Source organism: Rathayibacter sp. VKM Ac-2754 (assembly GCF_009807095.1).
Classification (GTDB): domain Bacteria; phylum Actinomycetota; class Actinomycetes; order Actinomycetales; family Microbacteriaceae; genus Rathayibacter.
Genome location: NZ_WUCC01000011.1, coordinates 53,988 through 105,527, shown reverse-complemented (window position 1 = coordinate 105,527; position 51,540 = coordinate 53,988). Strand labels below are relative to the sequence as shown.

Genomic DNA, 51,540 nt, shown 5'->3' with positions numbered 1-51,540 from the left:
GCGCTGGCGCTCGGCCTCGCGCGCGGCGACGCCGGCCTGGTACTCGGCGACGGTGCGCGACTCCGTGTCGCGCAGTGCCGCGAGCTGCTCCTCGAGGATGATGCCCTGCTGCTGCTGCTCGGCGAGCGCCGACTCGGAGGCGGCCTGGGCGGAGGTGGCCTCGGCCAGCGCACTCTCGGCGGCGACCCTCAGGCGCTCGCGCTCGGTCTGCGCGACCTTCGCCTGCTCGGCGAGGGAGGACGCCGTGTTGCGCGAGGTGCTCGCCTGCTCGTAGATCGCGTTCGAGCGCTCGACGAGCTTCGACATGTTGCCGATCTTCGAGAGCAGGTCGTCGGCCTCGCCGTCCTGCCCGTCGAGGAAGATGTTGACCGAGAGGTCGGTTCCGGTGGTGCGGTAGAGCTGTGCGGCGAGCAGGCCCGCCTGCTGCGAGGCGGCGTCGGCCTCGTCGGCGCTGGCGGTGGCCTGCGTGTCGAGATCGGTCGCGCGCTCGGCGGCCTGGTCGAACGCCTCCTGAGCGGCGAAGTACTCCTCGCCGCGCTGCTGCGCGAGTTCCTGGGCGGCGGCGACCTCGTCCTGCAGGCCGTCGATCAGGGAGGTGATGTTCTCGACCTGGGCGGCGGCGGCGGCGGTGTCGCCCTTGGCGGCCTCGACGTCCTCCCACGACGGGTACTCGACGGCCTGCGCGGGCGTCGCGACGAGGAGGCCGGCGAGGAGGGCGAGGACGGCGGAGGCCAGGGCAGCGCCGCGGAGTCGACCGGGCCGCGGCGCGTCGGAGGACCGAGCGGGGCGAGAGCGGCGCGGCGAGTGGAGCATGGGACCTCTGGAGTGTCGGTGGAGCCTCCTCCGCCGACGGTGCGGCTCCATCGCGCGGAGGATTGCAATTCCGACCAACCCTAGTCAAGGCACTACCGGCGCGCCTAGAGCGGCTCCGGCCCCGGACGGGCTTCTTCACATGCCGGAAACCTTCGGTTTTGCATATCCGGCTCGGTATCCCTATGCTTGCGTGTTGGTAGTCATGGGGGGTCGATCGCAGGGTCGCCCCGCGAGCTCCCGGCCCCATCGTTTAGTGGCCTAGGACACCGCCCTTTCACGGCGGCAGCACGGGTTCGAATCCCGTTGGGGTCACGATGGGCCGGCTTCACCACGACTACCTGCAAGTGCACCGATCCGCGAGGGTCGGGGCGTGAAAATCGAACAGCCTCGAAGGCAGTATGCTTGTCTTCGCAACGAGGCCCTGTAGCGCAGCTGGTTAGCGTGCCGCCCTGTCACGGCGGAGGTCGCGGGTTCAAGTCCCGTCAGGGTCGCAGAGAGGCCCTTCCGAGAGGAAGGGCCTTTTCATCGGGGTCGCCACGTGCGGCCCCTGCGGCGTTCTCGTCGCACGGCTCTGTAGCTCAGTTGGTAGAGCGCACGACTGAAAATCGTGAGGTCACGGGATCGACGCCCGTCGGAGCCACGGAAACCCTCGCCTAGCTTCTACATGGCGGGGGTTTCTCTCGTTCGGGGCCCTCGTCTCCGGCCCGGGGCGGTTCGCCCAGGTCGCCTGCGTAGGCTGATCCGGCCATGGACTCCGCCGCCTTCCCGCCGCCCGACCCGTCGACGATCGCCCTCGATCCTCCGGAGTCCGCGCCGCGCGGGTGGGCGCCCCCGACCGGATCGATGCTGCCGGGTGCGCCCGCCTCGTACGACGGCTGGCTGCCGGCCGAGCCGCAGCCCTCGGTGGGAGCCCCGTACTCCTCTCTCCTCTACCTGCCCGACCCGCGGGTGCGCTGGGGCCTGCCGACCGCGGTGCTCACGATCGTGGGGATCGTCGTGCCGCTGGGCGCGCTCATCCTGCTCTTCGGGTTCGGTGTGCTGCCCTACTCCCCCGGTCTGCTGTTCGCGGGCGCGTTCGGGAGCTACCTGGTCGGGCTGGTCGTCCCGATCGCGGCGTCGCGGCTGCGCGGCCTGGGGTCGCTCGCCGCCGACTACGGCCTGCGGTTCCGCTGGGTCGACATCCCGATCGGCATCGGGCTCGGCATCGGCGTGCGCCTGGCGATCGTCGCCGTGCTGCTGGTCTTCTCGCCGTACCTGCAGGATGCGCAGACGAACCTCGACCTCGAGCCCGATCCGCTGTGGTTCGTGCTCAGCTCGGTCGTCATCCCCGTCGTGGTCGCGCCGATCGTCGAGGAGATCCTCTGCCGCGGTGTCGTGATGCGGGCCGTGCGGAACCGGATGCTGCGCCGGCGCACGGACGAGGCGCCTCCTACCCGCGGTCGCCGGATCTGGGCGGCCGTCTTCAGCGTCATCGCGTCGACCGCGGTCTTCGCCCTGCTGCACGGGCACCAGATGGTGAACCCGGCGACGATCGTGACGCTCGGCACGACCACCGTGATCGCGGGGCTCGCGCACGGCTGGATCTCGACGGTGACGGGCCGGCTCGGGGCGGCGATCGTGTCGCACGCGACGCTGAACGGGACGGCCGTGCTCCTGCTGGTGCTGGTGACGGCGCTCAGCTGAGGCTCGCGGAACCGGGAAGGCGCGGCTCAGACGTCGACGGCGCGCGGCGCCGATGCGTCCCTCAGCGGCAGCTCGCCGCGGACCTGGCGGTGCAGGCGCTCCATGTCGGAGTCGAGACTGGCGGCGGTGCGCGCGGCGTCGGCGAGGCCGTCGAGCAGCTCCTGCGGGACCTGGCGGTCGTACTTGTAGTAGATCTTGTGCTCGAGGCTCGCCCAGAAGTCCATCGCGATGGTGCGGAACTGGACCTCGACGCAGACGTTCACCGAGCCTCCGGACAGGAACACCGGGACCTCGACGATCGCGTGCAGGCTCTTGTAGCCGTTCTCCTTGGGCTCGGCGATGTAGTCCTTCACCTCGAGGACGGTCACGTCGGACTGGGAGGTGAGCAGCTCGAACACGCGGTAGACGTCCGAGACGAAGCTGCAGGTGATCCGCACGCCGGCGATGTCGGTGATGGCGCCCGCGATGCCCTCGAACGTGGTCTCGCAGCCCTTGCGCTCGATCTTCTCGATGAGACTGTCGGCCGACTTCAGCCGGCTGGTGACGTGCTCGATCGGGTTGTACTCCTGCAGCTCGCGGAACTCCTCCTGCAGGATCGACACCTTCGTGACGATCTCGTCCATGCCGAACTTGTACTGCAGCATGAAGCGCGCGAAGTCGTCGCGGAGCGCCCGGATCTCGGCGACGGTGGTCGCGTCGAGGGCCTGCGCGACCGCATCGGTCAGCGGAGGCACGGCGACGGTGTCTGGCGAGCGGGGATCCACAGTCGGACACCCTACGCGCGGTCGCATAAGCGCCGGATGTGAGTGCGGACACGCCCGTCCCGCAGGCGATACTGGGCGCGTGAGCACGACCGCACCCGGAGCCGCGCCCGGCTCGTTCCCGCCGCCCGATCCGGCCGCTCTCTCCCCGGGGCGCCCGCCTCGGCGCGCCCTGTCGCGCGGGGCGCGCCTCGGCATCGCGGCCGGCGTCGTGCTCGCGCTGGCGGTCGGCGGAACCGTGACGACCGTCGTCGTGCGCGGCCAGGTCGCCGAGCAGCGCTTCGAGGAGGCGGGCACACGACTCGTCGAGACCGCGCAGGACCACGACGACGCCGTCGCGGAGTGGGACGCGCTCGAGGCCGCGGTCGCGGTCGAGACGGACGGCGTCCGCAGCGCAGTGGCCGCGGCGGATCCGGCCGCCGTCGACGCGGTGAGCCGCGACGAGTACCTGAGCGCGATCGATCGGGTCGTGGACGCGGCCGATGACGTGCCGGTCGGCGAGCGCGCGGCGGTGCTCCCTCCCGTCGACCCCGAGGAGACCGAGGAGCGCTTCGACGCGGCCGACGGCTTCGACGAGCGCTCCGACGCGCTCGAGGACGACGCGGCCGAGCAGCGGGAGCAGACCGCGCGGATCCGTCCGCTGCTCGGCGAGGCGCGCACCGCCTCCGCCGACTTCGCCGCGTCGACGGCCGAGGTCGGCACCGCCCTCGCCGAGGCGAGCACCGCCGCGACGCACGAGCAGCGCTGGCTCGTGGAGCGCGCGCTCCACGGCTACGGCGGATCCGACGAGCCCGTCGATCTGGGAGAACCCGCGCTCCTGCGCGCCTACCTCGCCCGCGTCGCCGAGCTACAGCAGTCGCAGGCCGACGGCCTCGCCGAGCGCGCCTCCGCCGACTGGCCGCGCAAGCAGCAGGTGCTCGACTTCGCCGACTCGATCGCGGGCGGCGTGCCGATCGACGTGAGCTGGGAGGAGAGCATCGAGATCGACGGAGTCGCCTACGGCTCGCTCGACAGCGGCGCCGGGCTCGCGACGTGGACGCTCGAGGACGGGGCGCCGGCGACGATCCAGCTGACCGAGAGCATCCAGCGCAACTGGGGCGCGGAGTGGACCCGCGGGCTGGTCGCCCACGAGGTCGGCCACGCCATCACCTCGAAGGACGGCTGCTACGAGCTGTACCGCGCGGCTCCGTTCGAGGGCGACGACGAGAAGTGGGCGACGGCGTGGGCGCTGTCGCAGGGGTTCGCGGACGGCTCGGGCACGGAGCCCTACGGCGACCCGGGTGCGGACGCGGTGGCGATCGCCTCCGCCTGCCGCTGACCGACCCTCAGCCCACCGCGCGCCGGTAGAAGGTGACGCCGTGCATCGGCACGCCGCCGAAGCGCTCGAGCTGGGCGCGTGCCGCCGACGACCCGTCACGGGCGATGGCGGGCACGCGGAGGCGCCGGTACCCGCGCTCGGCGAGGTGCGCCTGGAGATCGCGGCCGAGGAGGGTGCCGACTCCGCGCCCCTGATCCTCGGGATCGGTGCACTGCAGCTGCAGCACCGCCTCCTGGCGGAACCGGGAGCGGGTCACGAGCGCCTGAGCGTGCTCGACGACGCCCATGCGGCCGCGGGTGCTCTGCAGGAAGCGGGTGTAGTCGGGGACGGCCAGGGCGAAGCCGACGATCCGGCCGCTCGCCTCGTCGGTGGCGAGGCGCAGGATGTCGGGGTCGAGCAGCGCGGCCATCGCGGCGGCGGCGGTCGAGCCGCGCTGGACCTCGCCCGCCGTCACCTCGATCCCGGACGGTGACCCGGCGTGGGCGCGGTTGAGGACGTCGAGCATCTCGGCGCGAGCGGCCTCGGTGCGGGCGGCGGTGAGACGGCCGGGGCGCAGGCCCGCGGCCGCCCACTCCTCGGGGGCCACCGGACCGAGCGGGACACCCGCCTGCCTCGGCACCGTCTCGACGCTCCAGGTGTCGCCCTCCCAGATCCGCTCGAAGCCCGCGTCTTCGTAGACGCCCGGGTAGCTCGGCGGGTTCCAGAGCACGCGATCGAAGCCGCGCTGCGAGAAGCCGCTCGTGATCACTCCGCCGCCCTCGTGGGGCAGGAGCGACACCGGACCGAGGATCTGCTCGTGCCCGCTCGCCCGCTCGGTCACGGCGTCGAACAGCGCGGCGGCCGCCTCGGCGTCGGCGAACTCGGTCGCGCCGAACAGCAGGGTGCGGGCGCCGACCCGGGCGTCGAGCCGCGGATCGGAGTGCACGGTCGTGCGGCCGACGACGCGACCGCCGTGGTCGCGGACGAGGAGCAGCTCGACTCCGGCCGGCCGCAGGCGCGACCCGCGCCACCACGACTTCAGCAGCGCGTCGGGCAGCGGGACGGTGAGCGAGCGGGGGTGCAGGCGCCCGGGGAGCAGGCTGAAGTCGTCGTACTGCGCGCGCGACTCGACCCGCTCGACGTGCATCGCGCCTCCGCTCCCCCGGCGACGGCGCGCCCTCCGCCCAGAGTAGGAGTGGGCGCGCGGGTGGCGCGACTCGGGGCGGGCGGGCGGTCGGGCTCGCAGGATCCGGTGCGGCTCGCCGGAGGGTCCATATCCCGCGAGCCGGACCGAGTTCCACGAGCCGGAGGTGCTCCGGAGACCGGCCGCGGTCCGCCGGGCGGGGGATGCCGCGGGGCGCGGCGCGTCAGTAGGGTCGGACGATGGTGACCGGCTTCAACTTCGTCTTCGTCCTGTACGCCGTCTTCGTGGTCGTGATCGCGGTGGTCCTGATCGTGCTCGCCGTGCTGCTCTGCCGCCTGGCCATCGCCGCGCGCGAGAACCAGCTGACGACGGCGCGGCTGCGCGAGCTGCAGATCGAGCGGATGCTCGCGGAGGACGACGAGTAGGTCTCACCCGGCGGTCAGGGCAGCGCGGGGCGCGCGTCCGGACGCGAGACCTTCGGGATCAGCAGCCCCAGCACGACGGCGACGACGGCACCGATCGCGCCGATCACGAAGGTGGTGCGGAAGCCCTCGGAGCTCGGGACGTCGACCGCGCCGACCGTGACCGTCAGCTGGGCGAGCACCGCGGCGGTGACGGCCGACGACAGGGTCGTGCCGAGGGTGCGCATCAGCGAGTTGAGCCCGTTGGCGGCGGCGGTCTCGGAGAAGGGCACGGCGCGCATGATCAGCGTGGGCATCGCGGCGTAGGCGAGGCCGAGGCCGACTCCGATCAGCGCGTTGATCACGAGGATCTGCCAGACCTCGGTGCCGAACGGGAGCACCAGCAGGTACGAGAGGGCGATCAGCGCGGCGCCCGAGATCAGGACGATCCGCGGTCCGGACGAGGCAGAGAGGCGCGCGGCGACCGGCGACGTCGCCATCATCGCCAGGCCGGACGGGGCCAGGACGAGGCTGGCCACGATCAGGCTGAGCCCGAAGCCCGCGCCCGAGGCCAGCGGCGGCGACTCGAGCATCTGCGGCAGCGTGATCTGGGCGCCGAAGAAGGCGAAGCCGACCGCCACGGAGGCGAGGTTGGTGAACAGCACGGCGGGTCGCGCGGCCACGCGCAGGTCGACGAGCGGGCTGGACTGCCGCAGCTCGTACCAGCCCCAGATCAGCAGGACCGCGACGCCGCCGAGGCCGGAGCCGAGGATCGCGGGGCTGGTCCAGCCCGCGTCGTTGCCGCGCGAGACGGCGATCAGGATGCCGCTGAGTCCGATGGCGAGCCCGATCGTGCCGACGACGTCGAAGCTGCCGGGCGCGCGCAGGGTCGACACCGGCACCACGAGGAGGACGAGCACGATGTCGAGCACGCCGAGGGCCGCCGACATCCAGAACAGGACGTGCCAGTCGAGGTTCTGCGCGACGAGGGCGCTGAGCGGGAGTCCGAGCGCGCCGCCGATGCCGAGGGTCGCGCTGACGAGGGCGATCGCGCCGGGGAGGCGGTCGCGGTGCAGGGTGTCGCGGAGGATCGAGATCCCGAGCGGGATGACTCCCATCACGGCGCCCTGCAGCGCTCGACCGACGACCAGCGTCCAAACGTCGCCGGCGAACGCGCAGACGATCGAGCCGATCACGAGGACCACGAGCGCGGCGACCGCCATCCGCCGCTTGCCGTAGAGGTCGCCGAGCCGGCCGGACACCGGGGTGAGGATGCACGCGCTGAGCAGTGTCGCGGTGATCACCCACGCGGTCTCGCTGCGATCGGCGCCGAGGAGGGTCGGCAGCTCCGACTGGATCGGCACGACCAGGGTCTGCATGAAGGAGGCGCTCATGCCGGCGAAGGCGAGGACGGCGGTGATCAGCCGCGGATCCGGAGAGCGGGCGAGGGAGCGAGGGGAGGGCACAGAGGTCCTTCGGTGTCGGCGGTGCGTCGTATTGCCCAGCTTTGCATCGGCCGGCTCCGGTATCGAACCGAGCGCGGGTCGGGATCCTTCCCGCGGAGTCTTCCGAGCCCGCCGCGGCAGGCGGAGGATGGGCGGATGATCGACATCGAGAGCTGGATCGCCGGCTACGAGAAGGCCTGGGCCAGCGATGACCCGCACGACGTGGCCGCCCTGTTCACCGAGGACGCCGAGTACTTCACGGCGCCGTACCGCGACGCGATCACTCCGCGCGACGCGATCGTCGAGTGGTGGCGGGCGGAGGAGGAGCCGGGCGACCCGACGTTCGCCTGGGGACTCGTCGCGCTCACCGAGGGGACCGCTGTGGTGGAGGCGCGGACCATCTACCCGGGCGACACGACCTACCTGAATCTCTGGGTCATCCGGTTCGCCGACGACGGGCGGGCGTGCTCGTTCACGGAGTGGTACATGGAGGAGCCGGCCGACTCGGTGTCGTGAGGCGGTGCGGTTCGCGTCAGAGCTGGGCGGCCGCGAAGGTGTCGCAGCTCGCGGCGTCGCCCTCGAAGCCGGCCTGGAACCAGCGCTGGCGCTGCTCGGCCGAGCCGTGCGTCCAGCCCTCGGGATCGACGGTGCCCGTCGCCTGCTCCTGGATGCGGTCGTCGCCGACCGCCGCCGCGGCGCCGAGCGCGTCCTGGTACTCCTGCGCCGTCACGGGCTTGAGGTAGGGGGTGCCCGTCTCGTCCGGCACCGTCGACGCGTCGCCGACCCACGCTCCGGCGAAGCAGTCGGCCTGCAGCTCGAGGCGCACGGAGTCGGAGTCGGGCCCGGTCCCGGAGCGGTCGGCCGACTCCATCGCACCCGTCAGGTTCTGGATGTGGTGCCCCCACTCGTGGGCCAGGATGTACATCTGCGCGAGCGAACCGCCCGAGGTGTCGAAGCGGGTCCGCAGCTCGTCGAAGAAGTCGGTGTCGAGGTAGATCGTCTGATCCGGCGGGCAGTAGAACGGCCCGACCGCGGCGGTCGCGCCTCCGCAGCCCGTCTGGATCTGATCCTCGAAGAGGTCGACGCCCGCCGGAGTCGTGTAGGCGACGCCCAGCGCGCCGGTCGCGGTGCCCCAGTAGCGGTCCAGCGACTCCGCGGCCCCCTCGAGCCGGCAGTCGACCTGCGTGTTCGCGTCGGCGCCGCTGTCGCAGGCGACCGCGGTGCTGGTCACACCCTCGGGCGCGGCGCCGCCTCCGCCGAGCACCTCGCCCAGGCCCGACAGGTTCACTCCGAGCAGCTGCGAGAGGAGCGCGAGGACGATGACCACGCCGGCACCGCCTCCGACCGCGATGCCCGTCGTGCGGCCGCGCCTGCGGACCTTGCCGCCGCTGAGCTGGGAGTCGTCGTTGAAGGTCATGCGGTCACGGTAGCGAAGCGCCCGATCTCGCGAGGGGGCTTGCGGAGGCGCTCAGCCCCAGCGGGACTCGCTCGCGTCGCGGATGATGTCGAGCAGCGCCTCCCGGAGCGGACCCTGCTCGAAGGTGCCCGGGAGCATGTCGACCTCGAGGCGGTGGGCGCGCTGCCACGCCTCGACGCCCTTCGGGGTCAGCGAGACGAGCTGCCGGCGCCGGTCGGCCGGGTCGCTGGCACGCGCGACGTGGCCCTCGCGCTCGAGGCGCTCGATGGTGCGCGACATGGTCTGCACCTCGACGTGCGCCGCGGCGGCCAGCTCCTTCTGCGCGGTCGGGCCGGCCTGGAGGAAGTGCAGCACGATGAGCCCCGCGTGGGTCAGACCGATCTCGGCGAGGGCGCCGTGCCAGGCGTGCTCGACCATGCGGGACGCCGTCGAGAGCAGGCGCCCCGTGGGCCAGGTGGCCATCTCGGAGGCGTCGTCAGCGGGCATCTGATCAGGGTAGTCGCGTCGACCCGGCGCGGGTCGCGCCGCGTCAGGAGGCGAAGCGGTCGGTCGCCTCGATCAGGGCGTCGAGGATGCCGGGCTCGTCGAAGGCGTGGCCGGCGTCGGCGATGAGGCGGAACTCGGCCTCGGGCCACGCGGTGTGCAGATCCCACGCGGTGAACGCGGGCGTGCACATGTCGTAGCGGCCCTGGACGATGACGGCCGGCACCTGGCGCAGCACGCCCGCGTCGCGGAGCAGCTGCCCCTCCTCGAACCAGCCCTGGTGCACGAAGTAGTGGTTCTCGATCCGCGCGAAGGCGAGCGCGTAGGCGGGATCCGACCAGGCCTCGACCATCTCGGGACGCGGCAGGAGCGAGATGGTGGACGCCTCCCACGTGGTCCAGGCGACGCCGGCCGGGCCGTGCACCGCCGGGTCCTCGTCGTGCAGAAGTCGGTAGTAGGCCTCGATGAAGCTGCCCCGCTCCGAGGCGGGGACGACGGCGGTGTACGCCTCCCACAGGTCGGGGTAGACCGCCGCGGCGCCGCCCTCGTAGAACCACTCGAGCTCGGCACGTCGCAGGGTGAAGATGCCGCGGAGGACGATCTCGGTGACGCGCTCGGGGTGCGTCTCGGCGTAGGCGAGCGCGAGGGTCGAGCCCCACGAGCCGCCGAAGACCTGCCAGCGGTCGATGTCGAGGTGCTCGCGCAGCTTCTCGATGTCGGCGACGAGGTACCAGGTCGTGTTGGTCGAGAGGTCGGCACCGGGCTCGCTGGCGTGCGGAGTGGAGCGGCCGCACATCCGCTGGTCGAAGAGGACGATGCGGTACTTCTCGGGATCGAAGAGGCGGCGGTGGGCGGGCGAGGTGCCCGCGCCGGGTCCGCCGTGCAGGAAGACGACGGGCTTGCCCTCGGGGTTGCCCGACACCTCCCAGTAGATCTCGTGGCCGTCGCCGACGTCGAGCATCCCGGTGTGGAAGGGCTCGATCTCGGGGTACAGAGTGCGCATAGGCCGCACACTACTGACGATCAGGCTCTGGATCGGGGACATCTGCGGCCCGCCCCCGAGTACGCACCTCGACGGGCGCTGGTGCCGCACCGCGGATCGGAACGGCGGCGAGCGCGGAGGAATCCTGGCGGTCCGCCGCCCCAGTGGGAGGGGGGACGCCGTGCACTCCCCGGCACCTACTCTTCGGACGACCCGAACCCGAGGAGCCTGCGCTCATGTCCGTCCTCCGCTCGACTGTCGCTGCCGCGACCGGCCTGATGCTCGCTGCGGCGATTCTCCTCGGCGGCGCCTCGGCACCCGCCTCGGCCGCTCCTGCCTCGGTCACCCTCTCCCCTTCCTCGGGACCGGTGGGGACCCGGACCGTCGTGACCGGCTCCGGGTTCGCCAAGAAGACCAGCGGCACCGTGACCGCGGGCACGGCGACCGCTCCGTTCGCCACGTCGACGACGGGTGCCTTCACAGCGACGATCACCATCCCCGAGACGGCGGCCGGCACGCTCCCGGTGACGGCGCGCGCGGGCGGGCGCACCGCTACCGCCGCGTTCACCGTCACGCTCGGCGGCGCCTCCACCACGGCCGGTCCCGGATCCACGACGAGCCCGGCAGGCAGAGCACCGGCGGTGAGCACGGCCCGGCTGCGCTTCGGCCTGACCACCCCCGGCGGCGCCTCGGCGAACACCGAGCTCGACCAGGCCGCCGTGCTCGTCGGCGAGAGTCCCTCCCTCGTGCTGTCGTACCAGGACTTCGGCCAGGCGCCTCCGATCGCGGGGCTCGACAGCGTCGCAGCCCGCGGGGCGACGAGCATCATCACCTGGGAACCGTGGCGGTGGGGAGGCGGTGTCGACCAGCCCGCCTATTCGAACGCCCGGATCCTCGCCGGTGACCACGACGCCTACCTGCGGCAGTGGGGCGCCGCGCTGGCCGCCTGGGGCAAGCCCGTCCTCCTCCGCTACGCGCACGAGATGAACGGCGACTGGTACCCGTGGTCGGAGGGCGTGAACGGCAATGCCGCGGGGTCGTACGCGGCGGCCTGGCAGCACGTCCACGATGTCGTCGAGGCTCAGGGCGCGTCGAACGTGTCGTGGGTGTGGAGCCCCAACGTGCCGTACACCGGGTCGACTCCGCTCCAGGGGCTGTATCCGGGTGCGCCGTACATCGACGTGATGGCGCTCGACGGGTACAACTGGGGCACGGCGGCCGCGTGGAGCTCATGGACGTCGCCGTCGGCTCTGTTCGGCCCGGGGCTCGCGCAGCTGCGCACCCTGGCACCGGGCGCGCCGATCCTCGTCGCCGAGACGGCGTCGGCCGAGGCCGGCGGGGTGAAGTCGGAGTGGAACAGCGCCCTGATCTCGTACCTCGCCGCTCAGGGCGATGTCACCGGAGTCGTCTGGTTCGACCACGACAAGGAAGTCGACTGGCGGATCGGCAGCTCCCCCGCCTCAGCGCAGGCGTTCGCGGCGGCACTCGCCCAGCGGAGGAGCTGAACGCCCGGCCTCAGGAGGCGAGCCGCAGCGCCACCAGCGCCGTCACGTCGTCCTCGCGCTCGGGTGACGCCTCGGTGAGGGCCCGCAGACGGGCCACGACCTCGGCGGCCGTGGAGGACTCGACGACGATCTCGGCGACGTGCCGCATCGACTCCACCGTCCCGTCGTAGAGGTCGAGGATGCCGTCGCTGCAGCTGATGAGCGCGTCGCCGGGCTCGAGGACCACGCGCGAGACGCTCCACGCCTCGTCGCTCCACATGCCGACGGGCAGGTTCAGCGACGCGAGCCGCTCCCAGGAGCCGTCGGCCCGGACGTGCAGGGTGAGCCCGTGGCCCGCGTCGATGTAGCGGACCTCGCCGCTGGCGTGCACGAGACGAGCGTGGAAGAGGGTCGCGAACGAGGCGGTGTCGCCGAGATCGGACGAGAGCGCGTCAGCCGCGCGGTCGAGCGGAACCCTGAGATCCTCATGACTGCGGGCGCTGCGGATCACCGCGCGGACCGTCGCGGCGATGATCCCGGCGCCGACGCCCTTGCCCATCACGTCTCCCAGGGTGAAAGCGGTGCCTCGGGAGACGGGGTACCAGTCGAAGAAGTCGCCGCCGACGGCCTTCGACGGCAGGCAGACGCCGGCGAAGTCGTAGCCCGCCGCATCGGTGCCCGCCTTGGGCAGAAGCGCCTGCTGCACGAGGGCCGCCTCGTCGAGCTCGAGGAGCGTGATCTGCTCCCGCGCCCGCACGCTCGCGACGAACTCGCGCGCCAGACGGGCGAGATCGTTCACCACGGCGGCAGCGAGGCCGAAGGCGACCGCCGAGAACAACCCGCGGGCGATCTCGTTCGGGTTCTCCTCGAGGGTCGAGCCGAGCAGGAAGGGCACGACGAGTCCCGCGCAGATGCCGACGAAGGCGAACGCGACGCTGCGGCGCCCCGGTGAGGCGGCCATCCAGACCGTCGGGAGGATCGCGAGCGACGCGAAGATCGACGCGCTCTCGCCGGTCGAGTAGCGGAGGACTCCGACGACGAGGAAGTCCAGGACCGGGACGAGGAGGACGGCCCGGCCCTCGGGGTCGATCCGGGGCAGCACTGCCGCCAGCACGGTGGCGGCGGCCATGGCGACCGCGGAGAGCGCGAAGGCGACCGGATCCGTCACCTCGATCGTCGGGACGACGAGGCTGAGCACGACGGCGACCGCGAAGAGGAACGCCACCGGGAGCTGCTTGACCAGCGGCGACTGCTCGTCGAGTCCGATCGCCACCGCAGTGACGCGGGACGCGGAGGTGCGGATGGGTGATCGCTGGCGCGTCGCTGATCGCATCAGGACTCGCCGGTCGAGCGGTCCTTGCTCAGGGTCCAGACGTTGCGGCCCTCCGCGCGCTCGTAGTCGAACGCATCGACGAGCGCCTGGATGAACGCGATGCCCCGGCCCGACTCCGCGAACTCGTCCGGCATCTCGCGCGGCCCCGTGTCGATCCCGGGGGGATCGGCCGTGTCGACGAGCTCGGCGCGCAGCCGCAGATCGTCGGCGACGATCTCGAGCCGGCAGATGATCGTGGTCGAGGACGACCCGTGCTGGATGACGTTGGCGGTCAGCTCGATGAGAGCCGTCTCGAACATCATCCGGTCCATCTCGTCGATGTCGGGTCTCTCGTCCCAGAGCGACTCGAGGGCGGCGTGCACCACCTCGACCGTCTCGGGAGGGCTCCTGAAGAGGAGGGTGCGCTCAGTCACGATAGGCGTCCTCGGGAGTGTCGAACTGGGCGAGGACGCGGTCGAGGTTCGAGAGCTTCAGGACCATCGAGACCTGCTTGCTCGGCGCCGAGATCCGCAGGTCCCCTCCCGCCTGTCGCGTGCTCTTGAGGCAGCCGACGAGGGCACCCAGACCGGAGGAGTCGAGGAACGACACGGAGCTGAGATCGACCACGACGCGCGACCTGCCGTCGTCGATCGAGCGCTTGACGATCTCGCGCAGCTCGGGCGCCGCCACCATGTTCAGCTTGCCCTCGCCGTGGATGATCGTGATCCCGGGCTCGATGGTCTCGGTGGTGAACGTCATGCGGTCTCCTTCTTCTGGGTCACGAGGTCTGGGTGACAGGGGTCGGGGAAGCGGGGGGCACGGGCTCGAAGCCCTGGTAGGCGACGGCGCGGAAGAGCACGCTCAGCACGACGAGGTCGAACACCGCCCAGGCGATGTTCACCCCCGTGCCGATCGGCTCCGCACCGTTGAAGAACAGGTGGAGGCAGCCCGTGATGATCGCGATGACGAGCAGGACCATCACCACGAGCTGGATCTTGATCAGGCGCCACGGGATCCCGGTCGACTCCTGCCGCGTCTTCGGCGTGACCGCGAACCCGAGCGGGATCTTCAACCACACGTTGTTGATCGCGGTCGTGCACGCCTCGATCCAGACCGGGAAGAGGGCCAGGCTGTACTGCTGCCCCCGCCAGGTCGGGGTCCCCTTCGCGGCGATCAGGAAGAGCAGCTGATTCACGATCATGAAGGGGATGAAGCGGATGAAGAAGTCGAACGCGTCCGAGGCCACGGGCAGGATCCCGAGCACCAGGAAGACGATCGGCGCCGCGAAGTAGACCACCGCCGCGTAGCCGCTGATGTAGCTCCACATCGTCGCGAAGTACATCAGGCGCTGCGGGACGCTGAGCGCCTTCTGCAGAAGCGGGTTCTCGCGGAGGAACACCTGCATCGTCCCCTGCGCCCAGCGGAGGCGCTGAGTGAGCATCGTCCCCGCGTCCTCCGGAGCGAGGCCGTCGGCGAGGAGCTCGTGGTGGTAGACGCTCTTCCAGCCGAGGCCGTGCAGGCGCATGCACGTCGCCATGTCCTCGGTGACCGAGATGGTCGCGAGCGGCATGATCGGCTGCGCCTCCCCCGGCCGGTCGATGGCGATGCTCTGCAGCACGGCCTGCACCGATTCGAGGGCGTTCAGCGGCGAGAGCTCGCGATCCGAGAGCCCCAGGACGATCTGCTCGATGTCGACGATCGTGTCGACCGACGACTCCGCACCGCCCGAGGCGCGGGCGAGCGCGCGGATCTCGGCGAGGTCCTCCTCGAGCCCGGCCACATCGGAGGCGACCAGCGAGTAGCTCGCGGCGTCGACGCGCCGGTGCAGGTCGTAGGTGACCGAGGCGATCGGTGCGCCGCCGGCGATCGCGGCCTGCGCCTCCTTGATGGCGCTGCTGACGTCGTCGAGTGCCGCCCGGACCGCCGAGTCGGCGGCGGCCGGGTGCGACCGGGCCTTGCTCACGGCGCGAGCCGCTGTCCGCAGCGCCGACGCGATGCTGCGGTCGAGCTCGCGGACGTAGCCGGCGATCCCGAGCTGCATCAGCGCTTCGCGCCGCAGGACGGCGTTCGAGCCGCAGAAGAACGCCGCGTTCCAGCCGTCCTTGCCCTGCTGGATCGGCCCGTAGAACAGGGGCGCCTGGCTCCCGAGCGGGTCGCCCGTCGCCACGTTCGAGAACACCTGCGGAGTCTGGACCAGCGCGACCTCGTCGTCGCGGAAGTAGCCGAGGGTGTTGTCGAGGATCTCGGGCCGCGGGATCTGGTCGGCGTCGAGGATGAGGAGGAACTCCCCTGTGGTCTGCTCGAGCGCGTTGTTGAGGTTGCCGGCCTTCGCGTGCCGGGGGCGGTCCTTCCAGTCGGCCGAGCGGGTGATGTAGCCCAGCCCCGCACCCTCGGCGGCGGCGCGCATCTCGGCGCGGTCGCCGTCGTCGAGGACCCAGGTGGCGTGCGGGAAGCGCACGGCCTGAGCGGCGAGCGCTGTCGTCATCACCAGGTCGATCGGCTCGTTGTAGGTCGTGATGAAGATGTCGACCGTGGCGTCCTGGGCAGGCGGAGGCGGCGCCGCCCGCCCCCTCGCCCGCCACATGGTCATCCCGAAGAGGCAGACGTCGATGAGGCTGTAGGTCTCGGCCGCGACGAGCGGGACGGCGATCCACCACGCGTCCCAGTTGAGCGAGAACAGCCACCGCCAGCCGACGTAGTTCACGCCGAGCACGATCGTCAGGACCACGATGATGCGCAGGAGGAGCATCCGGCCGGGCGAGGTGAGGGTGCTCTCCGTCCCGGGTCCGGTGTCCACGGCCGTTCCGGCGCTCATCGGGGCACGATCCGGTAGAGGAAGCGCGTCCGCACCATGACCCAGAGCAGGCCGAGCACGACGAGGTAGGCGAGCGAGTTGACCACGGTGTTCCCTTCGCGCAGGAGAGGGATGTTGGCGATGATCAGGACGAAGACGACGTGCATGACGAACACGTAGAGCGTCGCCTGACCGAGGGGGATGAAGAACCAGCCGAGGAGTCGCTGCGCCGGCTTCCAGAGCACGGTGAGTGCAGCGTAGGCGGTGATGACCACGAGCAGCACGTTGACGACCCTGCCCGGGTCGAGAGTAGTCCGCTGGAAGGCGACCGAGTAGATGTCCGAGAAGGCGTTCGCCGGGATGAGCCCCAGGCGCAGGTCGTAGGGGCTGGAGAGATACGGGTTGTTCCACGAGAAGACCGCCAGCCCCGCCGTGGCCACCACGGCGACCGCGAGGACGATCCGCCCGGCACGGGTCGCGAACCAGACGAGGATCTCGCGCCGGTGGAAGCCCGCGACCATCCCCGTGACGAACAGCGCCTGCCAGGTCAGCAGCGGGAACGAGTCCTCGAACTGCGAGGGCAGGAGCCGCAGGCGCAGGATCATCTGAAGCACGTAGAGGGCCCAGCTGACCAGCAGCACGATCGCCCACCGCCCGCGCGACAGGGCCCAGAGGATCAGCGGGGCGATCGCGAGCATCACCACGTACAGGCCGAGGACGTTGACCTGCCACGGCCCGAGCCGGAGCAGAGCGAGGTCGACGATGATCGCCGGGTCGACGGGGTAGCGGAGGAGGCTGCCGATGTTCGTGTAGAGGTCGTAGACCCGGCCCGTCGCCTCGCTGCCCGCCGCGCCCGTCCCCTGGTCGACGTAGGTCGTCGCCGGAGTGCTGTTCACGAATCCGACGAGGCTCACGAGACCGACGAGGACGACCACGACGAGGGCCGTGACGTAGAGCTTCCAGGCGCGCGCCTCGGTGCGGAGGGTGACCTCGCCGATGCCCCCGCCCAGCACCTTCGGACGGTGCACCATCCCGAGGACGCCGCCCGAGAGCAGGACGAACAGCTCGGCGCCCGAGACCATGCCGATCGCCTCCTGCGTGAGGTTCTGCCAGACCGAGACGAGCGCGATGTGGTTGATGACCACGAAGACGATGGCGACTCCGCGGAGGTAGTCGATGCGGAGATCGCGATTCGGGGGTCCGTCGTAGGCGAGCCGGCCGCTCCGACCGCGCAGCAGCCCCCAGCCGGTCAGGGCGATCGCCGCCACGAGGACCCCCGCGACCAGGAGCCAGGCGGCCGCCCCGCCGATCGTCCCTCCCGCTGTCCGCACCGTGGACGAGGAGGTGAACGGCGCGTAGACCGGGCCGAAGACGAGCTCGCTCGCCTCGGCGTCGGCGGCGAACGCCGAGGAGATCGTGTCCGAGCCGGAGAGGCTCCAGTCGATGACGACCTCGCCGACGACGGCCCGGGCCGATGAGGAGTCGCGCCAGAGCACGACGTCGATCAACGGGTGCGCGTCACCCGAGGTGGCCGTGATCACCTGCCGCCACCAGTCCTGCTTGATCTCGAGCTCGGCCGGTCCACCGGCCCCCGGGCTGTAGAACGCGGCGGTCTCGAGCATCATCGGCGTGCCGGCGCTCTCGGCGAAGCGCTCGTAGAACGCGAGATCGCCCTCGCCGTCGAGATCCGCGTCGAGGGCGCCCTCGGAGGCGACCGCGTTCCTCGGGGCCCCGCCGCCGCTCGGGTCGTGATAGGCCGACAGACCGACCCAGTCGACCGCGTCGTCGCCCGGGTAGTAGGGACCGTAGGGGTCGTCGCCCGCGTCGAGCGATCCGCTGCCGTTCGTGTCGAGGGCGGCGTCGTCGGTCGTACCGCCGGCCGAGAAGGGGTAGGACTCACCGGCGGCCGGCGACCACACCGCGACGGCGTCGGGCAGATCGGAGTGCAGCACCTCCGCGAAGACGCGGAAGGCCGCGATGTACTCCTCGGGGGCGAAGCCCCAGGCCGTCCAGCTCGCATTCATCTCTGGCGCGAATCGGACGAACAGTGGGAGCTCCTGCCCGTCCCGCGCACGCGCGAGCGCCGCTACAGCTGCTTCGGCCTCCTCCTGGCCGAACCGGTCGAGACCCCCGACCGGGCGGAGGGTGACCGCGGCGAGCGCGCCCTGCCCCTCCGCCTGGCGCATGAACTGCGCGAGGTAGTCGACCTCGGCGTCGGTCACCGGGACGGCGGCGACGTGCTCGAGGACCGCGGCGGGGCGGCCGAGGCGATCGGTCTGCTCCGCAGCGCTGTCGCTGCTCCAGTCGAGACTCGACCCGAAGTAGGTGCCCGTCGGCGGCGAGAAGGCGGAGTCGTCGGCGACCGAGGCGACGGCGGGACCCGCCAGCAGCACCGCCGCCGCGACGGCGGCGAGGGCCGCCTTCCATGAGGACGGGGCGAGCAGTCGGAGCCTGCTCCGCCTCACGTGCGGCTCACCACGAGAACGGTCACGTCGTCCGAGGCCTTCTCGCCGAGCGAGAGCGTGCGGACGGACGCGAAGAACTCCTCCGCGCTCGCCGAGGCGCGCGCGAGGGCGGTGACCTCGGCCAGCGAGTTCAGGGTTCCGTCGTAGAGGTCGAGGACGCCGTCGGTGAAGGACACGAGCGCATCGCCCGGCGCGAGCTCGACCGACTGGGTCATCCATCCGCCGTCCTCGGCGATGCCCAGCGGCAGCCCGAGCGAGGCGAGCCGCTGGAAGGAGCCGTCGGCGCGCAGGACGACCGAGAGCCCGTGGCCGGCGTCGACGAAGTCGAGACGACCCGTCTCGGTCTCGAGGCGGCAGTGGAAGAGTGTGGCGAACGTCCCGGTCGCGGTGAAGTCGCGGAGCAGCTGGCGGTTGACCCCGGCCACGGCTCTCGTCGGCGCATCGCCGACGCGCGCGTGGAAGGCCGAGCGGATGCTCGCCGCGATGATCGCGGCCGCCGCGCCCTTGCCCATCACGTCGGCCAGCGTGATGTCGACGAAGCCGTCACCCACCCACCAGTCGTAGAAGTCGCCCGCGACCTGCAGGCGCGGGACGGACATGCCGGTGAGCGCATAGCCGTCCGGATGGGTCAGATCGAGCGGGAGCAGCTGAGCCTGGACCTCGGCGGCCCTGTCGCGCTCGGCGGAGTCGCGCAGCTCGCGTTCGACCCAGCTCCCGAACTCGTCGAGCAGGCGCTGCTGATCCTCGCTGAGATCGCGCGGAACGAAGTCGAGGAGGCAGATCGTGCCCAGCTGGAGTCCGCCGTCGACGCTGATCGGACGCCCGGCGTAGAAGCGCACGTACGGCGCGCCCGCGACGTTCGCGTTGTCCGCCCAGGCCGGGTCCGCCCCGAGATCGGGGATGACGAGCATCGACCGCTTCTGCAGCGTCGCGTCGCAGAAGGTGCCCTCCCGCGGGTACTCGAGCGGCCAGCCCGGGTTCTGCGGCGACTTCGTGAAGAGCGTGCTCTCGTCGAGGAAGTGGATCTCCGCCATCGGGACGCCGAACAGGTCGCGCGCCATCCGGGTGATGCGGTCGAAGCGCTCCTCGGGGGGCGAGCCCATCACCCCGAGTGCCGCGAGGGCGTCGGAGCGCGGATCAGAGACGGCGTCGCCAGCCATGGAGCACCCCTTCGAGAACGATCAGCGGCCGCGAGGGTCACCTTCAGTTCCCCGCACCGTCAACGTATCGGGCACTCCGGGGCACGAACGTCCGCACACGAACCGCTCATCTCTGGCGTCCCTCGGAAGGGGGAGGCGGCGGCGTGGGATCAACCGGCGTCCGCTCCGGTGCACCGCGCTGAGAGATCGGAGTAGACCAGCCCGGCGGGCAGGTCCGCCCGGAACGCGCGACGCGTGTCGGGCTCCTCGACGACCGACCACGACACCTCGTCCTGGACCTCCGGCTCGAACTTCTCCCACTCGAACCAGTTGATCATCTTCAGATTCGGGAAACGGGCCGCGGTCTCGGCCGAGAGCACCTGCTGCCACCACGCCTGCTTGATCGCCAGCTCCCCCGCCGGGTCGCCGCGGGGGACGACCAGCGCTGCCGTCTCGGGGATGGCGACGGGCTTGCCGTGGTCGACTCCGTAGGTCTGGTAGAAGTCGGGTGCGGCGGTCTCGTCGCCGGCCGCGCCATTGTAGGTGCCGGTGAGCTGAGCAGCGAACTTGCCCTCCTCCGGCATCTCGTTCTCGCCCCAGGGGTGGGCCGAGCCCCAGTGGTAGAGCGACATGCCGACCCAGTCGACGGCGTCGTCGCCCGGGTAGTACGGCGCGTAGGGATCGTCGTCGAGGCTCAGCACGCCGTCGCCGGTCGTGTCGAGCAGGGCGAAGTCGGCCGTTCCCGGCTGCGCGGCGGAGGCTCCACCCTCGAACGGGTAGCCGTCGGCGTTGTTCGGCGCCCACATCATCGCGGTGCCGGGCGCATCGCCGTGCACCGCTTCGGCGACCCGCCGGAACGCCGCCACGTAGGCGACGGGCTGCTGACCCCAGGCGTACCAGGAGCCGTTCATCTCGTGCGCGAAGCGGACGATCACCGGGACTCCGGTCTCGTTGACGGAGGCCGAGAGCTCGGCGATGTCCGCCGCGACGGCGTCGGTGACCGCCGCGAGACCCTCGATCGACTCGAGGGTGAGCAGGAGCGTCCCGCCGTTCACGCGCAGCTGCTGAGCGGCCGAGCGCACCTCGTCGCGCTCCTCCTCGGTGAAGGGCAGATCGGCGAACGCGACCGCGACCGCGGGCCGCTGTCCGAGCTCGCGGGAGTACTCCTCGATCGTCTGCGATCCCCAGTCGAGGTTCACGCCGAAGAGCGCACCCTGCTCGGGGACGATCTCGGCCGCGGGGCGCACGACGCAGGCGGCGGCGGTCTCGGCGGCGGAGCCGCACCCGGTGAGGGCCGCGACGACGATCGCCAGTCCGGTGAGGGCGAGGGCGCGTATTCGAGGGGGCACGCCACACGGTAACCCGCGGCCGCCGTTCCCGCTCGCCCGGGGTCGGGCACGGAGAGGGCTGTCCGCGCTCCGATCCGCTCTCCTGCCACCCGTGGTCCGACGTGCCCAGCAGCGAGCCGATGCCGGGGCGGTGTCGAGGATGCGCCCGTCGTCCACGGCCCTTAGTGTCCAGGAGTGATCGGTGGCAGTGGACTCGTCGCGACGGTGTCCGCCGTCGTCGTCTGCGCGGCGATCTCGGCGGTGGCGCTCAGGGTCTTCGGAGTCGGCGCCTTCCTCCGCCCGGCGCTCGCGATCCTCCGCGGCGCGGTGCAGCTGACACTGCTCGCGCTGATCCTCACCGGCGTCATCTCGGACCTGCGCTGGGTGGGCGCCTTCCTGCTCCTGATGCTCGTCGCGGCGGTGGCGACCGCCTCCGGGCGTCTCGGGCGCACTCGCCGGGCGGTGCTCGCCGTCTCTGTCGCGATGGTGGTGGGCGTGGTGTTCACGGGGGCGGTCGTCTTCGGCCTCGGCGCCGTTCCGTTCACCGGCCGCTACCTGCTCGCGGTCGGCGGCATCGTGATCGGCGGATCGATGACGGTCGCGACCGTGACCGGGCGGGCCTTCGCGGCGACGCTCGCCGACCGGTGGGATCAGGTCGAGGGATGGCTCGCGCTCGGGGCGACTCCGCGGCGGGCGACCAGGACGCCGGCCAGGGAGGCGGTGTGGACGGGGCTCGTGCCGCTGACGGACCAGACGCGGACGACCGGGCTGGTGGTGCTCCCCGGAGCGTTCGTCGGCGCGGTCTTCGGCGGGCTCTCGCCGCTGGACGCCGGCGCCTTCCAGATCACGGTGCTCGCCGCGCTGGTCGCCTCCGGATCGCTGGTCGCCGTGGTGCTGCTGGCCGTCCTGGGCGGACGAGCGGTCCGCCCGTAGGTACTGTGGAGCGGATCCCCGCAGCACCCGCCCCGACGAAGGAGCCCCCATGCCCACCACTGTGAGCGGCGTCATCGCCCGGTCGAAGGGGGCTCCCGTCGAGCTCGTCGACATCGTCGTCCCCGATCCGGGGCCGGGCGAGGCCGTCGTCGACGTCGAGACCTGCGGGGTGTGCCACACCGACTTCCACTACCGGGAGGGCGGGATCAGCGACGACTTCCCCTTCCTGCTCGGCCACGAGGCCGCCGGAAAGGTCAGCGCGATCGGCGAGGGAGTCACGAACGTCGCGGTGGGCGACTTCGTCGTGCTCAACTGGCGGGCCGTCTGCGGCGAGTGCCGCGCCTGCACGCGCGCCGAGCCCTGGTACTGCTTCAACACCTTCAACGCGACCCAGAGGATGACCCTGGTCGACGGCACCGAGCTGAGCCCTGCGCTCGGGATCGGCGCGTTCGCCGAGAAGACGCTCGTGCACGCCAAGCAGTGCACGAAGGTCGATCCGGAGGCGGATCCCGCCGCGGTGGGCCTGCTCGGCTGCGGCATCATGGCCGGCCTGGGCGCGGCGATGAACACGGGCAACGTGGGCCGCGGCGACTCCGTCGCGGTGATCGGCTGCGGAGGCGTCGGCACGGCCGCCGTCGTCGGCTCCGCTCTCGCGGGGGCGAGCACCGTGATCGCCATCGACCGCGACCCGAAGAAGCTGGTCGCGGCCGAGAAGCTCGGTGCCACGCACGTCATCGACTCGAGCGGCCTCGACGAGGCGGGCGTCGTCTCCGCGGTGCAGGCGCTCACGAACGGCTTCGGCGCCGATGTGGTCATCGACGCCGTCGGCCGCCCCGAGACCTGGCGCCAGGCGTTCTACGCCCGCGACCTCGCCGGCACCGTCGTGCTCGTCGGCGTGCCCACTCCCGAGATGACGCTCGAGATCCCCCTCCTCGACGTCTTCGGCCGCGGCGGGTCGCTCAAGTCGAGCTGGTACGGCGACTGCCTGCCCGAGCGCGACTTCCCGATGCTGACCGACCTCTACCTCCAGGGCCGGCTGCCGCTCGACGAGTTCGTGACCGAGCGGATCGGGATCACGGACGTCGAGCAGGCCTTCGCCACCATGGCCGGCGGCGACGTGCTGCGCTCGGTGGTGGTGCTCTGATGGCCGCCCGCATCGAGAACCTGGTCACGAGCGGCACCTTCAGCCTCGACGGCGGCACCTGGGACGTCGACAACAACGTGTGGATCGTCGGCGACGACTCCGAGTGCGTCGTCATCGATGCCGCCCACGACGCCGACGCGATCCTCGGGGCCGTCGGCGATCGCGCCCTCCGCGCGATCCTGCTGACCCACGCGCACGACGACCACATCAACGCGGTGGCGGCGCTGAAGGCCGCGACCGGCGCACCCGTCCTGCTGCACGACGGAGACCGGATGCTGTGGAACGCGGTCTACCCCGACAGCTCCCCCGACGGCGGCCTCGTCGACGACCAGGTCGTGACGGTCGCGGGCGTCGACCTCGAGGTGCGGCACACCCCCGGCCACTCGCCGGGCGCCGTCTGCTTCGTCGCCGCCGAGCTCGGCACGGTCTTCACCGGCGACACGCTCTTCCAGGGCGGGCCGGGCGCCACCGGCCGCTCGTACAGCGACTTCCCGACGATCATCGACTCGATCACCGAGCGGCTGCTGACGCTGCCCGCCGACACGGTGGTCCTCACCGGGCACGGCGACTCGACCACGATCGGGGCGGAGGCACCGCACCGCGAGGAGTGGATCGCGCGCGGGCACTGACGGCCGCATCGATCCGTCACGGACGGCCCGTCCGAAGCACGTCGCACAGGCCGTTCGTGACGGATCGAAGACTCTCGAGAGCGATCTCGCGCCGCCCGACTCCGACCGAGCGTGCAGGCATCCGGATTAGGGTCGGCGCCATGGGCAGTCTTCACGAGCGCGCGAATCCGGTCACCGTCACCGTCACGGGAGCGGGAGGCGCGATCGGCTACGCGCTCCTGTTCCGCATCGCCTCGGGTCAGCTCCTCGGGCCGGACGTGCCGGTGCGGCTGAACCTCCTCGAGATCCCCGCGGGCCTGCGCTCGGCGGCCGGCACCGCGCTCGAGCTGCAGGACGGCGCGTTCGGGCTGCTCCGCGGCGTCGAGGCGACCGACGATCCGGCCGCGGCCTTCGATGGCGCGAGCATCGCCCTGCTGGTCGGCGCCCGGCCGCGGAGCGCAGGGATGGAGCGCGCCGACCTCCTCGCCGCGAACGCCGGCATCTTCGGGCCGCAGGGAGCCGCGCTGAACGAGCACGCGGCCGACGACATCCGCGTGCTGGTCGTCGGCAACCCGGCGAACACCAACGCCTGGATCGCCCGCGCGAGCGCCCCCGACATCCCGGCCGGGCGCTTCACCGCGATGACGCGACTCGACCACAACCGGGCCGTCGCGCAGCTCGCGGCGAAGCTCGACGCTCCCGTCGACTCGATCGCCGGAGTGAGCATCTGGGGCAACCACTCCGCCTCGCAGTACCCCGACGTCACGCACGCGACGGTCGACGGACGCCCCGCGACCGAGCTCGTCGACGCCGAGTGGCTGCACCGCGAGTTCGAGCCGCGCGTCGCGAAGCGCGGCGCCGAGATCATCGAGGTGCGCGGGGCCTCCTCGGCCGCGTCCGCCGCCTCCGCCGCGATCGACCACGTGCACGACTGGGTGACGGGCACGGAGTGGACGTCGGCCGCGGTCGAGTCCGACGGCTCCTACGGCGTCGAGGAGGGGCTGATCTCGTCCTTCCCGGTCCGCGCGGTCGACGGCGAGTGGCGGATCATCGAGGGCCTCGAGATCGACGCGTACTCGCGCGCCAAGATCGACGAGTCCGTGCTCGAGCTGCGCGCCGAGCGCGACGCCGCGCTGGCGTTCCTCGACCGCTGATCCGTTCCGCGGGATGCCGCTCGGGTACGCCCGCGTCGGCGTGTCGCGTACTCGAGCGGCGTCTCGCGGAGGCGGTCAGTGGCGCGGGGCCTTCTCGGGGGTCGGGAGGGTGCCGGCGGCGCGGGCGGCCTCGAAGTAGGCGTGCGCCTCCTCCTGCCGGGTCGCCTCGGCGCCGCTCGCGATCGACGCGCGGATGTGCTCGGGGCGGTAGCCGAAGGCGGCGACCAGATCGCCGGCGTGCGGGCGGAGCCGGGCCAGCAGCCGGTCGATGTACGACGTGACGGCCAGCGCGCGCTGCGACGACAGGCGCCCGTGGATGAGGTACCAGTCGAGGTGCTTCTCGATCAGACCGAGGCCGAAGAGATCGCGGAGCCAGGTGAGGACCGTGCGGGTCCCCTCGTCCTCGATCGCCGCGAGCCCGTCGGTGAACGCCTCCCACTGCAGCAGCTCGGCGTGCGCGCGCGCCGCCTCGATCAGCTCGCTCTGGTGCGCGTTGAAGAGCCGGGCGGCCTCGTCGGCCGGCAGCTTCGAGGCCGAGCGGAGTCGCGAGGCGATGCCCGACACCATGCTCTCGACACGGTCGGTCAGCAGCTCGCGCTGCTCCTCGCGGAGCTGGCCGACCGAGCGGGCCGTGGACCCGCGGTCCGAGACGACCTGCGCGAGCCGGCGCAGCCCCGAGTTGTTGACGGTCGCCTCCGCCACCTGCTCGACGGCGTAGCGGGCGAGCACACCGGGCTGCGCGTTCTTGAAGCGCCGGCCGACATCGGTGAGCAGCCGCTTGGCCACGAGCTGGAGCAGCACCGTGTTGTCGCCCTCGAACGTCGCGTAGACGTCGAGGTCGGCGCGGAGCTGGGTGAGGCGGTTGTCGGCGAGGAAGCCGGCGCCGCCGCACGCCTCGCGCGCCTCCTGCAGAGTGTCGAGCGCGTGCCAGGTCGACAGCGCCTTGAGCCCGGCCGCGAGGGTCTCGAGATCCTGCCGCGACGCGTCGGTGTCGTTCGCGCCCGAGAAGACGTCGTCGAACGCGCGCAGCAGCTTGTCGTGCGCGAAGCCGGCCGCATAGGTGGTCGCCAGGCGCGGGAGCAGGCGGCGCTGGTGGCGCTGGTAGTCGAGGAGCACCTCCTCGCGGTCCCCGCCGCCGGTGAACTGGCGGCGCTGGTCGCCGTAGGTCACGGCGATCGTGAGGGCGACGCGGGCCGCCACGACGGAGGCGCCGTCGAGCGAGACGCGCCCCTGGACGAGCGTTCCGAGCATGGTGAAGAAGCGGCGGCCGGGGCTCGCGATCGGGGACGAGTAGGTGCCGTCGGCCGCGACGTCGCCGTAGCGGTTGAGCAGGTTCTCACGCGGCACGCGGAGCCCGTCGAAGTGCAGCCGGCCGTTGTCGATCCCGTTGAGGCCGCCCTTGAGGCCGTCGTCCTCACCGCCGACGCCCGGGAGGAACGCGCCGTCGTCGTCGCGGATCGGAACGAAGAAGGCGTGGACGCCGTGGTTGACGCCGCGGGTCACGAGCTGCGCGAAGACGACGGCGGCGCGCCCGTCGACGGCCGCGTTGCCGAGGTAGTCCTTCCACGCGGCGCGGAACGGGGTCTGCAGGACGAAGTCGCCGGCGGCCTCGTCGTAGGTCGCGGTCGTCGCGATCGAGGCGACGTCGGAGCCGTGACCGGTCTCGGTCATCGCGAAGGCGCCGGGGATCTCGAGGCTCATGATGCCGGGCAGCCACTTCTCGTGGTGCGCGCGGGTGCCGAGGTGCAGCACCGCGGCTCCGAAGAGGCCCCACTGCACGCCCGACTTGATCTGCAGCGACGGATCGGCGGTGACCAGCTCCTCGAAGCCGGCGATGTTACCGCCGTGGTCGGCCTCTCCGCCGAGGTCCTCCGGGAAGGCGCGGAGCACGCCGCCCTCGGCCGCGAGGACGTGCATCTGCCGGGTGACCCGCGCCCGGTGCTCGGCCATCGGCAGGCCGTCGACACGGTGCAGCTCCTCGCGGGCGGTGAGCTCGCGCGAGGCGAGGCGCTGCTCACGCCAGGCTCCGAGGAGCACCTCGCCGAGCGCGGCGACGTCGACGCTGGGCGAGCCGTCCTCGTCGAGGCGGGCATCGACCTCGGAGCCGAGCGAGTCGACGGGAGGCGTCGGGGCGATCGCGCCGGCCTTCGAGCGTCGCGGCCGCGAGCGGCCGCCGGCGGCCCTGTCGGCGGCATCGGTGGCGGAGCGGGGGCGGGGAGCGGTGGTGACCATGACTGGAGGATCCCTTCGACCGTCGTCGGTTCGGCCCGCTCGCGGATCGCCGGCGGCGACGGATCGAGCGGGGTCGATCCCTGGCCGACGATCGTCGGGAGGCGGTGCTCTGCACGGTAGATCGGCTCCCGCGAAGGCGGAAACGATCCGTCGCGGGACGACAAAGCGGGCCGCGCGCGTGTGCTCCCGCGTTGTCGGAACCGGCCAGCGCGCCGCTCGCCCCGTCGGCCGGAATGCGACAGCTCCTCCCCTCTCTTGACAGGACGGCCGGGCGTTCGTACTGTATCGATACACGCCGCTCCTGTACCGATACAGGACGGTCGCCGGGCACGAAGGAGTGCGATGAACGACACGAGTACCGCGACCCCCTCGCCGTCCCCCCTGCAGCGCTTCCTGGCGGATCCGTCGCTGGTCGTGATCGGCGACCGCTGGCACCTCTTCCCGACGACCGACGGGATCGAGGGCTGGGGAGCGAGCGCCTTCCGCTCGTACTCCTCCGAGGATCTCGTCGAGTGGACCGACGAGGGCGAGATCCTGCGGCTGGGCCGCGACGTCGGCTGGGCCGACTCGTTCGCCTGGGCGCCCTCGGCCATCGAGGTCGACGGAGTGCACTACCTCTACTTCACCGCCGGCAACAGCATCGGCGTCGCCCGCGCCTCGACCCCCGCCGGGCCGTACACCGACCTCGGCGCTCCCCTCGTCGCGGCGGGCCGGTTCGACGGAGTCGCGATCGACCCGTCGGTCTTCCGCGATCACGACGGCACCGTGTACCTGCTCTGGGGCAACGGCGTCGCGCACCTCGTGCGGCTGGCGGAGGACCTCGTGTCCTTCGACGAGGCGGACGTGCACTCGTGGGTGCCGACGGGATTCCGCGAGGCCGCCCACCTGCACCGCCACGGCGACTCCTACTTCCTCACCTGGTCCGAGAACGACACCAGGGAGGAGGACTACCGCGTGCGCTGGGCGGTCGGCGCCACTCCGTTCGGCCCGTGGACCGACGGCGGCGTCCTGCTCGAGAAGAACACGGCCCTCGGGATCCTCGCGACCGGCCACCACTCGATCTGCCCCGTCCCCGGCACCGACCAGTGGGTGATCGCCTACCACCGCTTCGCCATCCCGGACGGCGACGGAGTGCACCGCGAGATCGTCTTCGACCTGCTGGTGCACGACGGCGATCGACTCGTGCCGGTCGTCCCCCGCCACGAGCACCTCCGCGTCCCGCTCGCTCCGACCGACTCCTGACCCCCCATCACCCGATCCCCTCCACAGAACAGAGGAATGCAATGTCGCATCGCTCCCGCACCATCCGCTCGGCGGCACTCGTCGTCGCCGCCGCGGCCGCTCTCTCCCTGACCGCCTGCAGCGCCTCGGGCGCCTCCGACGGGAAGACCACGCTGAGCTTCTTCTCGTGGGACAACGAGGCGACGATGACGCCGGTCATCGACGCCTTCGAGAAGGCCCACCCCGACATCGAGATCGAGTTCTCGAACGCGCCGCCCGTCGCCGAGTACGTCTCGACGCTGCAGACGCGCCTCGCGGGCAACAACGCCGCCGACGTGTTCATCATCGCGGCCGAGAACAAGACCAACCTGATCGAGGGCGGCTTCGTGAAGGACCTCACCGACGAGCCGTTCATGTCGGCGATGTCGCCGTTCAACACCGAGACCTACAGCGCCGACGGCAAGGCCTACGGGATGTCCACCTCCTCGTGGGCGGGCGGCATCATGTACAACCGCGCGCTCCTCGAGGCCGCCGGCGTCACCGAGATCCCGACCGACTGGGACGGCTTCCTCGACGTGCTGAAGACGGTGAAGGACTCCGGAGTCACGCCGTACTACGACTCCGCCTCGCAGATCCCGCTGGGAGTCTCGGCCCTCGTCGGCTCGGCCGACGCCGAGCAGGGCGGCGAGGTGGACGCGGCGATCTTCGACGGCTCCGCCTCGTTCGGCGACCTCTGGGAGGAGCCGCTCACGGCCTGGAGCGAGCTGCTCACGAGCGGCCTGATGAGCCAGGACGTCGTCAGCCTGACCGGCGACCAGATCGTCGACGAGTTCGCCAACGGCCGCGTCGCGATGATGGCCGCCGGCCCGTGGAACCTCCCCTCCGTCCGGGAGAAGGCGCCCGACCTCGACGTCGCGTTCGCTCCGTTCCCGACCCTCGACGGCAAGGGCTACTGGGCCGGCGCCGCGTCGCCCGGCTTCGCCATCAACTCGAAGACCGAGCACACGGCCGAGGCGGAGGAGTTCCTCTCCTTCCTCGGCAGCGAGGAGGGCGTGCGCACCTACCAGGAGGGCACCTCTGCGCTCACCACCACCACGAACTACACGCCCGTCATCGACCCCGCGCTCGAGCCCAACCTGGCCGGGCTCCAGGCGGGCGAGTTCTACCTGCCGCAGATCGCCTGGCCGCGGGAGCAGGACGCGCTGAACACCGAGGCCGTGGCGCAGATCCAGCTGCTCGCGCAGGGGCAGTCCTCTCCCGCCGACGTCGCCGCCGCCCTCCAGGCGCGGCTCGAGTCGCAGGGCTGAGGGCCCCGGTCCCCGTCATGACCGCCCACACCGCTGTCCGCGGCGCCGGAGCCCTCGCGCTCCGGCGCCCCGCCTCTCCGCTGCGTCGACGCGAGACCCTCAGCACCGGGATGTTCCTCGTGCCGATCCTGATCGTCTTCGCGCTCCTGTTCGCCGTGCCGCTGGCGCAGTCGTTCTACTTCAGCCTGACGGACTTCGACGGCTACTCGGTCGAGTCCGACTTCGTCGGCTTCGCCAACTACGTCAGCATCTTCCGCGACCCGGCCATGCTCGCCGGGCTGGTCTTCACCCTCACCTACAGCATCGGCACCACCGTGCTCGTCACGGCGCTGGCGATCCCGCTGGCGCTCGTGCTCAACCGGCCCTTCGTGGGCCGCGGAGCCGTCCGCGCGATCCTCTTCTTCCCGGCGATCCCGAGCATCGCGATCCTCGGGCTCGTCTGGGGTCTGATCCTGTCCCCGCTCGGCTCGGGAGCGATCAACCGCGTCCTCGAGGGCGTCGCCGGCCTCGGTCCGGTGCCGTGGCTCTCGAACGGGGCGCTGGCGCAGCTCTCGGTGATCGTCGTGGGGGTGTGGTCGAGCACCGGCTGGCACGCGATCCTCTACCTCGCCTACCTGCAGTCGATCCCGGAGGACTACTACGAGGTCGCCCGGATCGACGGAGCATCGGCGCCGCGCCGGTTCTTCTCGATCACTCTCCCCCTCCTCGCCCCCGCGGTGACGGTGAGCACGCTCCTCCTGATGACGGGCGGGCTGAAGGTCTACGACCTGCCCTTCACCCTCACCAAGGGCGGCCCGGGCTTCTCGACCTACACGATCACGCAGTCGATCATCCAGAACGGAGTCGCGCAGGCGCAGTTCGGCAAGGCCTCGGCCCTCGCCGTGGTGTTCCTCCTCGTCGTCGGCTCGATCGTCGCCGTCCAGCTGCTCATCTCGCGCCGCTTCGAGGAGAGGACCTCATGACCACCCTGATCAAGGACCCCGCCCCGACCCTCTCGCTCGACGCCCCCCGGCGCCGACGACCCGCGGGGCCCGCTCAGCGCCGCCGCCGCTGGGGCAGCGCCCTCACCAGCGTCGGCATGATCGCCCTGGCCGCCCTGGTCGGAGCCCCCTTCTACTACATCGTCGTCAGCACCCTGAAGACGCAGCAGGAGGTCTCGAGTGCGCCGTTCGCTCTGCCGACCACCTTCGATCCGAGCAACTACACCGACGTCTTCGCCTCCGTCCCGATCCTCGGCGCGTTCGCGAACACGCTCTACGTGACCGTCGCCTCCGTCGCCCTGATGCTGCTCGTCGGCTCGATGGCCGCCTACGCGATGCTGCTGCGGAAGACACTCCTCACCCGCGTCGCCTCCGTCGTCCTGATCATCGCGTTCCTCGTCCCCGGCCAGGCGACGCTGATCCCGCTCTACCGGCTGCTCGCCGGAGCCGGTCTGGTCGACAGCCTCGAGGGCCTGATCCTGCTCTACGCCGCGGGGGCGATCTTCTGCTACTTCCTGATCCAGGGGTACATGAAGTCGCTGCCGCTCGAGATCTTCGAGGCGGCGCGGATCGACGGCGCCGGCCCGTGGCAGATCTACTGGCGCATCGTCCTGCCGCTGATCCGCCCGATCCTGATCACCGTCGGCGTGTTCCAGACGATGTGGGTGTGGAACGACTTCATCACCCCGAACGTCTTCATCAGCTCGCCCGAGAAGCAGACCCTGGTGCTGCAGGTCTACAAGGCGGTCGGGCAGTTCGGAGTGAACTGGCCCGCGTTCCTGACGCTCAGCGTGATCGTCCTGCTCCCGATGGTGGTGTTCTTCATCGCGATGCAGAAGCACATCGTCGGCGGCCTGGTCTCGGGCAGCGTGAAGGGATGAGCGGCTTCCTGCTCGCCTACTTCCTCCCCGGCGAGCGCGAGGACGGCGAGCGGGTGCGGCTCGCGGTGAGCGAGGGGGCGACACCGGAGTCGTTCCTCCCGCTCCCGCTGGGGGTGCCGGTGCCCGCCGTCGGCGAGCGCGGCGCCCGCGATCCGTTCCTCGTGCGCGACAGGACGACCGGCCGCTTCGTCCTCCTCGCCACCGACCTCCGCACCTGGCCGGACGGCGACTGGCACCGGGCCGTCCGGCGTGGGAGCCGCTCGATCCTGGTCTGGCACTCGGACGACCTCGTCGAGTGGACCACCCCCTCGCTGCACGAGGTGGCGCCCGAGTCGGCGGGCAACGCCTGGGCCCCCAAGGCGTACTGGAGCGACGAGCGCGGCTGCTGGCTCGTGTTCTTCTCGGCCGCCCTCTACCCTCTCGAGGGGGACCGGGCCTCGGCCGCGCACCAGCGGATCCTCGTGGTGGAGACGACCGACTTCGCGACCTATCGCCCGGCGCGCGTCGCCCTCGACACCGGACGCGACGTCATCGACGCCGCCTTCCTGGCCGTCGGGGACCAGTGGCTCCGCTTCACGGTCGAGGCCGAGCCGGAGCGCGGCGTCAGCGCGGTCACCCTCGCGCGCGGGCCCTCGCTGGAGGGAGCGTTCGAGACGGTGCGCACCGGGATCGGATCGCCCGAGCTGGCGCGCGGCGAGGGACCCGCCGTCGTCGCCACCCCCGAGCACACCTGGCTCCTCATCGACGAGTTCGGGCTGCGGGGCTACCGGCTCTTCGTCAGCGACGACCCGGCCGGAGGCGCGTTCGCACCCGTCCCGAGCGCGCGCCTCCCCGTCGACGCGCGGCACGGCTCGCTGCTCGCGCTCGAGGGCGACGAGGCCGCCCGCCTCCGGAGCCTGCTGCGGTGAACGGGCTGCCGCTCGTGGGACCATCGGAACGAGGAGGCCCGATATGGTGACGATCCACGACGTGGCGAAAGAGGCCGGGGTCTCCCCGATGACCGTCTCGCACGTCCTGAACGACCACCCGCACGTCCGCGAGAGCACGCGCGAGCGGGTGCTGGGTGTCATCACCCGACTCGACTACCGCGTCAACGTCGCCGCCCGCAACCTCCGAACCGGGCGGACCGGCACCATCGGGCTGGCCGTCCCCGAGATCGACCGCCCCTACTACGGCCGGCTCGCGGCCGAGATCATCGCCGCCGCCGAGAAGCACGACCTCCGCGTCGTCATCGAGCAGACCGGTGCGCGACGCGAGAACGAGCTGGAGGCGCTCGCCTCCTCGCGCAAGCGCCTCTACGACGGCATCATCCTCAGCACCGTCGGCCTGGGCTCCGCCGACACCGAGCTGCTGCGGGTCGATCATCCGCTCGTCATCCTCGGTGAGCGGATCTTCGAGGGGCCGGTCGACCACGTCGCGATGGCGAACGTCGACGGCGCGCGCATCGCCGTCGAGCACCTCATCGAGCGCGGCTGCCGCCGGATCGTCATGGTCGACAATCCGGAGCACGACGAGATCGACGTCTCGAGCCTCCGCCTCGAGGGCTACCGCCGCGCCCACCGCGATGCCGGGCTCCCGATCGATCCGGACCTGCACGTGAACGTCTCGGAGTTCACGATGACCGGGGGCGCCGAGGGAATCCGCGACTTCATCGACCGCCGGATCCCCTTCGACGGAGTCTTCTGCATCACCGACACCGTCGGCATCGGCGTCCTGCGCGGCCTGGCCGACCGCAGCGTCGCCGTCCCGGGCGACGTCCGGGTCGCCGCGTTCGACGCCATCATCGAGGGCGAGTACACGATCCCGAGGCTGACCACGATCGACCCGGACCACGCGTTCATGGCCCGCACTGCGGTCGAGCGGATCGTGCACCGCATCGCGGGCGGCACGGAGCCGGCCGGCGAGTACATCGCGGCACCGAAGCTGGTCGTGCGGGAGAGCTCGGCCTGAGGGCGTGGGCCCGAGGGTGGCGGCGCGAGGGTGGCGGCGCGAGGGTGGCGGCCCGAGGGGCCGTGGCTAGGCTCGTGGCATGAGCGAGCCGCCGCTGCCCCCGCCCCCGCCGTTCCGTCCGCCGTCCGCGGCGCAGCCCGGACCGACGTCGGGAGCGCCGTCGGAGTACCCCGCCGGACCTGCCGAGCAGGGCTCGCCGGAGTGGGCGCGCGCCCAGCCGTGGGGCGATCCGCAGCCGTCGGGACCGGGCACGCCCTGGAAGGCGGAACGGGAGCGGCGCCCGCTGCGGATCTGGGACGCGGTGACGACGGTGCTGCTGCTGATCTGCACGTTCGGGCTGACCCTGCTGCTCTCGTACTTCGGGCTGTTCTTCGGGATGGCCGGCGACGCCTGCATGGGCGGGAACGACTGCGACGGCGACCTGATCGGCTGGGGCGTGCTGGTCGCGGCCGGCGGGGTGTGGCTGCCGTTCGTGGCGGCGCTCGTCGTGTCGATCGTGCTGCTGGTCGTGCGCCGGATCGCGTTCTGGGTGCCGATCGCCGGGATGGCGCTGTCGTTCGGGTTCACCGTGCTCGGCGGATGGATGGCGACGGTCGGCTCGGGCAGCTGAGCGGCGCCGCTCAGTAGCTGTCCCAGCCGGGCTCCCAGTCGGGCTCGTCCGGCGGCACCCAGTCGTCTTCGGGCGCTCCCGAGGTGACGGGCGGGCTCGCCTTGTCGGCTCCGAACGAGGGCCGTGCGGAGCCGGCGGCCCGGGCCGAGTTCGAGCGGGACGGAGCCGCTCGGCGCGGCGCCGGCGCCTCCTGGCTGTCGTCGGGCTCGGCGATCGTCGGCGTCTCGCCCGCGACGACGGCGAGCACGGCGTCGCCGTAGGTGATCAGCTTCTTCTGGCCGACGCCGCCGATGATGCTGAGCGCGTCCATCGTGGCGGGCTCGGCCGTCGCGATCTCGCGGAGGGTCGCGTCGTTGAAGACGATGTAGGCCGGCACCGACTGCGCGCGGGCCTGCGCGGCGCGCCATTCGCGCAGGCGCTCGAACAGCGGTTGAGCCTCGCTCGAGAGCTCGGACACGGTCGAGCGGCCGGAGCGGGACGACCCGCTCGAGCGCGCCGGCTTCTCCGGCTCCTGCCGCAGCTCGACCTTGCGCTCGCCGCTGAGCACGGACGCCGAGGCGGGGGTGATCACGAGAGTCCCGAATCCGTCGTCGTTGACGCCGAGGAGGCTCTGCGCGAGGAGCTGACGCGCGACTCCGCGCCACTGGGTGTCGCTCAGATCGGCGCCGATGCCCCAGGTCGCGAGGCCGTCGTGCTTGTGCTGGGTCGTGCGCGGAGTGGTCTTGCCGCGCAGGATGTCGATGATGTGGCCGGCGCCGAACTGCTGGTTGCGCTCGCGCTTCAGGCGCACGACCGTCGAGAGGAACTTCTGCGCGGCGACCGTGCCGTCCCAGCTGGCGGGCGGCTCCAGGCAGGTGTCGCAGTTGCCGCAGGCGGTGCTCTCCTGGCCGAAGTAGGCGAGCAGGTTCACGCGGCGGCACTGGACCGTCTCGGAGAGCGCCAGCATGGCGTCGAGGTGGGCCGACATCCGCCTCCGGTGCGCGAGATCGCCCGGCGACTCGTCGATCATGCGGCGCTGCTGCACGACGTCCTGGAGGCCGTAGGCGAGCCAGGCGGTCGAGGGCAGGCCGTCGCGGCCCGCGCGCCCGGTCTCCTGGTAGTAGCCCTCGACCGACTTCGGGAGGTCGATGTGCGCGACGAAGCGGACGTCGGGCTTGTCGATGCCCATGCCGAAGGCGATGGTCGCGCAGACGATGACGCCCTCCTCGCGGAGGAAGCGCGACTGCGCGGCGGCGCGGACCCGGGCGTCGAGACCGGCGTGGTACGCCACGGCGTCGAAGCCGGCGGTGCGGAGCGCCTCGGCGGTCGCCTCGACGCTCTTGCGCGAGAGCGCGTAGACGATGCCCGCGTCGTGCGCGTGCTCGCGGCGGAGGAAGTCGATGAGCTGCTTGCGCGGCTCGACCTTGTTGACGATCCGGTACTGGATGTTCGGGCGGTCGAAGCTCGAGACGAAGTGGCGGGCCGACCCCATGTGCAGCCGCGTGGTGATCTCGCGGTGGGTGGCCTCGGTGGCGGTCGCGGTGAGGGCGATGCGCGGCACGTCGGGCCAGCGCTCGGCCAGCTCGCCGAGGGCGAGGTAGTCGGGGCGGAAGTCGTGGCCCCACTGGCTCACGCAGTGCGCCTCGTCGATGGCGAACAGGGCGATGCGGCCGCGGGCGAGGAACTGCTTCATGCCCTCGTTGCCGAGGCGCTCGGGAGCGACGTAGAGCAGATCGAGCTCGCCGTCGAGATAGGCGCGCTCGACGCGGGAGCGCTCGGCCGCGTCCTGAGTGGAGTTGAGGAACTCGGCCGCGACGCCGTTCGCGCGCAGGGCGTCGACCTGGTCCTGCATGAGGGCGATCAGCGGAGAGACGACGATGCCGGTGCCGGGCCGAACGATCGAGGGGATCTGGTAGCAGAGCGACTTGCCGCCGCCGGTGGGCATGAGGACGACCGCGTCGCCTCCGCCGATGACCTGCTCGACGATGGCCTGCTGCTCGCCGCGGAACGAGCCGTAGCCGAAGACCTTCTCGAGGATCGCCTGCGCCTCGCTCGACGACCCGGCGGCACCGGTCTCGGCAGCCCCGGTCCGGGCGGGCGCGTCGATGGTCGGGAGGGCGGTCGCGGTCGGCTCGGTCACCTGGGGAACTCTACCGGCCGCCTCCGACGCGGCTTCGGGGGGCCGCCCGATCTGTGGACGGACGCCCAGCGCGAGCCCTGGGGAGGACAGCACCGGGGAGGACAGCACCGGGGAGGAGTCAGAGCCCGGTGATCGTCTTCGAGTCGCCGTCCCAGAAGCGCACGCCCGAGAAGCCGATGGCGAACGGCTCGCCCAGCAGGGGCACCGCCTCGCCGAGCATCTCGGGGCGCAGGCGGCGCGACACGCTCACGTGCGGGGCCCACGCCTCCGGGAGCGAGGTGGGCACGCCGCCCGGCACGAGCCGGGTGGCGCGGGCGTGCAGGGCGTCGAGGGCGGGCGACCGGGTGACGCCCCAGGCCAGCACGTAGCGGCCGGCGTGCGGGAAGAGGAGGACCGCCGCGAGGTCGACGCTCGCGGGCAGCGCGCCGAGCGCGCCGGGCTCGGGGGCGACCAGCTCCGGTCCGGCCACGAGTGTGAGGTGCGGCCGGTTGCTCTCGGAGGTGTGCAGCGACAGGCTCGGGATGCCCGCGGCCTCGAGGGCCTCCCACTGCGCCCGCACCCGCACCTCCGACTCCGGATCCAGCAGGAGTTCGACGCTGCGCATGCCCCCATCCTCCCGCGCCGCACGCCCCCTCCCCCACTCTCCACACGTTGCGGTAGTCGAACGCGACTACCGCAACTTTCGAGGAATCAGACGCCTGGTGAACTCGGGCGGAGTCGCGACTCTCCAGAAGTTGCGGTAGTCGAGCGCGACTACCGCAACTTGTGAGGACTGGGGAGGGGATTCCGACGCATGGGGAGGGGAGAGGACTGCCCGCCAGGAGAATGGATCAGCGACCGCGCGTCAGCCGATCGTGACGAGGGCGGCGAACAGCTCGGGGGCGCGGCGGTCGAGGATGCGGCCGCCGACGCGGATGCCGACGAGGGCGAACACCGATCCGAGGACGATCGCGGCGGCCAGCGAGACGACTCCGAGCACCGTGTCGCCGGCGACGAGCGAGATCACTCCGAGCACGAGCGACGGCAGCGACAGCGCCGCGGTCGCGCCCATGCTGGCGAGCATGACGACGCTCGAGATCATCCCGGAGCCCGGGGGCGTCTTGAGCGGGGAGTCGCCGGGGGCCGGCACCGGGTACACGATCAGGGCGGAGGCGACGCTCGAGACCCCGAAGCCGCTCAGCAGCAGGGCGAGCGACATCCCGAGCACCGCGGGGACCGACTCCGGCTGCCCTGCGTAGAGGCCGGTGCCGATGCCGACCACCAGCACGGCGGGGATCCCCACGATCGCGGCGGCGATGACGCGGCCCGCGCGGTCGGCCGAGCCGACGACTCCCGAGCTCACGTGCGCCGCCCAGGCGGTGCCGTCGTACGACACGTCGGCGCACAGGGTCACGCCGAAGATCAGCCCGATGAAGACGGCGGAGAGGAGGACGAGCGTTCCCCCTCCTCCGCCGATCGCGCTGTAGAAGACGGCGAGGACGACGATGGCCGGGATGACCAGGAGTCCGCGACTGTAGCGCGGGTCGCGCCACCAGTAGCCGAGCGCGCGGGCGGCGACGGCACCGGTCGGCGTGCCGGGGAAGCGCCCGAACAGGCCGATGCCCTCGGAGCCGGAGGCGGCGCGCGAGGTGGACGCGGCGGGCTCGGACAGGGCGTGGCGCAGCGCCCGAGACCAGGCCCAGGCGAGCACGGCGAGGGTGGCGACTCCGATCGCGAAGCGCGCGAGCGCGGCGAGCCAGTCGCCGGCGACGATCGAGCCCGGCACCGCCCAGATCGCACCGAGCGGCGACCAGCCGAGGGCCGCGGCGATCACGGGGAGCAGGTCGAGGCCGTCGCGGACGACTCCGGTGAGGCCGATGAGCAGCGGGCCGAGGAGGATCACGACGATGAGGACGACTCCGCCGATGACCTCCCGGTAGCGGCGGCTCGAGCCCAGGCCCGTCGTCAGCGCACCGATCAGGCGGGAGGCGACCACGCAGGTCGCGACGCCGATCACGGCGCAGACGAGCGCCGGCACGATGCCGATCGGGTTGCTCCACCAGGCCGCGGCCGAGGCCAGCGCACCGAGCGACGTCACGATCCCCGGGATCCCGGCGACGCCCGCCGCGGCGAGCCCCAGCATCAGCGTGCGCAGCGGGATCGGGAACGTGGCGAGCGTCTGCAGGTCGAGGCTCTGGTCGGATCCGGACACGAAGATCGGCCCGAGCACCCAGCCGAGCAGCAGCGCCGAGCCGCCGAGGGTCAGCGCGACGGTCGCGAAGGCGGGATCGGTGGCGCCGAGCGAGACGAGTCCGGCGACCACGAGGGCGAGCACGACCAGCGCGTACAGCCCGCCGAAGACGACGCCGACCAGCTGCCAGACGTTGCGCGTGAGGACGTTCCGGAGCAGCAGGAGGCGGAGCCTCAGGAGATGCGCAACCATGCGGGGCCCTCCTGGTGGGTGCGTCCGCCGACGAGCTCGACGAAGCGCTCCTCGAGGCTCGATCCGGCACGGACCTCCGCGAGGGTCCCGGAGGCGACGACGCGACCGTCGGCGATGACGGCGACCCGGTCGCACATCCGCTCGACGAGATCCATCGAGTGGCTCGAGACGATGACGGTGCCGCCCGAGGCGACGAAGCCGGTGAGGATGTCGCGGATGTTGGCCGCCGAGACCGGGTCGACCGACTCGAACGGCTCGTCCAGCACCAGGAGGCGCGGGGCGCGCACCAGTGCGCACGCCAGGGCGATCTTCTTGGTCATGCCCGCGGAGTAGTCGACGACGAGGGTGCGGTCGGTCGGCTCGAGGCCGAGCAGGGCCAGCAGGTCGTTCGCGCGCTCGAGGACGGTCGGGCGCGCGATGCCGCAGAGCAGGCCGTAGTAGGTGATCAGCTGGAGGCCGGTGAGGCGGTCGAACAGCTTCACCCCGTCGGCCAGCACGCCGATGAGGCGCTTGGCCTCGAGGGTGTCCTTCCAGACGTCGACGTCGTGGATGCTGACTGTGCCCGCGTCGGGCCGGAGCAGCGCCGTGGCCATCGAGAGGGTCGTGGTCTTGCCCGCGCCGTTGGGGCCGACGAGGCCGAAGAACGAGCCGGCGGGCACGTCGAGGTCGATGCCCGCGACCGCCTCCTTGTCGCCGAAGCGCTTGCGCAGGCCGCGGATGCGGAGGGCGATCTCGTCCTGGCGACCCGTCGCCTCCGGAGCCGCCCACTCGGGAGTGGCCGTGTCGGCAACGGTGCTGTCGGGAACGGTGCTGTCCGGAGTGGCGCTGTCGGGAGTGTGCCCTGCGCCGTTCCGTGCGTCCGGGCCGATGGGCGTCGCGTCCATGAGTGTCCCTTCGTGTGCAGAGGTTCGTGCACGTGACGGGCCGCGGTGGGCGGCCGCTCCCTCCACGCTAGGCGGAGCGGCGCGCCACGACATCCGTCCAGGGGAGGAGCACGGCGTGAGCCTGCGCGCGGGTGCACTGCCTAGGCTGGGGCGATGCCCACCCTCCTCCTCGTCCGGCACGGGCGCACCACGGCCAACACCGCCGGGATCCTCGCGGGACGCACCGCCGGAGTCCGGCTCGACGACGTCGGGCGGCAGCAGGCCGCGCGAACGGGCGAGCGCCTCGCGGCCGTGCAGCTGGCCTCGGTCGTCTCGAGTCCGCTCGAGCGCTGCCGGCAGACGACGCGCTTCGTCCTCGACCGGCAGACCGGCTCGCCGGCGACGTCGATCGAGAAGGGCATCACCGAGTGCGACTACGGCGAGTGGCAGGGCAGGTCGCTGCGCGAGCTGTCGAAGGAGCCGCTCTGGTCGGTCGTGCAGAGCCAGCCGTCGGCCGTCGTGTTCCCCGGAGGCGAGGGGCTGGCCGCGATGCAGGCGCGCGCGGTCGGCGCGATCCGGCGGCACGACGCGGCGATCGCGGCCGAGCACGGGCCGGGAGCGGTCTGGGCGGCGGTCAGCCACGGCGACACGATCAAGGCGATCCTCGCCGATGCGCTGGGCATGCACCTCGACCTCTTCCAGAGGATCACGGTCGGCCCGGCGTCGGTGTCGATCATCCGCTACGGCGCGGGGCGACCCGAGGTCGTGGCCACCAACACGGAGGCGGGCGACCTGGCGTGGCTGCGCGCGGCGGCCCCTGCGGCCGATGCGCCGGTCGGCGGAGGCGCGGGGCACGAGTAGCGCGTGCCCGGGCGGGTGCCAGCCGGACGCTCGTAGACTGGACCCATGCCTCCGATCGTCCACGGGTTCGACTGGCCCGACCGCGTCGTCGTCGGAACCGTCGGCTCCCCCGGCTCCCGCTCCTTCTACCTCCAGGCCAAGACCGGGCCGCGCGTCGTCAGCGTCGGCCTCGAGAAGCAGCAGTCGGCCCTGCTCGCCGAGAAGATCGACGAGATCCTCGACCAGCTGATGGCCGCCGAGGGCAACCCGGTGAGCGTGCCTGCGGGGACGCCTCCGGAGCTCGTCGACAACGACCCGCTCGACCAGCCCGTCGAGCCCGAGTTCCGCGTCGGCGGCATCAGCCTCGGCTGGGATCCGGCCACCGCGCAGATCCTCATCGAGGCGTACCCGATCGACGACGACGCCGCGGCCACCGACGAGGAGGAGGCGGAGCCGACCGAGGTGCTGCAGGTGCGCATCCCCGTCGGCACCGCGCGCGCCTTCGCGAAGCGGACCCTCGAGGTCGTCGGCGCCGGCCGGCCGCTCTGCCCGCGCTGCGGCGACCCGATGGACCCCGACGGACACGACTGCCCGCTCGCATGAGCACGGCCCCGCCCGCATGAGTGACGACTCCGCACTGCTCGACGGCGAGCTCGAGCTCACGGGCCGGATCACGACCGCCTCGAACGCGACCTTCCTCGCGCAGATCGGCGACACCTCCGTCGTCTACAAGCCGGTCGCCGGCGAGAAGCCGCTCTGGGACTTCCCCGACGGCGAGCTCGCGGGGCGGGAGCGGGCCGCGTACCTCGCCTCCGAGGCCCTCGGCTGGAACGTGGTGCCGCGCACCTGGCTGCGCGAGGGGCCGCTCGGCACGGGCATGGTGCAGCTCTGGCAGGACATCGATCCGGAGCAGGACGCGGTCGACCTGGTGCCCGCGGACGCGGTGCCGGACGGCTGGCGGCACGTCCTCGACGGCAGCGACGAGAACGACCGCGACATCTCGCTCGTGCACGAGGACTCGGTCGCGCTGCGGCGGATGGCCGTGTTCGACGTCGTCGTCAACAACGCCGACCGCAAGGGCGGGCACGTGCTCGAGATGCCGGGCGGTCACCGCTTCGGCGTCGATCACGGGCTGACGTTCCACTCCGAGCACAAGCTGCGGACGGTGCTGTGGGGCTGGGTCGGCGAGCCGCTGACGGCCGACGAGACCGCGGCGCTGGGCCGCCTCCGCGCCGAGATCGACGGCGCGCTGGGCGAGGCCCTCGGCGAGCTGCTGACGGAGGAGGAGATCGCCGCCTTCGCGAAGCGGTGCGACCGCCTCCGCTCGTCGGCGCGCTTCCCGGCCCCGCGCGGCGGCATGCCCGCGGTGCCGTGGCCGCTGTTCTGAGGCAGCTCCCGCCACCGAGGGAACCAGCTCTCGTCGAGACAGCCCGCGCTGGGTGGCTGTCTCGACGGGAACCGGTTCCCTCGGTGTGAGCTCAGAAGCTCCAGCCGCGGCCGAAGAGCTCGTCGCCGGGCGGGCGGCCGCCCGGGGCGGCGCCGCGCGCGCCGAGGTAGGAGGAGACGACGGCGGCGCCGAGGTCGTCCGACTCCGGGTTCACCACGGTGCCGCCGATGCGGCGGGCGAGCGAGTCGATGAAGCGGGCGAGACCCGGATCCTCGCCGAGGCGGAAGAACGTCGTGTGCGCGCCGAGGCGGACGGAGGCGTCGAGCTCGCGGACCGAGACGGCGATGGTCACCGGGTCGGGCGGGTAGTCGAAGTAGATCTCGCCGTCGGGCTCGAGGTGCGCGGTCGGCTCGCCGTCGGTGACGATCAGCAGGATCGGCTGCGCGTTCGGGTGCTTGCGGAAGTGCCGGTTGGCGAGCAGCAGGGCGTGGTGCAGGTTGGTGCCCTTCTCCCACTCGGCGTCGAGGCCGACGAGCTGCTCGACGTCCATCACCTCGGCCTGGCGACCGAAGGCGATGAGCTGGAGGTCGTCGCCGCGGAACCGGCTCGAGATCAGGGTGTGCAGGGCGAGCGCGGTGCGCTTCATCGGGACCCAGCGGCCGTCCATCGCCATCGAGAACGAGGTGTCGACGAGGAGCGCGACGCAGGCCTGGGTGCGGGCCTCGGTCTCCTGCACCTCGACGTCGCCGATCTCGATGCGGACGCCCGAGCCGGTCGGGCGGCCGTCGCCGGCGGTGCGGGTGAGAGCGTTGGTCACGGTCCGCGTGACGTCCCACGCCTCGGTGTCGCCGAACTCCCACGCGCGGGTCGCGCCGGAGCGGTCGCCGGCCGCGCCCGCCCGCCGCAGGTCGCGCGCGCCCTGACGACCCGACATGGTGTCGGCGATGTCGCGGAGCAGCGCCTTGCCGAGCTGGCGCATCGCCTTGGGTGTCAGCATGAGCCGTCCGTCGGAGCCGCGGCGCATCGTCCCGGAGTCGCGCAGCGCCTTCTCGAGCCGCTTCAGCGTCTGCGCGTCGACCGCTGCGTCGTCGCCGAGTCGCCGCGCCAGCAGATCGAGGTCGAGATCGTCGAGGCTCGACCGCTCGTACGGCTGCGCGAGCTGGTCGGCGAGGGCGTCGAGGTCGGCGAGCTCCTGGAACACGCCGGTGCCGTCGCCGAGGCCGAGGCCCTGCTCGCCGTCCATCCGCTCGGAGCCGCCCCAGTCCTCCCCCGGGCGGAGGCCGCGCAGGGTCTCGTCGAGGCGGCCGAGCGACTGCATCAGCTCGGGCGTTCCGAAGGCCTGCTGGGCGAGGGCGTCGAGCTCGTCGCGCTGCTCCTGGGTCATGGAGTTGCGCATCCGCTGCGCCGCGGCCGCCCGTGCGGCGAGGGCGTCGATGAGCTCGTCGACCGACTCGGGGGCCTCGGGGAAGTACTCGCCGTGCTGCGCCATGAAGGCGTCGAACTGCTCGGGAGTGTCGTCGCCGCGGGCGTGCGCCTCGAGCAGCTCGTTGAGATCGCGGAGCATCGCGTCGATCGCGGCGCGATCCTCGTCGCTCGCGTTCTCGAGGGCCTGCTTCATGCCGGCGAAGCGCTGGTCGAGCATCTCCCTGCCGAGCAGCTCGCGGATCTTCTCGAAGTCGGCGCGCGCCTCGGGGCTCTGCCAGCGGTAGTCGGACAGCTCGGAGACGGCGGCGGCCGGAGAGGGCGGGAGGCTCTCGAGCTGCATCTCGGCGAGGGTGCGGTCGGCGTCGTCCATCTGCGTGTCGCGGGCGAGCTGCTTGCGCTCGGCGAGGACGGCGCGGTCGAGCAGCTCGCGGATCTCGCGCAGCGTGCCGTCGAGGTCGTGCTTCTGCGTGAGGGACCGGCGCCGCTCGGCCACCCGCGCAGCGAGGTCGTCGAGGCCCTGACCGTCGCGGGAGCCGCGCCGGAGGAACTCGCGCATCGCCCGCTCGGGCGAGGTGCCCGCCATGACGTCCTGGCCGATCGCGTCGAGCGCCTCGGCGAGGTCGACGGGCGGGGCGAGCGGATCGGGACCGCCCGCGTACTTGGCGTACCGCGCGTCGCGGTGCAGCCTCCGGTTGCCCCTAGCCACGACGGGCTCCGAGACGGGTCCGCTCAGCCATAGACGGCCTCGCCCCCGCCCGTCTCCTTGCTGAGCCGGCGCGAGAGGTAGAGGCCCTCGAGGGCGAGCTCGATCGCTCCGGCGATGCGGCCGTCTCCGGTGGCGTCGAGCCGCTCGGCGATCTCGTCGTAGACGGTCGCCTCGCCGAGCACGGGCAGCCCGGCGAGGAACTCGCGCGCCGTCACCTGCTCGCCGGTGGTGATCATGGTGCCGTTCTCGACGGCGGTGACGAGCGGCTCGAGGTCGATGCCGCGCAGGTGCGCGCGCACGGTCTCGGCCGTGGCCTGGCGGAGGAGGTGGTCGAGGATCTCCTCCTCGCGGCCCTCCTCGCCCGACTCGAATTCGATCTTGCCGCCGAGCACGTCGACCGCGGTCTCGAGGTCGATCGGGCGGGCGACCGCCTCGTCCTCTCCGCGGCGGGTGGCCCGGTGCAGCGCTGCGGCGGCGATCGTCTCGGCGCCGGCGATGGCGAAGCGGGCGCTCACTCCGCTCCGCTGGTCGACGGAGCTCGACTCGCGGAGGGCACGGGTGAAGCGGGCGAGGATCTCGATGAGCGCGTCGGGGACGATCGCGACGAGCTCCGCCTCCTGGCGGATCACCGCGATCTCGTCGGCGAGCGCCGTGGGGTAGTGGGTGCGGATCTCGGCGCCGAACCGGTCCTTCAACGGGGTGATGATGCGGCCGCGGTTCGTGTAGTCCTCGGGGTTCGCGCTGGCGACGACGAGGACGTCGAGCGGGAGGCGGAGGACGTAGCCGCGGATCTGGATGTCGCGCTCCTCCATCACGTTGAGCATCGCCACCTGGATGCGCTCGGCGAGGTCGGGCAGCTCGTTGATGGCCACGATGCCGCGGTGGCTGCGCGGGATGAGGCCGAAGTGGATGGTCTCGGGGTCGCCGAGGCTGCGGCCCTCGGCCACCTTCATCGGATCGACGTCGCCGATGAGGTCGGCGACGCTCGTGTCGGGGGTGGCCAGCTTCTCGACGTAGCGCTCCTCGCGGCTGCGCCAGGCGACGGGCAGCTCGTCGCCGAGCTCGGCGGCGCGACGGCGACTGATCGAGGTGATGGGCTCGTAGGGGTGCTCGCCGAGCTCGGAGCCGTCGATGACGGGCGTCCACTCGTCGAGCAGGCCGTTGAGCGTGCGCAGGAGGCGGGTCTTGCCCTGGCCGCGCTCGCCCAGCAGGACGATGTCGTGGCCGGCGATGACCGCGCGCTCGACCTGCGGGATCACGGTCTCGGAGAACCCGTGGAGGCCGGGCCAGGGGTCGCGCCCGTCGCGCAGGGCGTCGAGCAGGTTCTCGCGGATCTCGGTGCGGAGGCTCTTCTGCACGTGCCCGGAGGCGCGCAGCTGGCCGAGGGTGCTGATGGCAGGACTCGTCACCTCGGCAACGCTACGCCGCACCTCCGACACGTGGTGGAGGTCGGGGGAACTCGGAGGCGGGGAGCTCGTCCGATCCTGTGATCGCAGGGAGGTGGGTGTGTGAAGGAAGGTGTCCTCCTGTGTAGTGCCCTGTACCTGCTGATCGAGTAGCCCGCGCAGCGGGCGTATCGAGATCCACGTCCGCCAGAGGGCCAGGTCACGAGACCGATCTGCTGAAGCTGGTGGGTCTCGATACGCCCCTGCGGGGCTACTCGACCAGCATGGGTGGCGACGGGCGCCGACTTTTCCCCCCACCGCTCGAACGAGACGCGAAGCGGCTTCGCCGCTCGGTACGCCCCTGAGGGGCTGCGGGCTCGACCAGGATGGATGGCGGCGGGCGGAGAGGGCGGTATCGCGGGAGCCGGGGCCACGGCTTGCTGAGAGGGCTCGAAGGATCGGCTGCGAGGCTCGGAGGCCATCCCCGATCGGAGGGACACCCGATGACCAGCACCTCGTCCCGCGTCGGCCTCGCGGCCGCGACTCTCGCGCTCGGCGGCCTGCTCGCCTCCTGCACGGCCGCGCCGCCGCCGCCCAGCAGCCTGCTCGCGGAGGGGGACGGCGAGGTCCGCACCGTCGCCCAGGACCTCGAGGCGCCGTGGTCGATCGCCTTCGTCGACGGGACGCCGCTCATCAGCGAACGCGACAGCGGGCGCGTCCTCGAGGTCGCCGACGACGGCGCGACCCGCGAGGTGGGCACCGTCGAGGGAGTGGTCGCCGAGGGCGAGAGCGGGCTGCTCGGCCTCGCCGTCGAGGGGCGCACCCTCTTCGCGTACTCGACGGGGTCGGACGGCAATCGCATCCAGCGCTTCGAGGTCTCCGGTGAGCCCGGCTCCTTCGAGCTCGGCGCGCCGGACACGATCCTCGACGGCATCCCCGCCGCCCGCACCCACGACGGCGGCCGGCTCGCGATCGGGCCCGACGGGATGCTCTACGCCACCGTCGGCGACGCCGGGCAGCGCGACGCGGCGCAGGACCTCGACTCCCTCTCGGGCAAGATCCTGCGGATGACCCTCGACGGCGAGGCGCCCGACGACAACCCCTACCCCGGTTCGCTCGTCTACAGCTCGGGGCACCGCAACCCGCAGGGCCTCGCCTGGTCCTCCGACGGCACCCTCTTCGCGAGCGAGTTCGGGCAGGACACCTGGGACGAGCTGAACATCATCACTCCGGGCGCGAACTACGGCTGGCCGACGGTCGAGGGCATCGCCTCGCGCGACGGCTTCGTCGACCCGGTGCAGCAGTGGAACCCGGACGCGGCGAGCCCGAGCGGCATGGTCGCGATCGACGATGTGCTGTACCTCGCGAACCTCCGTGGTCAGGTGCTGCGGGCGGTGCCGGCCGCCGACCCGTCGTCGCAGAGCGACTACGCGATCGGGGAGTACGGACGCCTGCGCGACGCGGTCGCCGCGCCGGACGGGACGCTCTGGATCGTCACGAGCAACACCGACGGCCGGGGCGCGCCGGGCGCGGAGGACGACCGCGTCCTGGCGGTGGAGCCTCCCGGCGTGCAGTGAGCCGCCTCGCGGACCGGCTCAGTCGACGACAGCGGTCGCATCGAGACGGACCCGGTCGCCCCGATAGCGATCGAACACGATCTGGATAGCCGAACCGGTCGGAGTGACGTACGTCATCTCACGGAGGATCAGCGGGGTCCCCTCCGAGACTCCCAGCAGCCTCGCCGTGTGAGCATCGGCCTGGTCCGCTCCGATCTGGACGTGAACCGCACCGGTCTCCTCCCGGAAGTACTGCTCGATGATCTCCCGCATGCTGAGGGGGCCACGGATCTCCCTCGGATCGAACCGGTACGAGGTCGAGTAGTACGCCGTGCGCACGCCCACCACCTCTCCTTCGGCGGCGAACGTGTTCTCGACCATGCGCACGGTCGGATCGACGAGACCGAGCCGCTGCTCCACAAGGGGGAAGACCGGCACCTCGCGCTCCTCGGTGATCGCGATCGTCACGTGGGCGCCACTGCGGTCCACGACCCCGTCGGGGTACTGCGTGGCGGAGTCGATGTCGGCGAGCGGGAGGACGAAGCCGATCCCGGTCGCCCGCGTTCCGATCCGGGGTCTGCGCTGGACGAACCCGGTGTCGCGCAACTGCGAGAGCGCCGCCCGTACCGAGCCCCTGCTCGCGGCGAAGAGCGTCATCAGATGCTCTTCGGCGAGGGGCTCGTCGGGATCGAGGTGGCCGTCCCTGATGGAGGCGCTGATGAGGTCGCGCACCCTGCTCGCGCTCATCTGCCGACCGCGCGCGGAGCCGCCCTTGGCCCTGGGGTGCTCGCGGGGCGTTCCGCTCATGGACTCTCCTCGGAGGGCAGGGGAAGCGACTGGGGTGGGGACAGCGTAGTCCTCCCCACGAACGTGTGATCCGCGTGCCGCCCGTCGCAGATCCGCGGAACGACTGATCGGCGTAACACCCGGCCGAAAGGCGCCTTGAACAGGGTTTTCCGAACGAGTGAGAGCACCTCCAGCTCGCGCAATGGGCGTTAACGGACCGGTGCGGGCTGCGAAACATCCGGCCGCCACCATGAGAGCACGACTCGTCGCCGAGCATCCGGATGCTCACCGAATCCTGATGCCCGATCGCGCGGCGGCGGAGGAGGACAGGAGGAGACGATGAGCGTCGCCCCACCACGTGCGGTGCCCCTGACCACTGCACCCGCGACCCCCGAGCCGACACCGGCAGCGGCGAAGCAGAGAGGCAGCCGGACGGGCCGTTCTCGTCCCGGCGCCTGGATCCTCCGACCTCTCGGCCTGACGATCGCGAACCTCGCGGCCTTCGTCGTGCTCGCCTTCTTCCTCGTTCAGCTCATCCCGGGAGACCCTGTGGTGACGGCGACGGGCGGCAGGCTGACAGGCGCCGAGCTCGAGGCGGCGCGCGCCGCCTACGGTCTCGACCGCCCCTGGCCGGAGCAGTTCATCGCCTACCTCGGACAGCTCCTCTCGCTCGACCTGGGCACGTCGATCGCGACCGGCCGACCCGTCGCCGACGATTTCGCGACACGGATTCCGGCGACCCTCGAGCTGGTGCTCAGCGGGCTGGTGCTGGCCTGTGTCGTCGCGATGCTGCTCTCCCATTACGCGGTGACTCATCGAGCGACGCGCGCTGCCCGGGTGCTCACCTCGTACGCGCGGTCAGCGGGTGCGCTGCCCGAGTACGTCATCGGGATCGCCTTCCTCTTCGTCTTCTACGCCGTGCTGCACTGGGCACCCGCGCCGAGCGGCCGACTGGACCCGGCGCTGATCTCGCCGCCGCGGACCACAGGGTTCCCGATCCTCGATGCACTACTGGTCGGAGATCTGCCGGCGGCGCAGTCGGGTGCCGAGCACCTGGTCCTGCCGGTCATCGTGATGGTGGTCGCCCACACGCCGATCCTGATGAAGACCCTCATCGTGGGGCTCGACACCGCGATCGACGATCCGGCGACGCGGTTCAGGATCGCCTCGGGCGCGAGGCGCCGCACAGTCCTCGCGAGCATCTACCGGCGGGCGCTGCCGACCGCCGTCCCGATGCTCGGCATGCTCTTCGGGCTCCTGCTCGGCGGCGCGGTGGTGCTCGAGGCGCTGTTCGGTCTCGGCGGACTCGGGCAGTACGCCGTCGACGCCGTCAACTCCTCCGACGTCTTCGCGCTGCGCTCCTTCCTCGTGGTCACAGCCGCGATGTGTCTCGCGATCTACCTGCTGAGCGACGTTGCCGTCGGGCTGCTCGATCCCCGTCGGCGCTCCGTCGCGATCGGGGGTGCGCGCTGATGTCGCTGCACACCCCCGTCGTCACCGATCCGGTGCTGCCTCGCGTCCCTCGGAGCGAGCGTCGCCGTGTCCTACCGCACAAGGTCTCGGTCGCCCTGCGCCTCGCACCTTTCGCACTCGTGCTGATCCTCGCTGTCGCGGGCCCGTCGCTCGCCCCGCTGAGCGCGACGGAGGTCGTCGGGCCCAACTCGCAGGCGCCCTCGGCCGAGCACCTCGCCGGTACCGACTCGAACGGCCTGGACGTCCTGAGTCGCACGCTCACGGCCTTCCAGCTCGACGTCGCCATCGCGCTCGTCGTGACGGCGGTCGCGACGCTGGGCGGCATCGCGATCGGCCTGGTGTCGGGCATGTACGACGCGGGGCGGGGCCTGCTCGGCTTCGCGGCCCGCCTCCTCGGCCGCGCGGTAGACCTGGTGCAGGCGATCCCGGTGATGATCGCGGGGCTGGTCGTCGTCTCCTTCTTCGGCCGCAACGCCATGGTGATCACCCTCTCCCTCGCGGTGGTGCTGCTCCCGTTCCAGGCGCGACTGACCCGGACCGAGGTGCTGCGGACACGATCGGACGGCTACGTGGACGCCGCTCGGATGTCCGGCGAGTCTGAGCGTCGGATCCTGATCCGGCACATTCTGCGCAACTCCGCCGGACCCGCGATCGAGAACTCGTCCTCGGTCTTCGGGATGGCGATCATCTTCAGCGCGGCACTCGGATTCCTCGGCGTCGGCATCCCCGTGCCGACCGCGGAGTGGGGCTCCATGCTCGCCCTCGGCGCTCCCGATGCCGCTGTCGGCCGCTGGTGGCCCGTCCTGTTCCCTGCGGTCGCACTGGCGTTCAGCGTCTGGGCCGCATCCCTCTTCGTGGCGGCCCTGACGGATCCACCGGGCCGCCCCCGACGCTGAACCGCCCCTCCCGAATCCCGCCCCGCTCGCGCCGCACGAACTGGAGTCCTCATGCACCGTCCTTCCCGCCCTCTCGCCTCCGTCGCAGTCGTTGCGGCAGCGGCCCTCGTCCTGAGCGGCTGCTCAGGAGGATCCACCGCCGCGGACACCTTCGTCATCGTCACCGCCGCACAGCCCTCGAGCTTCAGCTACGAGACCAGCGCCACGGGATACGAGGCGGCCGAGTTCTTCATGAACACCGGTGCGACCCTCATCAAGAACCCCTACATCGACGGCTCCGAGGGCGAGTCGGTCCACCAGGACCTGTACGACTTCGAGCCCGTGCTCGCGGAGAGCTACGAGGTGAGCGACGACCAGCTGACGTACACCTTCGATCTCAACACCGACGCGGTCAGCACCGCGGGCAACACCCTCACCGCTGATGACGTCGTCTTCTCCATCGAGCGCAAGTTCGAAGTCGAGACGAGCATCGTCGCGTTCATCAGCGCCCCCTCGCTGACCAGTCCCGATCAGGTGACGAAGGTCGATGACGACACCGTGCAGTTCACCGTGGCCGAGCCCGGCTACGGCTTCACTCTGCTGTCCCTTCTGGCGAACACTCCCTACAACATCTACGACTCGACCGCGCTGAAGGAGCACGCGACCGACGACGACCCGTACGCCGTCACCTGGTCGCAGACCAATGCGAACTACGGCTTCGGCGCCTACTCGCTGAGCGACTACACGCCCGGCGAGCAGATGGTCTACGAGGCGAACCCCGGATTCGCGCTCGGGGAACCGGCGGTGAAGCGCATCGTGCAGCGGGTCGTGGCCGATGCCGGCCAGCGCAGCAACCTCGTCTCGAGCGGAGACGCTCAGATCGCCACCCAGCTGCGCCCCGCCGATCAGGCCGCGCTCGCGAGCGACGGGTCGGCCCAGGTCTTCACGGTCCCGACGAATGCCTTCGTATACATGCCGCTGCTGACCACGGCCGCGCCCTTCGACGACGTGCGGGTGCGCCGAGCGCTCGCGGCGGCGATCCCCTACGAGCAGATCATGAGCGACGTCTACCAGGACCGGCTCAGCCCGATCTCGACCATCCTCGACGCCTCCGCTCCCGGGTTCAGCGGCGACGGCCTGGAGGCGAACACGACCGATGTCGCGACGGCCACGGCACTGCTCGCGGAGGCGGGCTACTCGCCGGACAACCCGGTGGAGTTCACCCTCACGGTGAACAACGCAGTGCCCGACCTGCAGGAGACCGCCGTGCAGATCCAGACGGCCGCTCGCGCCGCCGGCTTCGAGATCACCATCGACCCGGTCAACTCGGCTGCGTTCCAGGAGGGGCTCGCTGCCAAGTCCTTCCAGGCCTCGATGGGCCGCGACTACGCAGTCGTGCAGTCGCCGCCCTACGTGCTGTCGCTCTTCTACACGCCCGGCTCGCCCATCAACTGGCCCGACTTCGACGACGCCGCGCTCAACGACGCGATCACCGCGGGGAACGCAGCCGGCGACCCACTGGGTTCGGAGGCGGGCGCGGAGTGGAACTCGGCCCAGCGAGTCCTGCAGTCCGAGATGCCGACGATCTACATCGGCTACGTCCAGCCCCTGAACGCCTTCGCGAGCGACGTCGACGGCTATGCGTTCCGCAGCGACAACGTGATCGACTACTCCGAGCTGGCGGTCGCCGGATGAACGCGCCCGAGCACGACGGCCCTCTGCTCGACGTACGCGG

At 71.8% G+C, this 51,540-nt stretch carries 46 protein-coding genes and 3 tRNA genes (1 of these 49 cut by a window edge); 27 read left to right on the top strand and 22 right to left on the bottom strand.

Features of this window, described 5'->3' with window-relative positions; genetic code table 11:
- Positions 1–813: coiled-coil domain-containing protein (locus tag GRS92_RS16380; protein WP_442966245.1), on the bottom strand; the 813-nt coding region annotated here is incomplete at its 3' end.
- A 239-nt stretch (positions 814–1,052) separates the two neighbouring features.
- Here GRS92_RS16380 and GRS92_RS16375 point away from each other — a divergent pair.
- From GRS92_RS16375 to GRS92_RS16360, 4 genes are all read left to right on the top strand, one after another.
- Positions 1,053–1,125: transfer RNA gene (locus GRS92_RS16375), tRNA-Glu, on the top strand.
- Positions 1,126–1,230: 105 nt separating this feature from the next.
- Positions 1,231–1,304 (top strand) — tRNA-Asp (locus tag GRS92_RS16370).
- A gap of 76 nt (positions 1,305–1,380) precedes the next feature.
- Positions 1,381–1,453 (top strand) — tRNA-Phe (locus GRS92_RS16365).
- A gap of 107 nt (positions 1,454–1,560) precedes the next feature.
- Positions 1,561–2,496, top strand: a complete 936-nt coding sequence (locus GRS92_RS16360; RefSeq protein ID WP_159858409.1) for a CPBP family intramembrane glutamic endopeptidase — start codon at positions 1,561–1,563, stop codon at positions 2,494–2,496.
- A gap of 26 nt (positions 2,497–2,522) precedes the next feature.
- On the opposite strand, the gene GRS92_RS16355 is transcribed toward GRS92_RS16360, so the two are convergent.
- On the bottom strand, positions 2,523–3,140 hold the full coding sequence (locus tag GRS92_RS16355; protein ID WP_235022083.1) for a GTP pyrophosphokinase: 618 nt from the start codon (positions 3,138–3,140) through the stop codon (positions 2,523–2,525).
- Positions 3,141–3,339: 199 nt separating this feature from the next.
- Between GRS92_RS16355 and GRS92_RS16350 the strand changes: the two genes are divergently transcribed.
- Positions 3,340–4,575 carry a hypothetical protein gene (locus GRS92_RS16350; protein ID WP_159858403.1) on the top strand — a complete coding sequence of 412 codons (1,236 nt, stop codon included), beginning with the start codon at positions 3,340–3,342 and terminating at the stop codon, positions 4,573–4,575.
- 7 nt (positions 4,576–4,582) lie between these two features.
- On the opposite strand, the gene GRS92_RS16345 is transcribed toward GRS92_RS16350, so the two are convergent.
- Positions 4,583–5,701 carry a GNAT family N-acetyltransferase gene (locus GRS92_RS16345; RefSeq protein ID WP_159858400.1) on the bottom strand — a complete coding sequence of 373 codons (1,119 nt, stop codon included), beginning with the start codon at positions 5,699–5,701 and terminating at the stop codon, positions 4,583–4,585.
- A gap of 236 nt (positions 5,702–5,937) precedes the next feature.
- Between GRS92_RS16345 and GRS92_RS16340 the strand changes: the two genes are divergently transcribed.
- Entirely contained in the window at positions 5,938–6,123 is a 186-nt protein-coding gene (locus GRS92_RS16340) for a hypothetical protein (protein ID WP_159858397.1), read from the top strand.
- 14 nt (positions 6,124–6,137) lie between these two features.
- Here the strand turns inward: GRS92_RS16340 and GRS92_RS16335 are convergent, their stop codons facing one another.
- Entirely contained in the window at positions 6,138–7,565 is a 1,428-nt protein-coding gene (locus GRS92_RS16335) for an MFS transporter (RefSeq protein WP_235022080.1), read from the bottom strand.
- 135 nt (positions 7,566–7,700) lie between these two features.
- On the opposite strand from GRS92_RS16335, the gene GRS92_RS16330 reads away from it, so the two are divergent.
- Positions 7,701–8,060, top strand: coding sequence for a nuclear transport factor 2 family protein (locus tag GRS92_RS16330; protein ID WP_159858394.1), 360 nt, complete (start codon positions 7,701–7,703; stop codon positions 8,058–8,060).
- Positions 8,061–8,076: 16 nt separating this feature from the next.
- Here the strand turns inward: GRS92_RS16330 and ypfJ are convergent, their stop codons facing one another.
- Genes ypfJ through pip form a run of 3 tightly spaced genes read right to left on the bottom strand, consistent with a single transcriptional unit; the run spans position 8,077 to position 10,447 of the window.
- Positions 8,077–8,961: a KPN_02809 family neutral zinc metallopeptidase gene (ypfJ, locus tag GRS92_RS16325; RefSeq protein WP_159858391.1), complete on the bottom strand. Its 885-nt coding sequence runs from the start codon at positions 8,959–8,961 to the stop codon at positions 8,077–8,079.
- A 51-nt stretch (positions 8,962–9,012) separates the two neighbouring features.
- A complete protein-coding gene (locus GRS92_RS16320; RefSeq protein WP_159858388.1) occupies positions 9,013–9,447 on the bottom strand; it encodes a MarR family winged helix-turn-helix transcriptional regulator in 435 nt (144 codons plus the stop codon).
- A 43-nt stretch (positions 9,448–9,490) separates the two neighbouring features.
- Positions 9,491–10,447, bottom strand: a complete 957-nt coding sequence (gene pip / locus GRS92_RS16315; protein ID WP_159858385.1) for a prolyl aminopeptidase — start codon at positions 10,445–10,447, stop codon at positions 9,491–9,493.
- Positions 10,448–10,662: 215 nt separating this feature from the next.
- Here pip and GRS92_RS16310 point away from each other — a divergent pair, with 215 nt between their 5' ends.
- Positions 10,663–11,931, top strand: a complete 1,269-nt coding sequence (locus tag GRS92_RS16310; RefSeq protein ID WP_159858382.1) for a glycosyl hydrolase — start codon at positions 10,663–10,665, stop codon at positions 11,929–11,931.
- A 10-nt stretch (positions 11,932–11,941) separates the two neighbouring features.
- Here the strand turns inward: GRS92_RS16310 and GRS92_RS16305 are convergent, their stop codons facing one another.
- The 7 genes from GRS92_RS16305 to GRS92_RS16275 form a co-directional block, all read right to left on the bottom strand.
- Positions 11,942–13,183 (bottom strand): PP2C family protein-serine/threonine phosphatase, encoded by a 1,242-nt coding sequence (locus GRS92_RS16305; protein ID WP_159858379.1) that lies wholly within the window; start codon positions 13,181–13,183, stop codon positions 11,942–11,944.
- 59 nt (positions 13,184–13,242) lie between these two features.
- A complete protein-coding gene (locus GRS92_RS16300) occupies positions 13,243–13,656 on the bottom strand; it encodes an ATP-binding protein (protein ID WP_159858376.1) in 414 nt (137 codons plus the stop codon).
- Positions 13,649–13,981: an STAS domain-containing protein gene (locus tag GRS92_RS16295; RefSeq protein ID WP_159858373.1), complete on the bottom strand. Its 333-nt coding sequence runs from the start codon at positions 13,979–13,981 to the stop codon at positions 13,649–13,651. Before GRS92_RS16295 ends, GRS92_RS16300 begins: the two co-directional genes overlap by 8 nt.
- Before the next feature lie 19 nt (positions 13,982–14,000).
- On the bottom strand, positions 14,001–15,971 hold the full coding sequence (locus GRS92_RS16290; protein ID WP_159858433.1) for a glycosyltransferase family 2 protein: 1,971 nt from the start codon (positions 15,969–15,971) through the stop codon (positions 14,001–14,003).
- A 62-nt stretch (positions 15,972–16,033) separates the two neighbouring features.
- Positions 16,034–18,481: an OpgC domain-containing protein gene (opgC, locus tag GRS92_RS16285; RefSeq protein WP_159858370.1), complete on the bottom strand. Its 2,448-nt coding sequence runs from the start codon at positions 18,479–18,481 to the stop codon at positions 16,034–16,036.
- Complete coding sequence (locus GRS92_RS16280) at positions 18,478–19,641, bottom strand: PP2C family protein-serine/threonine phosphatase (RefSeq protein WP_159858367.1); 1,164 nt, start codon at positions 19,639–19,641, stop codon at positions 18,478–18,480. Before GRS92_RS16280 ends, opgC begins: the two co-directional genes overlap by 4 nt.
- A gap of 149 nt (positions 19,642–19,790) precedes the next feature.
- Positions 19,791–20,969 carry a glycoside hydrolase family 26 protein gene (locus GRS92_RS16275; RefSeq protein WP_235022079.1) on the bottom strand — a complete coding sequence of 393 codons (1,179 nt, stop codon included), beginning with the start codon at positions 20,967–20,969 and terminating at the stop codon, positions 19,791–19,793.
- Between the two features lie 174 nt (positions 20,970–21,143).
- On the opposite strand from GRS92_RS16275, the gene GRS92_RS16270 reads away from it, so the two are divergent.
- The 4 genes from GRS92_RS16270 (at position 21,144) to GRS92_RS16255 (ending at position 24,787) form a co-directional block, all read left to right on the top strand.
- Positions 21,144–21,881 (top strand): ABC transporter permease, encoded by a 738-nt coding sequence (locus GRS92_RS16270; protein ID WP_159858364.1) that lies wholly within the window; start codon positions 21,144–21,146, stop codon positions 21,879–21,881.
- Between the two features lie 49 nt (positions 21,882–21,930).
- Positions 21,931–23,025 (top strand): S-(hydroxymethyl)mycothiol dehydrogenase, encoded by a 1,095-nt coding sequence (locus GRS92_RS16265; protein WP_159858361.1) that lies wholly within the window; start codon positions 21,931–21,933, stop codon positions 23,023–23,025.
- Entirely contained in the window at positions 23,025–23,654 is a 630-nt protein-coding gene (locus GRS92_RS16260; RefSeq protein ID WP_159858358.1) for an MBL fold metallo-hydrolase, read from the top strand. The genes GRS92_RS16265 and GRS92_RS16260 overlap by 1 nt, the downstream gene beginning before the upstream one ends.
- Positions 23,655–23,794: 140 nt before the next feature.
- Positions 23,795–24,787, top strand: coding sequence for a malate dehydrogenase (locus GRS92_RS16255; protein WP_159858355.1), 993 nt, complete (start codon positions 23,795–23,797; stop codon positions 24,785–24,787).
- Positions 24,788–24,862: 75 nt separating this feature from the next.
- Here GRS92_RS16255 and GRS92_RS16250 read toward each other — a convergent pair whose 3' ends face one another.
- Entirely contained in the window at positions 24,863–27,019 is a 2,157-nt protein-coding gene (locus tag GRS92_RS16250; protein WP_159858352.1) for an acyl-CoA dehydrogenase family protein, read from the bottom strand.
- A gap of 342 nt (positions 27,020–27,361) precedes the next feature.
- Between GRS92_RS16250 and GRS92_RS16245 the strand changes: the two genes are divergently transcribed.
- From GRS92_RS16245 to GRS92_RS16215, 7 genes are all read left to right on the top strand, one after another.
- On the top strand, positions 27,362–28,261 hold the full coding sequence (locus tag GRS92_RS16245; protein ID WP_159858349.1) for a family 43 glycosylhydrolase: 900 nt from the start codon (positions 27,362–27,364) through the stop codon (positions 28,259–28,261).
- Positions 28,262–28,302: 41 nt separating this feature from the next.
- Positions 28,303–29,547: an ABC transporter substrate-binding protein gene (locus tag GRS92_RS16240; protein WP_159858346.1), complete on the top strand. Its 1,245-nt coding sequence runs from the start codon at positions 28,303–28,305 to the stop codon at positions 29,545–29,547.
- 17 nt (positions 29,548–29,564) lie between these two features.
- Positions 29,565–30,509, top strand: a complete 945-nt coding sequence (locus GRS92_RS16235) for a carbohydrate ABC transporter permease (RefSeq protein ID WP_204162040.1) — start codon at positions 29,565–29,567, stop codon at positions 30,507–30,509.
- Positions 30,506–31,408 (top strand): carbohydrate ABC transporter permease, encoded by a 903-nt coding sequence (locus GRS92_RS16230; protein ID WP_159858343.1) that lies wholly within the window; start codon positions 30,506–30,508, stop codon positions 31,406–31,408. The genes GRS92_RS16235 and GRS92_RS16230 overlap by 4 nt, the downstream gene beginning before the upstream one ends.
- The gene (locus GRS92_RS16225) at positions 31,405–32,316 is read left to right on the top strand and encodes a glycoside hydrolase family 43 protein (RefSeq protein WP_159858340.1); all 912 of its coding nucleotides are present in this window, start codon (positions 31,405–31,407) and stop codon (positions 32,314–32,316) included. Before GRS92_RS16230 ends, GRS92_RS16225 begins: the two co-directional genes overlap by 4 nt.
- A 43-nt stretch (positions 32,317–32,359) precedes the next feature.
- Positions 32,360–33,358 carry a LacI family DNA-binding transcriptional regulator gene (locus tag GRS92_RS16220; protein WP_159858337.1) on the top strand — a complete coding sequence of 333 codons (999 nt, stop codon included), beginning with the start codon at positions 32,360–32,362 and terminating at the stop codon, positions 33,356–33,358.
- A 79-nt stretch (positions 33,359–33,437) separates the two neighbouring features.
- Positions 33,438–33,968 (top strand): DUF6264 family protein, encoded by a 531-nt coding sequence (locus GRS92_RS16215; RefSeq protein ID WP_159858334.1) that lies wholly within the window; start codon positions 33,438–33,440, stop codon positions 33,966–33,968.
- Positions 33,969–33,978: 10 nt separating this feature from the next.
- Here GRS92_RS16215 and recQ read toward each other — a convergent pair whose 3' ends face one another.
- From recQ to GRS92_RS16195, 4 genes are all read right to left on the bottom strand, one after another.
- Positions 33,979–36,087 (bottom strand): DNA helicase RecQ, encoded by a 2,109-nt coding sequence (recQ, locus tag GRS92_RS16210; RefSeq protein WP_442966244.1) that lies wholly within the window; start codon positions 36,085–36,087, stop codon positions 33,979–33,981.
- Positions 36,088–36,205: 118 nt separating this feature from the next.
- The gene (locus GRS92_RS16205) at positions 36,206–36,691 is read right to left on the bottom strand and encodes a 2'-5' RNA ligase family protein (protein ID WP_159858331.1); all 486 of its coding nucleotides are present in this window, start codon (positions 36,689–36,691) and stop codon (positions 36,206–36,208) included.
- A gap of 240 nt (positions 36,692–36,931) precedes the next feature.
- Positions 36,932–38,509 (bottom strand): transporter, encoded by a 1,578-nt coding sequence (locus GRS92_RS16200; RefSeq protein WP_159858328.1) that lies wholly within the window; start codon positions 38,507–38,509, stop codon positions 36,932–36,934.
- A complete protein-coding gene (locus GRS92_RS16195) occupies positions 38,491–39,393 on the bottom strand; it encodes an ABC transporter ATP-binding protein (protein WP_235022078.1) in 903 nt (300 codons plus the stop codon). Before GRS92_RS16195 ends, GRS92_RS16200 begins: the two co-directional genes overlap by 19 nt.
- A 153-nt stretch (positions 39,394–39,546) precedes the next feature.
- On the opposite strand from GRS92_RS16195, the gene GRS92_RS16190 reads away from it, so the two are divergent.
- Genes GRS92_RS16190 through GRS92_RS16180 form a run of 3 tightly spaced genes read left to right on the top strand, consistent with a single transcriptional unit; the run spans position 39,547 to position 41,599 of the window.
- The gene (locus GRS92_RS16190) at positions 39,547–40,233 is read left to right on the top strand and encodes a histidine phosphatase family protein (RefSeq protein WP_159858322.1); all 687 of its coding nucleotides are present in this window, start codon (positions 39,547–39,549) and stop codon (positions 40,231–40,233) included.
- A 45-nt stretch (positions 40,234–40,278) separates the two neighbouring features.
- The gene (locus GRS92_RS16185) at positions 40,279–40,815 is read left to right on the top strand and encodes a DUF3090 domain-containing protein (RefSeq protein ID WP_159858319.1); all 537 of its coding nucleotides are present in this window, start codon (positions 40,279–40,281) and stop codon (positions 40,813–40,815) included.
- Positions 40,816–40,831: 16 nt separating this feature from the next.
- Positions 40,832–41,599 (top strand): SCO1664 family protein, encoded by a 768-nt coding sequence (locus GRS92_RS16180; protein WP_159858316.1) that lies wholly within the window; start codon positions 40,832–40,834, stop codon positions 41,597–41,599.
- Between the two features lie 91 nt (positions 41,600–41,690).
- Here GRS92_RS16180 and GRS92_RS16175 read toward each other — a convergent pair whose 3' ends face one another.
- A complete protein-coding gene (locus GRS92_RS16175; RefSeq protein WP_159858313.1) occupies positions 41,691–43,730 on the bottom strand; it encodes a vWA domain-containing protein in 2,040 nt (679 codons plus the stop codon).
- A 23-nt stretch (positions 43,731–43,753) separates the two neighbouring features.
- Positions 43,754–45,139 (bottom strand): magnesium chelatase, encoded by a 1,386-nt coding sequence (locus GRS92_RS16170; protein ID WP_159858311.1) that lies wholly within the window; start codon positions 45,137–45,139, stop codon positions 43,754–43,756.
- Between the two features lie 479 nt (positions 45,140–45,618).
- Between GRS92_RS16170 and GRS92_RS16165 the strand changes: the two genes are divergently transcribed.
- The gene (locus GRS92_RS16165) at positions 45,619–46,692 is read left to right on the top strand and encodes a PQQ-dependent sugar dehydrogenase (RefSeq protein ID WP_159858309.1); all 1,074 of its coding nucleotides are present in this window, start codon (positions 45,619–45,621) and stop codon (positions 46,690–46,692) included.
- Positions 46,693–46,710: 18 nt separating this feature from the next.
- Here the strand turns inward: GRS92_RS16165 and GRS92_RS16160 are convergent, their stop codons facing one another.
- Positions 46,711–47,478 carry a GntR family transcriptional regulator gene (locus GRS92_RS16160; RefSeq protein WP_204162039.1) on the bottom strand — a complete coding sequence of 256 codons (768 nt, stop codon included), beginning with the start codon at positions 47,476–47,478 and terminating at the stop codon, positions 46,711–46,713.
- A 318-nt stretch (positions 47,479–47,796) separates the two neighbouring features.
- On the opposite strand from GRS92_RS16160, the gene GRS92_RS16155 reads away from it, so the two are divergent.
- The 4 genes in view from GRS92_RS16155 to GRS92_RS16140 are tightly spaced (at most 51 nt apart) and all read left to right on the top strand, a layout consistent with a single transcriptional unit that may run on beyond the window.
- On the top strand, positions 47,797–48,930 hold the full coding sequence (locus tag GRS92_RS16155) for an ABC transporter permease (protein WP_159858307.1): 1,134 nt from the start codon (positions 47,797–47,799) through the stop codon (positions 48,928–48,930).
- A complete protein-coding gene (locus GRS92_RS16150) occupies positions 48,930–49,826 on the top strand; it encodes an ABC transporter permease (RefSeq protein WP_159858305.1) in 897 nt (298 codons plus the stop codon). The genes GRS92_RS16155 and GRS92_RS16150 overlap by 1 nt, the downstream gene beginning before the upstream one ends.
- 51 nt (positions 49,827–49,877) lie before the next feature.
- Positions 49,878–51,500, top strand: coding sequence for an ABC transporter substrate-binding protein (locus GRS92_RS16145; protein ID WP_159858303.1), 1,623 nt, complete (start codon positions 49,878–49,880; stop codon positions 51,498–51,500).
- Positions 51,497–51,540, top strand: partial view of an ABC transporter ATP-binding protein gene (locus GRS92_RS16140; RefSeq protein ID WP_159858301.1) — the 5' end (the start) only. Its footprint extends 814 nt past the window's final position; 44 of the gene's 858 nt are visible here — the first part of the coding sequence; the start codon lies at positions 51,497–51,499; its stop codon lies off the right edge, out of view. The genes GRS92_RS16145 and GRS92_RS16140 overlap by 4 nt, the downstream gene beginning before the upstream one ends.

Excerpts from the sequence above, each read along its gene's own strand:
- GRS92_RS16260 (WP_159858358.1), top strand. The coding sequence starts at position 23,025 with ATGGCCGCCCGCATCGAGAACCTGGTCACGAGCGGCACCTTCAGCCTC.
- GRS92_RS16185 (WP_159858319.1), top strand. The coding sequence starts at position 40,279 with ATGCCTCCGATCGTCCACGGGTTCGACTGGCCCGACCGCGTCGTCGTC.
- GRS92_RS16200 (WP_159858328.1), bottom strand. The coding sequence starts at position 38,509 with ATGGTTGCGCATCTCCTGAGGCTCCGCCTCCTGCTGCTCCGGAACGTC.
- GRS92_RS16190 (WP_159858322.1), top strand. The coding sequence starts at position 39,547 with ATGCCCACCCTCCTCCTCGTCCGGCACGGGCGCACCACGGCCAACACC.
- GRS92_RS16250 (WP_159858352.1), bottom strand. The coding sequence starts at position 27,019 with ATGGTCACCACCGCTCCCCGCCCCCGCTCCGCCACCGATGCCGCCGAC.
- GRS92_RS16345 (WP_159858400.1), bottom strand. The coding sequence starts at position 5,701 with ATGCACGTCGAGCGGGTCGAGTCGCGCGCGCAGTACGACGACTTCAGC.
- GRS92_RS16280 (WP_159858367.1), bottom strand. The coding sequence starts at position 19,641 with ATGGCTGGCGACGCCGTCTCTGATCCGCGCTCCGACGCCCTCGCGGCA.
- GRS92_RS16265 (WP_159858361.1), top strand. The coding sequence starts at position 21,931 with ATGCCCACCACTGTGAGCGGCGTCATCGCCCGGTCGAAGGGGGCTCCC.
- GRS92_RS16330 (WP_159858394.1), top strand. The coding sequence starts at position 7,701 with ATGATCGACATCGAGAGCTGGATCGCCGGCTACGAGAAGGCCTGGGCC.
- GRS92_RS16355 (WP_235022083.1), bottom strand. The coding sequence starts at position 3,140 with ATGCTGCAGTACAAGTTCGGCATGGACGAGATCGTCACGAAGGTGTCG.
- GRS92_RS16225 (WP_159858340.1), top strand. The coding sequence starts at position 31,405 with ATGAGCGGCTTCCTGCTCGCCTACTTCCTCCCCGGCGAGCGCGAGGAC.
- GRS92_RS16160 (WP_204162039.1), bottom strand. The coding sequence starts at position 47,478 with ATGAGCGGAACGCCCCGCGAGCACCCCAGGGCCAAGGGCGGCTCCGCG.
- GRS92_RS16290 (WP_159858433.1), bottom strand. The coding sequence starts at position 15,971 with ATGCTCCTCCTGCGCATCATCGTGGTCCTGACGATCGTGCTCGGCGTG.
- GRS92_RS16205 (WP_159858331.1), bottom strand. The coding sequence starts at position 36,691 with ATGCGCAGCGTCGAACTCCTGCTGGATCCGGAGTCGGAGGTGCGGGTG.
- GRS92_RS16195 (WP_235022078.1), bottom strand. The coding sequence starts at position 39,393 with ATGGACGCGACGCCCATCGGCCCGGACGCACGGAACGGCGCAGGGCAC.
- GRS92_RS16295 (WP_159858373.1), bottom strand. The coding sequence starts at position 13,981 with ATGACGTTCACCACCGAGACCATCGAGCCCGGGATCACGATCATCCAC.
- GRS92_RS16215 (WP_159858334.1), top strand. The coding sequence starts at position 33,438 with ATGAGCGAGCCGCCGCTGCCCCCGCCCCCGCCGTTCCGTCCGCCGTCC.
- GRS92_RS16340 (WP_159858397.1), top strand. The coding sequence starts at position 5,938 with ATGGTGACCGGCTTCAACTTCGTCTTCGTCCTGTACGCCGTCTTCGTG.
- GRS92_RS16155 (WP_159858307.1), top strand. The coding sequence starts at position 47,797 with ATGAGCGTCGCCCCACCACGTGCGGTGCCCCTGACCACTGCACCCGCG.
- GRS92_RS16360 (WP_159858409.1), top strand. The coding sequence starts at position 1,561 with ATGGACTCCGCCGCCTTCCCGCCGCCCGACCCGTCGACGATCGCCCTC.
- GRS92_RS16320 (WP_159858388.1), bottom strand. The coding sequence starts at position 9,447 with ATGCCCGCTGACGACGCCTCCGAGATGGCCACCTGGCCCACGGGGCGC.
- GRS92_RS16240 (WP_159858346.1), top strand. The coding sequence starts at position 28,303 with ATGTCGCATCGCTCCCGCACCATCCGCTCGGCGGCACTCGTCGTCGCC.
- GRS92_RS16165 (WP_159858309.1), top strand. The coding sequence starts at position 45,619 with ATGACCAGCACCTCGTCCCGCGTCGGCCTCGCGGCCGCGACTCTCGCG.
- GRS92_RS16235 (WP_204162040.1), top strand. The coding sequence starts at position 29,565 with ATGACCGCCCACACCGCTGTCCGCGGCGCCGGAGCCCTCGCGCTCCGG.
- GRS92_RS16220 (WP_159858337.1), top strand. The coding sequence starts at position 32,360 with ATGGTGACGATCCACGACGTGGCGAAAGAGGCCGGGGTCTCCCCGATG.
- GRS92_RS16145 (WP_159858303.1), top strand. The coding sequence starts at position 49,878 with ATGCACCGTCCTTCCCGCCCTCTCGCCTCCGTCGCAGTCGTTGCGGCA.
- GRS92_RS16230 (WP_159858343.1), top strand. The coding sequence starts at position 30,506 with ATGACCACCCTGATCAAGGACCCCGCCCCGACCCTCTCGCTCGACGCC.
- GRS92_RS16245 (WP_159858349.1), top strand. The coding sequence starts at position 27,362 with ATGAACGACACGAGTACCGCGACCCCCTCGCCGTCCCCCCTGCAGCGC.
- GRS92_RS16150 (WP_159858305.1), top strand. The coding sequence starts at position 48,930 with ATGTCGCTGCACACCCCCGTCGTCACCGATCCGGTGCTGCCTCGCGTC.
- ypfJ (WP_159858391.1), bottom strand. The coding sequence starts at position 8,961 with ATGACCTTCAACGACGACTCCCAGCTCAGCGGCGGCAAGGTCCGCAGG.
- GRS92_RS16255 (WP_159858355.1), top strand. The coding sequence starts at position 23,795 with ATGGGCAGTCTTCACGAGCGCGCGAATCCGGTCACCGTCACCGTCACG.
- GRS92_RS16180 (WP_159858316.1), top strand. The coding sequence starts at position 40,832 with ATGAGTGACGACTCCGCACTGCTCGACGGCGAGCTCGAGCTCACGGGC.
- pip (WP_159858385.1), bottom strand. The coding sequence starts at position 10,447 with ATGCGCACTCTGTACCCCGAGATCGAGCCCTTCCACACCGGGATGCTC.
- GRS92_RS16310 (WP_159858382.1), top strand. The coding sequence starts at position 10,663 with ATGTCCGTCCTCCGCTCGACTGTCGCTGCCGCGACCGGCCTGATGCTC.